This is a genomic window from Natronolimnobius sp. AArcel1, assembly GCF_011043775.1.
In the GTDB taxonomy this organism is placed as follows: Archaea; Halobacteriota; Halobacteria; order Halobacteriales; family Natrialbaceae; genus Natronolimnobius.
On sequence record NZ_JAAKXY010000001.1, the window covers coordinates 682,001 to 736,672 of the forward strand.

The 54,672-nt window shown below is 62.0% G+C and carries 61 protein-coding genes and 2 pseudogenes (2 of these 63 only partly in view); 24 read left to right on the plus strand and 39 right to left on the minus strand.

Features of this window, described 5'->3' with window-relative positions; translation table 11 throughout:
• Together G6M89_RS03240 and G6M89_RS03245 are read left to right on the plus strand one after the other, a co-directional pair.
• Positions 1-365, plus strand: partial view of a molybdopterin biosynthesis protein gene (locus G6M89_RS03240; protein ID WP_165160351.1) — the 3' portion only. The gene continues 1,510 nt to the left of window position 1, outside the view; 365 of the gene's 1,875 nt are visible here — the last part of the coding sequence; its start codon lies off the left edge, out of view; the stop codon is at positions 363-365.
• 64 nt (positions 366-429) lie between these two features.
• Entirely contained in the window at positions 430-1,095 is a 666-nt protein-coding gene (locus tag G6M89_RS03245) for a helix-turn-helix domain-containing protein (RefSeq protein WP_165160352.1), read from the plus strand.
• Between the two features lie 2 nt (positions 1,096-1,097).
• Here the strand turns inward: G6M89_RS03245 and G6M89_RS03250 are convergent, their stop codons facing one another.
• The 7 genes from G6M89_RS03250 to G6M89_RS03280 form a co-directional block, all read right to left on the minus strand.
• Entirely contained in the window at positions 1,098-1,724 is a 627-nt protein-coding gene (locus G6M89_RS03250) for an HAD family hydrolase (RefSeq protein ID WP_165160353.1), read from the minus strand.
• Between the two features lie 69 nt (positions 1,725-1,793).
• A complete protein-coding gene (lwrS, locus tag G6M89_RS03255; RefSeq protein ID WP_165160354.1) occupies positions 1,794-2,177 on the minus strand; it encodes an LWR-salt protein in 384 nt (127 codons plus the stop codon).
• Between the two features lie 137 nt (positions 2,178-2,314).
• A complete protein-coding gene (locus G6M89_RS03260) occupies positions 2,315-2,596 on the minus strand; it encodes a 4a-hydroxytetrahydrobiopterin dehydratase (RefSeq protein ID WP_165160355.1) in 282 nt (93 codons plus the stop codon).
• Between the two features lie 133 nt (positions 2,597-2,729).
• Positions 2,730-4,058: a glutamyl-tRNA reductase gene (hemA, locus tag G6M89_RS03265; RefSeq protein WP_206335421.1), complete on the minus strand. Its 1,329-nt coding sequence runs from the start codon at positions 4,056-4,058 to the stop codon at positions 2,730-2,732.
• Positions 4,058-4,711, minus strand: a complete 654-nt coding sequence (locus G6M89_RS03270) for a bifunctional precorrin-2 dehydrogenase/sirohydrochlorin ferrochelatase (RefSeq protein WP_165160357.1) — start codon at positions 4,709-4,711, stop codon at positions 4,058-4,060. The genes hemA and G6M89_RS03270 overlap by 1 nt, the downstream gene beginning before the upstream one ends.
• A 168-nt stretch (positions 4,712-4,879) precedes the next feature.
• On the minus strand, positions 4,880-6,370 hold the full coding sequence (locus G6M89_RS03275; protein ID WP_165160358.1) for an aldehyde dehydrogenase family protein: 1,491 nt from the start codon (positions 6,368-6,370) through the stop codon (positions 4,880-4,882).
• A 132-nt stretch (positions 6,371-6,502) separates the two neighbouring features.
• Positions 6,503-6,904 (minus strand): DUF5778 family protein, encoded by a 402-nt coding sequence (locus tag G6M89_RS03280; protein WP_165160359.1) that lies wholly within the window; start codon positions 6,902-6,904, stop codon positions 6,503-6,505.
• A 177-nt stretch (positions 6,905-7,081) separates the two neighbouring features.
• On the opposite strand from G6M89_RS03280, the gene uppS reads away from it, so the two are divergent.
• The gene (uppS, locus tag G6M89_RS03285; RefSeq protein WP_165160360.1) at positions 7,082-8,059 is read left to right on the plus strand and encodes a polyprenyl diphosphate synthase; all 978 of its coding nucleotides are present in this window, start codon (positions 7,082-7,084) and stop codon (positions 8,057-8,059) included.
• A gap of 25 nt (positions 8,060-8,084) precedes the next feature.
• On the opposite strand, the gene G6M89_RS03290 is transcribed toward uppS, so the two are convergent.
• Positions 8,085-8,696, minus strand: a complete 612-nt coding sequence (locus tag G6M89_RS03290; RefSeq protein WP_165160361.1) for an undecaprenyl diphosphate synthase family protein — start codon at positions 8,694-8,696, stop codon at positions 8,085-8,087.
• Between the two features lie 164 nt (positions 8,697-8,860).
• Between G6M89_RS03290 and G6M89_RS03295 the strand changes: the two genes are divergently transcribed.
• Complete coding sequence (locus G6M89_RS03295; RefSeq protein WP_165160362.1) at positions 8,861-10,198, plus strand: DUF92 domain-containing protein; 1,338 nt, start codon at positions 8,861-8,863, stop codon at positions 10,196-10,198.
• Between the two features lie 33 nt (positions 10,199-10,231).
• Here G6M89_RS03295 and G6M89_RS03300 read toward each other — a convergent pair whose 3' ends face one another.
• The 3 genes from G6M89_RS03300 to G6M89_RS03310 form a co-directional block, all read right to left on the minus strand.
• Positions 10,232-10,462 (minus strand): hypothetical protein, encoded by a 231-nt coding sequence (locus G6M89_RS03300; protein WP_165160363.1) that lies wholly within the window; start codon positions 10,460-10,462, stop codon positions 10,232-10,234.
• A gap of 157 nt (positions 10,463-10,619) precedes the next feature.
• Positions 10,620-12,023: a DNA primase DnaG gene (gene dnaG / locus G6M89_RS03305; protein ID WP_165160364.1), complete on the minus strand. Its 1,404-nt coding sequence runs from the start codon at positions 12,021-12,023 to the stop codon at positions 10,620-10,622.
• A 104-nt stretch (positions 12,024-12,127) separates the two neighbouring features.
• Positions 12,128-13,036, minus strand: coding sequence for a helix-turn-helix domain-containing protein (locus tag G6M89_RS03310; protein ID WP_165160365.1), 909 nt, complete (start codon positions 13,034-13,036; stop codon positions 12,128-12,130).
• Positions 13,037-13,300: 264 nt separating this feature from the next.
• Here G6M89_RS03310 and G6M89_RS03315 point away from each other — a divergent pair, with 264 nt between their 5' ends.
• From G6M89_RS03315 to G6M89_RS03325, 3 genes are read left to right on the plus strand one after another with little or no spacing between them, the layout of a single operon-like run.
• Positions 13,301-13,573, plus strand: coding sequence for a DUF3311 domain-containing protein (locus G6M89_RS03315; RefSeq protein WP_165160366.1), 273 nt, complete (start codon positions 13,301-13,303; stop codon positions 13,571-13,573).
• Entirely contained in the window at positions 13,570-15,123 is a 1,554-nt protein-coding gene (locus G6M89_RS03320; RefSeq protein WP_165160367.1) for a sodium:solute symporter, read from the plus strand. The genes G6M89_RS03315 and G6M89_RS03320 overlap by 4 nt, the downstream gene beginning before the upstream one ends.
• A 48-nt stretch (positions 15,124-15,171) precedes the next feature.
• Entirely contained in the window at positions 15,172-15,807 is a 636-nt protein-coding gene (locus tag G6M89_RS03325; RefSeq protein ID WP_165160368.1) for a hypothetical protein, read from the plus strand.
• 11 nt (positions 15,808-15,818) lie between these two features.
• Here the strand turns inward: G6M89_RS03325 and G6M89_RS03330 are convergent, their stop codons facing one another.
• The 10 genes from G6M89_RS03330 to G6M89_RS03375 all read right to left on the minus strand — a co-directional run bounded on the left by G6M89_RS03330 (position 15,819) and on the right by G6M89_RS03375 (position 26,792).
• The gene (locus tag G6M89_RS03330; protein WP_165160369.1) at positions 15,819-16,553 is read right to left on the minus strand and encodes a class I SAM-dependent methyltransferase; all 735 of its coding nucleotides are present in this window, start codon (positions 16,551-16,553) and stop codon (positions 15,819-15,821) included.
• 23 nt (positions 16,554-16,576) lie between these two features.
• Positions 16,577-17,794 (minus strand): HAMP domain-containing sensor histidine kinase, encoded by a 1,218-nt coding sequence (locus G6M89_RS03335; RefSeq protein ID WP_165160370.1) that lies wholly within the window; start codon positions 17,792-17,794, stop codon positions 16,577-16,579.
• Between the two features lie 129 nt (positions 17,795-17,923).
• A complete protein-coding gene (locus tag G6M89_RS03340; protein ID WP_165160371.1) occupies positions 17,924-19,330 on the minus strand; it encodes a glycosyltransferase family 2 protein in 1,407 nt (468 codons plus the stop codon).
• Positions 19,321-20,397, minus strand: a complete 1,077-nt coding sequence (locus G6M89_RS03345; protein WP_165160372.1) for a HEAT repeat domain-containing protein — start codon at positions 20,395-20,397, stop codon at positions 19,321-19,323. The genes G6M89_RS03340 and G6M89_RS03345 overlap by 10 nt, the downstream gene beginning before the upstream one ends.
• Positions 20,397-20,768, minus strand: a complete 372-nt coding sequence (locus G6M89_RS03350; RefSeq protein ID WP_165160373.1) for a response regulator transcription factor — start codon at positions 20,766-20,768, stop codon at positions 20,397-20,399. Before G6M89_RS03350 ends, G6M89_RS03345 begins: the two co-directional genes overlap by 1 nt.
• The gene (locus G6M89_RS03355; protein WP_165160374.1) at positions 20,765-21,841 is read right to left on the minus strand and encodes a hypothetical protein; all 1,077 of its coding nucleotides are present in this window, start codon (positions 21,839-21,841) and stop codon (positions 20,765-20,767) included. Before G6M89_RS03355 ends, G6M89_RS03350 begins: the two co-directional genes overlap by 4 nt.
• Positions 21,842-22,022: 181 nt before the next feature.
• Positions 22,023-24,257, minus strand: a complete 2,235-nt coding sequence (gene mutL, locus G6M89_RS03360; protein ID WP_165160375.1) for a DNA mismatch repair endonuclease MutL — start codon at positions 24,255-24,257, stop codon at positions 22,023-22,025.
• Positions 24,258-24,362: 105 nt separating this feature from the next.
• Positions 24,363-25,250: a dihydrodipicolinate synthase family protein gene (locus G6M89_RS03365; RefSeq protein ID WP_165160376.1), complete on the minus strand. Its 888-nt coding sequence runs from the start codon at positions 25,248-25,250 to the stop codon at positions 24,363-24,365.
• Positions 25,251-25,373: 123 nt separating this feature from the next.
• On the minus strand, positions 25,374-25,547 hold the full coding sequence (locus G6M89_RS03370; RefSeq protein WP_165160377.1) for a hypothetical protein: 174 nt from the start codon (positions 25,545-25,547) through the stop codon (positions 25,374-25,376).
• Positions 25,548-25,682: 135 nt separating this feature from the next.
• On the minus strand, positions 25,683-26,792 hold the full coding sequence (locus tag G6M89_RS03375) for a putative sulfate/molybdate transporter (protein WP_165160378.1): 1,110 nt from the start codon (positions 26,790-26,792) through the stop codon (positions 25,683-25,685).
• A 179-nt stretch (positions 26,793-26,971) separates the two neighbouring features.
• On the opposite strand from G6M89_RS03375, the gene G6M89_RS03380 reads away from it, so the two are divergent.
• Complete coding sequence (locus G6M89_RS03380; RefSeq protein ID WP_165160379.1) at positions 26,972-27,139, plus strand: hypothetical protein; 168 nt, start codon at positions 26,972-26,974, stop codon at positions 27,137-27,139.
• Between the two features lie 75 nt (positions 27,140-27,214).
• Positions 27,215-28,243, plus strand: a complete 1,029-nt coding sequence (locus tag G6M89_RS03385) for an AIR synthase family protein (RefSeq protein WP_165160380.1) — start codon at positions 27,215-27,217, stop codon at positions 28,241-28,243.
• Between the two features lie 18 nt (positions 28,244-28,261).
• On the opposite strand, the gene G6M89_RS03390 is transcribed toward G6M89_RS03385, so the two are convergent.
• A complete protein-coding gene (locus G6M89_RS03390) occupies positions 28,262-30,244 on the minus strand; it encodes a NosD domain-containing protein (protein ID WP_165160381.1) in 1,983 nt (660 codons plus the stop codon).
• Positions 30,245-30,389: 145 nt separating this feature from the next.
• On the opposite strand from G6M89_RS03390, the gene G6M89_RS03395 reads away from it, so the two are divergent.
• Complete coding sequence (locus G6M89_RS03395; protein WP_165160382.1) at positions 30,390-30,989, plus strand: nitrous oxide reductase accessory protein NosL; 600 nt, start codon at positions 30,390-30,392, stop codon at positions 30,987-30,989.
• A 46-nt stretch (positions 30,990-31,035) separates the two neighbouring features.
• On the opposite strand, the gene G6M89_RS03400 is transcribed toward G6M89_RS03395, so the two are convergent.
• Entirely contained in the window at positions 31,036-31,914 is an 879-nt protein-coding gene (locus tag G6M89_RS03400) for a sulfite exporter TauE/SafE family protein (protein WP_165160383.1), read from the minus strand.
• Positions 31,915-31,917: 3 nt separating this feature from the next.
• A complete protein-coding gene (locus G6M89_RS03405; RefSeq protein ID WP_165160384.1) occupies positions 31,918-32,589 on the minus strand; it encodes an SCO family protein in 672 nt (223 codons plus the stop codon).
• Between the two features lie 147 nt (positions 32,590-32,736).
• Here G6M89_RS03405 and G6M89_RS03410 point away from each other — a divergent pair, with 147 nt between their 5' ends.
• Positions 32,737-33,357 carry a nitrous oxide reductase accessory protein NosL gene (locus G6M89_RS03410; RefSeq protein WP_165160385.1) on the plus strand — a complete coding sequence of 207 codons (621 nt, stop codon included), beginning with the start codon at positions 32,737-32,739 and terminating at the stop codon, positions 33,355-33,357.
• Between the two features lie 146 nt (positions 33,358-33,503).
• Here G6M89_RS03410 and G6M89_RS22845 read toward each other — a convergent pair.
• Together G6M89_RS22845 and G6M89_RS22530 are read right to left on the minus strand one after the other, a co-directional pair.
• A pseudogene (locus tag G6M89_RS22845) lies at positions 33,504-33,614 on the minus strand (ABC transporter permease); the annotation flags it as partial.
• Positions 33,615-33,806: 192 nt separating this feature from the next.
• Positions 33,807-33,938, minus strand: a complete 132-nt coding sequence (locus tag G6M89_RS22530; protein ID WP_255487983.1) for a hypothetical protein — start codon at positions 33,936-33,938, stop codon at positions 33,807-33,809.
• A 187-nt stretch (positions 33,939-34,125) separates the two neighbouring features.
• On the opposite strand from G6M89_RS22530, the gene thiD reads away from it, so the two are divergent.
• The 4 genes from thiD (at position 34,126) to G6M89_RS03435 (ending at position 38,063) form a co-directional block, all read left to right on the plus strand.
• Positions 34,126-35,442 carry a bifunctional hydroxymethylpyrimidine kinase/phosphomethylpyrimidine kinase gene (gene thiD, locus G6M89_RS03420; RefSeq protein ID WP_165160386.1) on the plus strand — a complete coding sequence of 439 codons (1,317 nt, stop codon included), beginning with the start codon at positions 34,126-34,128 and terminating at the stop codon, positions 35,440-35,442.
• Positions 35,443-35,511: 69 nt separating this feature from the next.
• Positions 35,512-35,841, plus strand: coding sequence for a tRNA-binding protein (locus G6M89_RS03425; RefSeq protein ID WP_165160387.1), 330 nt, complete (start codon positions 35,512-35,514; stop codon positions 35,839-35,841).
• 264 nt (positions 35,842-36,105) lie between these two features.
• Positions 36,106-37,596 carry a globin-coupled sensor protein gene (locus G6M89_RS03430; protein WP_165160388.1) on the plus strand — a complete coding sequence of 497 codons (1,491 nt, stop codon included), beginning with the start codon at positions 36,106-36,108 and terminating at the stop codon, positions 37,594-37,596.
• Positions 37,597-37,757: 161 nt separating this feature from the next.
• Positions 37,758-38,063 carry a hypothetical protein gene (locus G6M89_RS03435; protein ID WP_165160389.1) on the plus strand — a complete coding sequence of 102 codons (306 nt, stop codon included), beginning with the start codon at positions 37,758-37,760 and terminating at the stop codon, positions 38,061-38,063.
• 426 nt (positions 38,064-38,489) lie between these two features.
• Here the strand turns inward: G6M89_RS03435 and G6M89_RS22535 are convergent, their stop codons facing one another.
• Positions 38,490-38,615, minus strand: coding sequence for a hypothetical protein (locus tag G6M89_RS22535; protein WP_255487984.1), 126 nt, complete (start codon positions 38,613-38,615; stop codon positions 38,490-38,492).
• A gap of 289 nt (positions 38,616-38,904) precedes the next feature.
• Between G6M89_RS22535 and mutS the strand changes: the two genes are divergently transcribed.
• From mutS to G6M89_RS03445, 3 genes are read left to right on the plus strand one after another with little or no spacing between them, the layout of a single operon-like run.
• Complete coding sequence (gene mutS / locus G6M89_RS03440; RefSeq protein WP_165160390.1) at positions 38,905-41,583, plus strand: DNA mismatch repair protein MutS; 2,679 nt, start codon at positions 38,905-38,907, stop codon at positions 41,581-41,583.
• A 39-nt stretch (positions 41,584-41,622) separates the two neighbouring features.
• A complete protein-coding gene (locus G6M89_RS22540) occupies positions 41,623-41,751 on the plus strand; it encodes a hypothetical protein (protein WP_255487989.1) in 129 nt (42 codons plus the stop codon).
• A complete protein-coding gene (locus tag G6M89_RS03445; protein ID WP_165160391.1) occupies positions 41,744-42,229 on the plus strand; it encodes a hypothetical protein in 486 nt (161 codons plus the stop codon). The genes G6M89_RS22540 and G6M89_RS03445 overlap by 8 nt, the downstream gene beginning before the upstream one ends.
• 15 nt (positions 42,230-42,244) lie before the next feature.
• Here the strand turns inward: G6M89_RS03445 and arsM are convergent, their stop codons facing one another.
• The 4 genes from arsM to G6M89_RS03465 all read right to left on the minus strand — a co-directional run bounded on the left by arsM (position 42,245) and on the right by G6M89_RS03465 (position 44,561).
• Positions 42,245-43,072, minus strand: coding sequence for an arsenite methyltransferase (gene arsM / locus G6M89_RS03450; RefSeq protein WP_165160392.1), 828 nt, complete (start codon positions 43,070-43,072; stop codon positions 42,245-42,247).
• Positions 43,073-43,090: 18 nt separating this feature from the next.
• On the minus strand, positions 43,091-43,492 hold the full coding sequence (locus tag G6M89_RS03455; RefSeq protein ID WP_165160393.1) for a metalloregulator ArsR/SmtB family transcription factor: 402 nt from the start codon (positions 43,490-43,492) through the stop codon (positions 43,091-43,093).
• Between the two features lie 246 nt (positions 43,493-43,738).
• The gene (locus tag G6M89_RS03460; RefSeq protein WP_165160394.1) at positions 43,739-44,287 is read right to left on the minus strand and encodes an XTP/dITP diphosphatase; all 549 of its coding nucleotides are present in this window, start codon (positions 44,285-44,287) and stop codon (positions 43,739-43,741) included.
• A 58-nt stretch (positions 44,288-44,345) separates the two neighbouring features.
• The gene (locus tag G6M89_RS03465) at positions 44,346-44,561 is read right to left on the minus strand and encodes a hypothetical protein (RefSeq protein WP_165160395.1); all 216 of its coding nucleotides are present in this window, start codon (positions 44,559-44,561) and stop codon (positions 44,346-44,348) included.
• A 165-nt stretch (positions 44,562-44,726) separates the two neighbouring features.
• Between G6M89_RS03465 and G6M89_RS03470 the strand changes: the two genes are divergently transcribed.
• From G6M89_RS03470 to G6M89_RS03485, 4 genes and pseudogenes are all read left to right on the plus strand, one after another.
• Positions 44,727-45,116 carry a hypothetical protein gene (locus G6M89_RS03470; protein ID WP_165160396.1) on the plus strand — a complete coding sequence of 130 codons (390 nt, stop codon included), beginning with the start codon at positions 44,727-44,729 and terminating at the stop codon, positions 45,114-45,116.
• Between the two features lie 105 nt (positions 45,117-45,221).
• Positions 45,222-45,496: pseudogene (locus G6M89_RS03475) on the plus strand (Gfo/Idh/MocA family protein); the annotation flags it as partial.
• A 97-nt stretch (positions 45,497-45,593) separates the two neighbouring features.
• Positions 45,594-46,013, plus strand: a complete 420-nt coding sequence (locus tag G6M89_RS03480) for a hypothetical protein (RefSeq protein ID WP_165160397.1) — start codon at positions 45,594-45,596, stop codon at positions 46,011-46,013.
• Between the two features lie 82 nt (positions 46,014-46,095).
• Positions 46,096-47,175, plus strand: a complete 1,080-nt coding sequence (locus tag G6M89_RS03485; RefSeq protein ID WP_165160398.1) for a Gfo/Idh/MocA family protein — start codon at positions 46,096-46,098, stop codon at positions 47,173-47,175.
• 26 nt (positions 47,176-47,201) lie between these two features.
• Here G6M89_RS03485 and G6M89_RS03490 read toward each other — a convergent pair whose 3' ends face one another.
• The 6 genes from G6M89_RS03490 to G6M89_RS03515 form a co-directional block, all read right to left on the minus strand.
• Positions 47,202-48,218, minus strand: coding sequence for a hypothetical protein (locus G6M89_RS03490; protein WP_165160399.1), 1,017 nt, complete (start codon positions 48,216-48,218; stop codon positions 47,202-47,204).
• Positions 48,211-48,417: a DUF4177 domain-containing protein gene (locus G6M89_RS03495; protein ID WP_165160400.1), complete on the minus strand. Its 207-nt coding sequence runs from the start codon at positions 48,415-48,417 to the stop codon at positions 48,211-48,213. The genes G6M89_RS03490 and G6M89_RS03495 overlap by 8 nt, the downstream gene beginning before the upstream one ends.
• A gap of 102 nt (positions 48,418-48,519) precedes the next feature.
• Entirely contained in the window at positions 48,520-48,801 is a 282-nt protein-coding gene (locus G6M89_RS03500) for a DUF5808 domain-containing protein (RefSeq protein ID WP_165160401.1), read from the minus strand.
• 119 nt (positions 48,802-48,920) lie between these two features.
• Entirely contained in the window at positions 48,921-50,609 is a 1,689-nt protein-coding gene (locus G6M89_RS03505; RefSeq protein WP_165160402.1) for a bifunctional N(6)-L-threonylcarbamoyladenine synthase/serine/threonine protein kinase, read from the minus strand.
• Positions 50,610-50,727: 118 nt separating this feature from the next.
• On the minus strand, positions 50,728-50,862 hold the full coding sequence (locus G6M89_RS03510) for a 30S ribosomal protein S27ae (protein WP_054862309.1): 135 nt from the start codon (positions 50,860-50,862) through the stop codon (positions 50,728-50,730).
• A gap of 1 nt (position 50,863) precedes the next feature.
• Positions 50,864-51,184 carry a 30S ribosomal protein S24e gene (locus tag G6M89_RS03515; protein ID WP_054862308.1) on the minus strand — a complete coding sequence of 107 codons (321 nt, stop codon included), beginning with the start codon at positions 51,182-51,184 and terminating at the stop codon, positions 50,864-50,866.
• Positions 51,185-51,339: 155 nt separating this feature from the next.
• Here G6M89_RS03515 and G6M89_RS03520 point away from each other — a divergent pair, with 155 nt between their 5' ends.
• Together G6M89_RS03520 and G6M89_RS03525 are read left to right on the plus strand one after the other, a co-directional pair.
• Positions 51,340-52,578 (plus strand): PQQ-binding-like beta-propeller repeat protein, encoded by a 1,239-nt coding sequence (locus G6M89_RS03520; protein WP_165160403.1) that lies wholly within the window; start codon positions 51,340-51,342, stop codon positions 52,576-52,578.
• The gene (locus tag G6M89_RS03525) at positions 52,575-53,396 is read left to right on the plus strand and encodes a hypothetical protein (protein WP_241175195.1); all 822 of its coding nucleotides are present in this window, start codon (positions 52,575-52,577) and stop codon (positions 53,394-53,396) included. Before G6M89_RS03520 ends, G6M89_RS03525 begins: the two co-directional genes overlap by 4 nt.
• Here the strand turns inward: G6M89_RS03525 and G6M89_RS03530 are convergent.
• Positions 53,393-54,436, minus strand: coding sequence for a hypothetical protein (locus tag G6M89_RS03530; RefSeq protein ID WP_165160404.1), 1,044 nt, complete (start codon positions 54,434-54,436; stop codon positions 53,393-53,395). The genes G6M89_RS03525 and G6M89_RS03530 overlap by 4 nt on opposite strands.
• A gap of 77 nt (positions 54,437-54,513) precedes the next feature.
• Positions 54,514-54,672 carry the 3' portion of a bifunctional 2-dehydro-3-deoxygluconokinase/2-dehydro-3-deoxygalactonokinase gene (gene kdgK1 / locus G6M89_RS03535; RefSeq protein WP_165160405.1) on the minus strand. 795 nt of this gene lie beyond the right edge of the window, so 159 of the gene's 954 nt are visible here — the last part of the coding sequence; the start codon falls outside the window, past its right edge; its stop codon occupies positions 54,514-54,516.

The following is a 54,672-nucleotide window of genomic DNA, read 5'->3' on the forward strand; positions in this document are numbered from 1 at the left end:
ACCGCGACCTCCAGGTTGTCAATCGGACGACTGACTCCGGCCTCCGCTCGAGTCTTGGCGCGGCCGTGGCCGAACTCGCTGCTGAGCGCGGCGTGGAGCGACACGACATCGTCGAATCGATCGACGGCTTCGACCTCGGCTTGCGAGCACACGAAAGCCCCGCGCGGCGAGTCATCGCTGGCGACGCCGACGCCGGACTCGGCCTGCGCGAGACCGCCGACCGACTCGACCTCGGATTCGTTTCGCTCGGCACCCAACCCGTCCGCATGCTGGCAAATCCAGATCGAGTCAAAAAGCCAGGCGTCCGCAAACTCGAGGCGGAACTGACGACCCACATAACAGACAACTCGAGCGCAAACAAATAACTCGAGAAGACAGTCAGGCCTGTCTGGACAGCGGTTTTTAGGGAGTGCTGGTGTAGGAGGCCTGATGTCGACAATAGCCGAGATCCGACTTCCAGCGACGGATACGATACTCGAGACGACGTTTGAGCACGCCCCTGACGCAACGTTCGAAATCGAGTCGTCGGTCTTGGGGACACAACCGTGCCTCTGGGTTTCCGGTATCGGCCAGGCACACGCACGGCAGGCGTTCGAGCGGGACCCGACCGTCGAGGCGTTCGACCTGCTCGTCGAAACTGATTCGAGGTTCTTGTTTGACATGTGCTTTCGAGACGGGCAGGGCATCGAACGGTTGTGTGACGACCTCCTTGCGGAGGGTGGGTCGCTGCTCGAGGCCTGGGGAAACGATGGCTGGTGGCAGGTTCGCGCCCGCTTTCCGGACCGAAACGCCCTCTGTGATGCGTACGATCAGTTCGTCGACCGCGGCGTCAACGCCGACCTTCGGCGCGTGACCGATGTGTCTGCCTACACAGAGCCAGAGACGCGGCTGACGTCACAGCAACGAGAAGCACTCGAGGCCGCCCTCGAGTACGGCTATTTCGAGATTCCGCGCAACATCTCGATGGAGGAGTTGGCAGACGAACTCGGCATTTCACATCAGGCGCTGTCCGAGCGATTCCGCCGCGCCTACGAGACGCTTGTCGACGAAGAGTTACAACCGCAGAACGAACGCTCTCGATCAGTCCTCGAGTAGTCTTACAGTTCGTTGAACGACTGCACGCGGTAGTCGCCAAGGACGCAGCGACCGCGCCGGTCGTGACCGAGTCGTTCGACGTGGATCGCATCGAGACCGGCGTTCCAGGCCGCCCCAACGTCACAGGCACCGTCACCCGCAAGGACGCCCTGTGCCCCGTTTCCGGCAACCCCGAGGTCGGCCATCACCTGCTCGACGGGTTCCGGGTCGGGTTTCCACCCCGTCTCCTCGGTACAGCACAGTCGCGCGTCGAACCAGTCGCGGATGCCGACATGCTCGAGAACCGGCTCTGCGAGGAACTCCTGACAGTGGGTGACGAGGCCAACGGGTTCTTCGAGGTCGGCGACGAACTCGGCGTCAGGGTGGAGGTAGGTCTGTTCGGCCCGCACCGCCGGATCTTCGTTGGCGTGAAACGCATCCCAAAACTGCGCGGGTTCGATCCCCCACTCGCGGAGTTGGTGATCTCGAGAGCCCGTCAGGCCGTTCCAGAGGATTTCAGCCTCGCGGTCGCTAAACTCACGGCCGAGGTCGTCACCGACCCGGTCGAACACGTCGCGGGTGTACGACCAGTCGACGTCAACCAGCGTCCCGTCGAGGTCGAGCAACCAAAAGTCATACTCGGAGACCATTCGGACACAACTGTACGGCCGTCGTGAGTAAATGCGTATCGGTTACGGACAACTGCTCGCCATATGCCGTTATATATCCTCAGTCACCCGAATGCTCGAGCCGAGATACTTCGAGAGAACCTCGCTGACGTTCTCAGCCTTGAACGTCTCGAGGTCGTCCGCAATTTCCGATTTCATCGCCTCGAAGTACACTTCGTCGACTTGCAGTTCCCGAAAGTCAACCGAGACGATCGGCAGGTCCAGCCACTCCTCAGCAAGTTGCCGGGCGTGGTCCTGATCCGAAACCTCCCCGCGCCAGAGCGTGTTTCGGAAAAAGAGCCAGCCCTCGCTGCCCGGCTCCGGTGCCTCGCGAAACACGATCACCCGTGGCTCGGCGCTGCCTGGCTCGAGACTGATCTCGTCCTGTGCGGACTCGAGATGAACGCGAACGGCAAAGACGTACTGCCCGTTCATACCACAGCACAACGAGAGGGGCCGCCGTCGGCGTTACGGTTGCAGCTGCAGCGGCGCTCGCGCTCACGCCGCACTGGTCCACATCCAGGCAGTAGAAACTCGAGTGAGCGGCCGTGAAAACAACCGATTCGGCCCGCTTAGGCGTCTCGTTCGGACTCGATCAGTTCCGCCATCTCGAGGTCGGCGTCGGTGATGCCGCCTTCCTCGTGGGACGTGAGTCGAATCTCGACTGTTTTGTAGCCGATGATGATCTCGGGGTGATGGGCCTGCGATTCAGCGATTTCGCCGACCATCTGGGCGAAGTTGACGCCGTGGAGATAATCGTCGAACTCGTAGGTGCGAACGACTTCGTCATCCTCGCGCGACCAGCTCTCGGGCAGTTCCGTCTCAATCTCCTCGTCTGAAAGTAACTCTCCCATGTGCTGGCGAACGGAACCCACTCAAATAATGATTGTGCCACGCCCGGTCAGACAGCAATTTTCCACGAGCCGGCTCGAGATGCTCCCCAGCGCTGGATTCGACGGTTCGTGATGGCCGAGTAGCTTAGCCCGACTAATCGTCGTCTGCAGTGCCGACTCCGACACTCGAGCGGTCCTCGGTAAACAGCGACGACTGAATCGCATCGTCCTGAAAGTCGGGATCGAACAGTTGCAACGCTGTGTTGATCGTACTCCAGTCGTCCTCGGCGGCGGCATCCCGCAGACTCTTAGTCGGCGGCGCAAGCAATTGGCTGACAAGCGCGTCGGCCATCGACTGGACAATCTCGCGCTGGCCCGGCGAAAGGTCGTCGCCGTTTGCCTCGAGTTTCGAGAACGCGGTCTCGAGTTCGCGTTGTTTCAGCCGTTCAGCGGATTCGTACATCGCGGCGATAACCTCGTCCGCACGGGCGCGCTTGTACTGGTCGGCGAGCACGTCGAGTTCGTAGTCGATCATTTGCTCGACCTCGCATGCTGCATCGGCGCGCTGTTCGCGAGTTTCGTCGGTAATCGACTCAAGGTCATCGAGATCGTGTACCGTCACGGATGACAGCGAGTCGACGGCCGGTGCGACATCTCGAGGCTGGCCGAGATCGACAACGATCTGTGTGGTGTCGTCGTCCTCGAAATCAGCTGTCTTCAGCACGGGGTCGGTACTGCCAGTCGCCGTGACGACGACATCGGCAGTTGGCGTGACTGTCGACAGCGACTCGAGCGGCAACGCCTCAGCCGTTGTCTCCTCAGCGGCGAGTTCATCCGCGAGATGTTCGGCATGGTCGACGGTTCGATTGGCGACAAAAACCGACTCGACGCCGGCATCGGCGAGGCTCCGCCCGGCAAGTTGGCCCATTTCGCCAGCGCCGACAACGAGTGCACTCGCCCCCTCAAGATCGAGATCTCGAGCGGCGAGCGTCGTCGCGGCAGAGCCGAGCGAGACGATGCCCTCATTAATTTCGGTTTCCGTACGCGCGCGTTCACCGACATGAATTGCCTTCGTGATGGCCGCCTCGAGCATCGTGCCGATCCCATCGGCCTCGCGAGCATCCTCGTAGGCAGTGCGGACCTGTCCGATAATCTGGTCCTCACCGAGAACGACCGACTCGAGGCCGGTCGCAACCCGCAGCAAGTGGTGAAGGCTCTCGTCGTGGTCCGTATAGACGACTGCGTCGTCGACGGCAGCGCCGAAGAATTCCTCGAGTGCGGCCCGACCGAGAGCGGCGTCAGGGCTGACGACGTACACCTCAACCCGGTTGCACGTCGAGAGGACGTATGCCTCGTCGATATCGGGAACGGTTCGAAGCTGTGCAACGGCAGTCTGCTGGCTGTCGGGACTTACCGTAGCGAGTTCGTCAACCGACCCACTCGCGTAGGTAACGCGTGCGCCAGCGATGACGCCTGATGGCATCACGTGCTGTCACCCCCAGAGAGATTTTCATCAAGCACGTCGTCGATCACTTGGCAAGGTTTGGGTGTGCCATTACGTAAAGCTGTCCAAAGTTCCGGGGATTGAGTAATCATCCGAAGAAGCGCTTGTCGCCGCGCTGGCTCGACATCTTCCGCGTCTAGTTGCGCACGTACCTCGGCTAGACATGTCGCCATTTCACCAGCCCCCGAAATCGTCTCCTCAAGTTCCTCGCGAAGGTATGCACTCAGCGATGGAGCCGTCCCACCAGTCGCGACCGCGACGACGACGGGGTCATCACGAACCGTCGCTGGAACGACCACGCTCCCAGGATCGCGCCCGCCCGACTGATCCGCGCGATTGACGAGACACCCACGCGCTCGAGCCGCCGACTCGAGGGCATCGTTAATCGCCTCGTCGTCCGTCGCCGCGACGACCAGCGCGGGCGCGGTACGCTCGAGCCAGTCGTCGATCTCAGCAGGTTGAAGTGCGGCTCGAATGCGTGTTGCACCGCCAAAATCGCGATCGGAAAAGTCAGGGCTGACGACGATTACGTCGGCCTCGCGGGCGAATCGGCGAGCCTTTCGTGCACCGACTGCTCCGCCGCCGACGACGAGCACCGTGTGGCCGGAAAAATCGTGGAGGAGTGGAATCATCGCGAGAGATCGTACTGGTTCGTAGGGTGTGTCACAGATATAGCCTGTGGAGACAAACCAGCGCTGATTCAACCCAATATTTGCATCATGCTGTGACAGGTGCTTAGTCAACGCACAAGAACTGAGACAAGCAAAAGCAGCGCCCTGGACTAGACGGCAATTCCCCGCTCAGATCGGGTATTCCCGTTCGTCATGTTGGAGCGAGATCCACTTCGTCTCGGTGACCTCTCGGAGGATCTCCATGGTGTTGTAGCCGCCCATGCCCGACGCACCAGTGCCGCTGAAGGGGACGTGGGCTTCGTCGTTGATCGGCTGATCGTTGACGTGGACCATTCCCGTCTCGAGGCGGTCGGCGATCTGCTTGCCGGTGCCGACATCGCCCGCGTGGACCGACCCCGAGAGGCCGTACTCGACGGCGTTGTGGAGTGTAACCGCCTCGTCGATATCCGAGAACGGAATCACGGGCGCGATGGGGCCGAAGTGCTCGTTGCACGCCGCGGCCATGTCGTTCGTCGCATCCGAAATCACCGTCGGTGCGACAACCAGCGAATCGTCAACTCCCTCGACAGGGACCGTCTCGCCGCCGGTCTCGAGCGTTGCACCCTGCGAAATCGTCTCGTCGACGTACTCGAGCATCTCGTCGCGCTGGGAGTCGTCGATAATTGGGCCGACGACGGTGTCTTCGTCGTGGGCGCTGCCGGCGGGGAGCGATTCGGCGCGCTCGGTCAACTTCTCGACGTACTCGTCGTACACCGCTTCGTGGACGAGATGGCGGTTGATCGAGATACAAACCTGTCCCTGATGGACGAAGCTCCCGAAGACGGCGGCATCGACGGCCTGCCCGATATCGGCATCGTCGGTCACGATGTGGGCGTTGTTGCCGCCCAGTTCCATGGCGGCGATGGCGAGGTTCTCGCCCGCAGTCGCTGCGACCTGCCGACCCACGGGTGTCGAGCCAGTGAAGGCGACGACGTCGCTCTCGGGATGACCCGCCACGCGGTCGCCAATCTCGGAGCCGCGGCCGGTGACGACGTTGAGCACGCCATCCGGTAGCCCAGCCGCCTCGAACAGCTTCGCGAGGAGCAGTCCGCCCGAAATTGGCGTGTTTGACGCCGGTTTGAGCACGACTGCGTTGCCGGCGGCGATTGCAGGAGCGACCGCGCGCATCGACAGATTCAGCGGGAAGTTCCACGGCGAGATGACCGTAACGACGCCCTTGGGAACCCGCTCGACGATATTTTCCTTGCCGGGGATGTTCGAGGCGGACTGCTCGCCTTTCAGCCGCCGGGGAAACGTTGCGGCCTCGCTCGCCTGATCCGTCGCGAGCTGTACTGACGTTTCGCCCATAAGCTGGGAGCCGCCCGCCTCGTGCGCCAGCAGGTCGACAATTTCCTCGCGGTGCTCTTGCAGTCCCTCGATAACGCCCTGAATGACCTGCGCTCGTTCTGTCGGCAGTGTCTCGGCCCACTCAGTCTGGGCCGCAGCAGCAGTCTCGTAGGCGGCATCGACATCCGCCTCGCTGGCTGCTGGAACCGTCGTCAGTGACTCGCGCGTCGACGGATCCTCAACCGTGAGTTGCTCGCCGCTGTCGGGGTCAACCCACTCGCCGTCGCGGTACAAATTGCTCCAGTCAGTCGTGGGAGAAAGCTCGAGTGACATCACGGACAGTTCGCTCTCGAGTCGGAAAATACCCGTGCCAAACAGCGGAGTATAGGCCCTATAGCGACAGAATTCAGGATAATAACGGAGTTCAGAACGTCACTCGAGAAACGGAGAGTACTGTCCGAACGGCTACCCTTCGACACCCGTCACATCGAACCCGAGGTCGCGAATGTCCTCGAGAATTGCGTCGTGATCTGCGGTTGCGCGATAGTAGATGACGATATCGAAACTTCCCTCACGCAGGAGTTGCTGGCACTCCCAGACGAACTCCTCGTCCTCGAGTGTGAGTCCCTGATGCTGGTTCGAGGAGAAATCAGGGTCGTCGTTGCCCGAGTAGACGTAGCAGTCGGCAGGGTCGTACGTCGACTGCTCGGCGATGATGTCGCCGACATCAATCGTCGCCTGCATCATCTGGACGTCTTCTTGCCCGCTGTAGTCCGTATGGATGATCGCACCGTTGAGTTCGATCTCGCCCGGCTCGAGCAGTGCCTTGGTCCGCTGGTAGAGGTCCTGATCGACAACGTCGGTCATTGGCTGGAGCGAGGACGGCCTGACGGATAGCACTCACGATTCCGTCGGACCGGTCTGACGCCATGTGACGGGTCTATATGAGCATTTTGTGCGAAAGAGTAGTTGGTGTGCTGACGTGTATCACTGTCGGAGAGTCACACACAAGACACATAGTCGTTGGTATCGTCAATTCAGCCGATGAAGCGGTGGCTCCGTCAGCGTATTGATACGGTCTACGAGCGGCTGCTCTCGCATGAACTTACTGGTGCGCCGACACATATTGCGGTGATTCAGGACGGCAACCGGCGGTACGCGCGCCAGAACGGCGACGAGGCCCACGAGGGCCACCGTGCTGGTGCAAAAACCACCGAACGCGTCCTCGAGTGGTGCCAGGAAATCGGCGTCGAGGAACTCACGTTGTACACGTTCTCGACGGAGAACTTCGACCGGCCGGACGAACAGAAAGAGGCGCTGTTCGACCTCCTCTGTGACAAACTCCACGAGTTCGCCGACGCCGACCGCGTCCACGACAACGGCGTCTGTATCCGTGCTATCGGCGAAATCGAGATGCTCCCCGACCGCGTTCAGGACGCTGTCGACTACGCCGAAGAACAAACCGGCGAGTACGACGACTTCGTTCTCAACATCGCACTTGCCTACGGCGGGCGCTCGCGACTGCTCGAGGCCGCTCGCGGCGTCGCTCGAGAAGTCGATTCGAACGGTCTCGAGCCGGACGAAATCGACGTCGAGACGATTGAACAGCGCCTGTACGACCAGCCTGTTCGGGACGTAGACTTGATTATTCGACCCGCCGGTGAGGAACGAACCTCGAACTTCCTGCCGTGGCACGCAAACGGTAACGAGGCCGCGGTCTTCTTCTGTACACCCTACTGGCCGGAGTTCTCGAAAAGCGACTTCTTGCGAGGCATTCGAACGTACGAACACCGCGCGGAGTCCTGGCGACGCACCCGCGCCCGACGCGCACTCGCCTTACTCGGAGCCGTCAGCGAAGCCGAACTCACCGAAGCCCAGTCGGTCGTCAACCGATTCCGCGACTCACTGCCGACAGCCGAACGCAGCGAACTCGACAACCTCGAGATACTCGAGAATCGCGACCGAGAGCGTGATGCCGACAGTGTCGAGGGAATCGAGTCAGGGAGTCAGGCCGCAGACTAACGTCAGAAAACGCACTTTTGCCCGATTACCGCCCGAATCGCCGTGAGCGATTGCAGTACTCTCTGACTGCTCGCAGAAAGTCTCGTTTGCGAAAATCCCGCCAGTTGACGTCCGTGAAGTACAGTTCCGAGTAAACGGACTGCCAAATCATGAAATCCGAAAGGCGCTCCGCGCCGGCTTTGATCACTAGGTCCGGCTCCGAGGGAAAGATCAGATGCTGCTCGACGTGCTCGTCGTCGATCTCTGTCGGCTCGAGGTCGCCGGCCTCGACGCTTTCGGCGAGTGTCCGGACGGCGCTCGTAAACTCGTGTTTGCCGCCGAGGCCGATCCCGATCTGAATCGGCGCGTCCGCGGGCACCTGATCGTCCGGTCCGCGGACCGCGATATCTCGGCCACCAGGCCCCTCGAGTTCCTCGAGGTCGCGCCGAAGCGCAGGCACCGCATCGAGGTCGAGCACGCTCACGTAGACCGTTAGTCGAGACCCGTACGTAAACGCCCACTCGAAAAAGTCGACGAGCGTTTCGTAGGCACCGTCCTCGAGCAGGTCACGTTCGGAGATGACGAGCGCGACATGATCTGGGGGAGCGCCGTTGTGGCGTTGGATTCGAAGCGAAAGATACTGTTCGTACAGACCCACGGCACCTGGTTTCCGATCCGATACTATACAGATTGCGGTCACGGTCGGCTGGTGAGAGTCGCCTGCTGGCGCAGGAGAGCCAGACAGACGCTCACACGCACAAACTGACGCTCGAGGGACGTTCGGGAACCTTCAAGTAAACCCGACAGAAAGACACCCGTATCGTGACAGCACCCGTTCGACGAGCAGGCGTCTTTGCGGCGCTGTGTACGCTTGCTCTCGTCGTTCCGCTCTTTGGCACGCCGGTCGCGGTGGCGGTCGCCGCGGTCGTCTTACTCGGGGCTGGCGTCATCTCCGACGGCCCCGTGTTCGATCTCCTCGCCTATCCGGGCGATTACGAGGACGGTCGCCTCTACGGCCTCCTGACGTTCGTCCTCGCCGCTGTCTTACTCGGCGTGATTGCCGAAACCTCGTCAATGTCGACCGCCGTCTTCGTCGGCACTGTCTTTCTCGTTGGCTACGGCGACCTCGGTGAGCAACTCGCCCGCCAGCAAACCGACCACGACGTCGCTCGCGTGACCATCTTCTGTCTCAGCGCCCTCACCGCGGCCGTCGCCGGGCAGGCTGCAACCGTCGCGATCACCGACGGGACCGGCGCACTCGAGTCGGTGCTGCCGACGCTCGTCTTCCTCGCAGCCAGCGGCGCGTTACTCGCCGCCTTGCTCCGCGATATTCTCATGCTGTATGACGACCCAGTCGTCATGCTCTTTGTCGGCCTGCTGTTGTGGCTGCTTGCCGAACTCGAGCCAGCACTCGGGGCCGTCGAAATCACGATTGCACTGGCGATTACGGCTGCCTTTGGCTATGTGGCCTACGCGCTCGAGACGGCCTCGATTGCGGGGATGCTCACGGGCGTCTTGTTGTGCTTGCTGACGATCATCCTTGGCGGCTACGGCTGGTTCGCCGTCCTCGTCTCGTTTTTCGCAATCGGCGGCCTCTCGACGAAGTTCCGCTATGATCGCAAGGAGGATCTGGGCGTCGCCGAGGAAAACAACGGCGCACGCGGGATCGGGAACGTCCTCGGAAACGCAGCCGTCGCCATCGCAGCCGTCCTCGGCTATGCTGCCAGTTCTGCAACGGTTTTCCCCATCGACCTCGAGCCAACGCTCTTTCTGTTCGCATTTGCCGGCTCCGTCGCAACGGCGATGAGCGATACGCTCTCGAGCGAGATTGGGAGTATCTTCGAGTCGCCGCGGCTGATCACCACGCTCGAGCCGGTCGACCCCGGCACTGACGGCGGCGTCACCTGGCAGGGAGAGGTCGCCGGACTCGCCGGTGCAGCAATCGTCGCACTGATTTCGTACGGCCTGTTCCCAGAAGTCGAACTCATCGGCGCGGCGATTATCGTCGCCGCCGGCTTCGTCGGCATGACGGTCGATAGCCTCCTTGGGGCGACGCTCGAGGGAACGCTCCTCGGAAATCAGGGCGTAAACTTCCTTGCGACGCTGTCGGGCGCACTCGCCTGTGCACTGCTGGTCCTTTCGTTTGCCGTCCTCGGGTAAAAATCGACTCCTCAAGTCTCAGCAACGCAGACGCTACTTCTCAGTGAATGCGTGGTTGCTCTGCGTCTGCGACGTCTCCGTTTCCGTCGTGAGACCGCTCGAGTCATCCGTCTCTATGCGGGTTTGGTGAGTGGGCGCTTCCTCGAGTCCTGACAACTCGTCTGTGGCACGCCACTGGGCGTAGCCCGTCGCGTTCGTGGCTCCAAAGAGAAACACGGCCCAGAGAACGAGCAGTCCGAGGGCAACACCGGGTGGCGGACTCATACATCGCCGTACTCAACGCACGCATATCAACTGCGCGAAAACCGTCCGAAAAACACACTCGTTCGCGTAAAATGATGATAGAAAAGTAACTCACGCACAATATACACGAAATATTGAAAATAGTTTTTCAGGACAGATCGACTTGCTGTTGCGGTGCCTACGTATCCGGAGGCGTTTCGGCAACGTCGTCGATCGCGTGAACGCTCACGCTGGTCGGGCGTTTGGTGAACTGGCCGAGCGAGCGAGCAATAATCCGATCGACACCAACGTCAGCGGCCACATCCAGTAGCTGCTGGCTCAACACGTCATCGAGCACGACAGTCGTCGGAACAGGCTCACAGTCCTCGAGTTCGCTCGAGGCGGCACCCGAGTCAGCCTCTGCAATCGTCTCGTTGTCAGCGTCGAGAAAGCGAACGTGGTCGGTATCGTGGCGGATGACCTCGGTTGCGTGGCCGTAGACGGTCTCGTGGTCGACGGCCTGCTGTGTCTCGCCAGTTCCCTCCTCCGACGGCGTATCCGCTGCCGGCGCAGTCGCCGAGTCGGTGCCGTTCGTTGACTCCGTTACATCCTCGTTACTGCGTTGTCCAGCCGTACTTTCGGCAGAGACAGCAGGGGACGGCTCGAGATTGGCTTGCGTGCGTGTTGATGGATCGCGTATTGGAGAGGAACTCGAGTTCGCACTCGTCTCGTCGGCCGGTGCAGGCGCTGGCGAGGCGCTACCGTCGGTCGCGGCGATTGCTTCCCGCGGCTCGCTCAGACTCGAGACCGTCTCGTAGGGGACTTTGTTCCGAAGGGCGGTAAACAGCTGATGGTGGTCAAGTTCCTCGACGGACTCACCTGCAGGGGCGAACGCGACGTAGTCGATTTCACCCACTTGCTCGAGTTCCTCGAGAATCAGGTCGCCGCCGCGGTCGCCGTCGAGAAACGCCGTGACGGTTCGGTGGCGAGTAAGTTCTGCGACCGCGTCGGGAACGTTCGTTCCCTCGACTGCGATTGCGTTTTTGATGCCGTACTTGAGCAGGGTGAGCACGTCGGCGCGGCCTTCGACGACGATGATCGCGTCGCTGTCGGTGACTCGCGGACCCGCGGGCAGTCCCTCGTACTCCGTGATATCCTCGACGCGAACGTGCTGGCGCACCTCCGCGAGGATTTCCTCGGAACTCATCACGCTGTCGTCGAAGCCCGTCTCGAGCAATTCCTTCGCGCGGTCGACGACATCCTTGCGCTTGGCTGCTCGAACGTCTTCGATCTCGCTGACCTCGAGACTGGCCCGACAGGGACCAACGCGATCAATCGTCTCGAGGGCGGCGGCGAGGGTTGCGGTTTCGACTTTGTCGAGGCTGGTAGCGATGGTGAGGTGACCGTGTGATTGGCCGGCGGTGCTTCTGATTTCGACGTCGATGCGCCCGACTTTCTGGGATTGGCGCAGATCGCGCAGATCGAGTTCGTCGCCGAGGAGCCCTTCGGTCTGGCCGAAGATGGCACCGACGACGTCGCTGCGCTCGACGACACCGTCAGCGGTGACGTCCGCGTGGATAAGGTATTTCGAGGTGTCTTCCATGGGAGATCTGTCCCCGGGCAGGGGACGGCGAGAGGCGGCTGAAGCCGTATACCTTGAATGTCGGTCGTGACAGGCAAATAGCTGTTGACCTGCGCAGAACGGCGTCAGTATGCTGGACGATACCAGTACCAATAGAGCCAGACAGCGAGAAACACGACGAGTCCACCGAGGAAAAAGAGTAATCCGGGCGGGACGGTCGCCAGTGCATCCGGTTCGGCGACATCAGTGGCGTTCAACGCAGTGTCATCGGCAGCGGCGTCGTACCCATCAGCCGTCGGTTCGGCGTCGTCCGTATCGTCCGCTGGCGCATCATCCTCGAGGTCGTCCACCGATTCGTCCGCTGCGTCATCGCTTGTTGCCGCATCGTCAGCTTCCTCCTCCGACGCTTCCTCGTCGACTGTTTGCGTTCCGAACCCGTCGTCTGCGTCCTCGCGTGGCTCGTCGGCCGCCTCGGCGTCCGGTTCATCAGCCGACTCAGCTGACGCTCCAGAAAGCGTCTCGCCGTCGTCCGCTGCAGCGTCGCCATTGGCTGCCGCCTCGCGCTCTGTGTCCGGGGCTGGCGTGCCCGCCGGATCGACCCACTCAGTGACCCCGTGCTGGACGAGCAAGCTCCCGCCAGCGAGTGCGCCAACGCCGCCGATCAGGCGCGAAATCGCGGCTTTCAGCTGACTCGCTGTCGACTCGTCGCTCGTGACGATCAGTGGCCCATCCGTCGTCGCGTAGACGCTCATCTCGTTCCCCCGCGAGGAGTACCAGGTATCGACAACCTCGACGAGGCCCGCCTCCTCGAGATTCTCGAGGTGGTAGCGGACGTTCTGAATCGAGGAGTCGATGGCGTCGGCGATGTCACTCGGCGTTCCGGGGTCCTCATCAAGTCGCGCGTAAATTTGGCGGGCCGTCGTCGACGAGAGGGCGCTAAAAACCGCGTCGGCGTCTTCACCCTCGAGGTCGACGACGCGCGGTTGCCCTTCCTGTGATGGCGTTTCCGACCGGAAGGGGAACAGACGGGCCATATGACTACTGCTTTCATTCGCCTGCCGACACGTATACGCTTTTTCCTCGCTGAAAGAGCGATTTCAGTTTGGTATGCAGGGACTAGATTCGCAGACGGCGGGCAGGTCGAGGGCTGGCAGTTCCAGCGTTCGGGAGCGGTCACTCTCGAGCATTGTTGCCAGACAATTGGCAGACAGATTGCCTCGAGCACACCGATAGGAGAATCTCTTCAATCGTGATTTCTGAAGGGAAACAGTTACCAACGTCGACCCGAACCACCGCACATGCGTCGGCTCGAGATTGGTGGCTGGATTGTCGTCGGAGTCGTCCTCTGTGCGCTCTCGATTCCGTGGTTTCTCTGGGGGAACGCCACGACCATCGCGGGGATTCCGCTGTGGCTCTGGTGGCACATTGGCTGGATGCTCCTCGCATCGGTCGTCTTCTGGTACTTCGCCCAGACCGCGTGGGGAATCGGGATCGAACCCGAGAGTGAGGGCGACTCGAGCGAGCGCCCTGACCGGCCCCAGAACGAGTACGCCGGAGGTGACACCCGATGACGCTTGCGCTGCAGTTGGGGATCATCGTCGGCTACCTGATACTCGCGTTGCTCGTCGGCCTGTTCGCCTACCGGCTCACCGACCGGACCGCTGAGGACTTCTATCTCGCCAGCCGAACCTTCGGCACCGTCGTCCTCCTCTTTACGACCTTTGCGACGCTGCTGTCGGCGTTTACCTTCTTTGCCGGGCCGAACGTCGCCTACGAGCAAGGCCCCGAATGGGTGCTCGTGATGGGCCTGATGGACGGCATCATCTTCGCCATCCTCTGGTACGTCATCGGCTACAAACAGTGGCTCCTCGGCCAGCAACGCGGCTACGTCACCCTCGGCGAGATGCTCGGCGACCGATTCGGCTCGAGTCGCCTGCGCGGACTCGTCGCCGGAATCAGTCTGCTCTGGCTCTTTCCGTACGTCATGCTCCAACAGGTCGGCGCGGGCACGGCACTCGAGGCGCTGACCGAGGGCGCACTGCCGTACTGGCTCGGTGCAGGGCTGATTACGGCGTTTATGATCCTCTATGTCGTCCTCGCAGGGATGCGCGGCATCGCCTGGACCGACACCCTTCAGGGGCTGTTCATGCTCGTCGTCACGTGGCTCGCGCTGGTCTGGCTGCTCGCCGTGGTCGGCGGGCCGACTGCGGCCACCGCGGCGCTCGAAGCCGAAGTCGCCCAGCACGTCGCCCTCGGAAGTGACTTTTACACCGTGCAGTGGATGCTCTCGACGGCGATCACGATTGGCTTCGGTGTGGCGATGTTCCCGCAGGTGAACCAGCGCTTTTTCGCCGCGGGCTCGAAGACGGTGCTCAAGCGCTCGTTCGCACTCTGGCCGATTCTGTGCGTGCTCCTGTTCGTTCCCTCGTTCCTGCTCGGTGCGTGGGCACGCGGCCTCGATGTGACGGTTCCGGAGGGAGGGAACGTCCTGCCGATTGTCCTCGCAGAGTACACGCCGGTCTGGTTCGCCGCGCTCGTTATTGCCGGCGCGATGGCCGCGATGATGTCCTCGTCGGACTCGATGCTCCTTTCGGGGTCATCGTACTTCACACGGGACCTCTACCGACCGTACCTCGACCGAAGCGTCTCTGAGCGTCGCGAGGATCTCATCGCGCGCATCGGCGTCGTCGTCTTCGCGACCGCCGCGTTCCTCGCCAGCCTCTGGAACCCTGCGACGCTGTTCGAACTCGGCGACGCGGCTTTCAGTGGCTTCGCCCAACTCGCGCTTCCCGTCATGGTCGCACTCTACTGGCGACGGACTACCAGAGCCGGGATTACCGCCGGTATCCTCGTCAGTCAGGCGTTCTACCTCACGACTGTGTTTCTCGGAACGGTCGTAGCCGCACTCGAGGCGCTTGCGCTCGTTCCACTCCTCGGGGCACTCTCGCCTGCACTCATCGCCGTCGTCACGACGGTCTTCCAGCCGACGTATCTGGGTTGGACGGCCGGACTCGTCGGGATGGGACTCGGCCTAGCGGTCACCGTCGGCGTGTCGCTGGTAACGACGCCTGCGGCGGACGAACGACGGGCGATCTACTTCGACGGGCTGCGGGCGGACTGACGGCCCAGAGCGACACGTCAAAAGGGGCCGACCACGTACGGCGAGTCAATGCCTCCCTCTCTGCCGGAGTCGCTCGCCGATTCGTGGCAACGCGCCGGAACGAAACATGGCGAGTCGACCGTTCTGATCGCTTCGATCAACGCCGAGACGACGCTGTACGAGCCGACGGAGCCGACTGCACTTGCCGCCTACGGCGCGAGTGCAATCCCGCTTCACTCGCTGTTCGTCGTCGACCTCTCGATTTCGCCGCCGCTGTCGGCCGTCGGCATCGCCCCCGAAGCCGCCTTCTCGAAGGCCGCGCCCAAAGCCCGCGATCAATTCATCGATACCGTCGAAAGCGAAGGGATCCGTGTCGAGGACACGCGCGAGACGCTCGCGTTCGAAGCACCAAACGACACAGAGGGGAGATGGTACGTTCTCGAGACAACCCACCCACTCTCAGACGATGTGCAGGCGGAGACAAACATCGAGGCTGACGCGAACGGCCACGTTCCCGCGGAAGCCCACGTCGCCGTCTGGCCGACCAACTCGAGTTTCGCCGTTGCAGGCGGGACGCTTCCGCGTCCAGACGGCCTCGAGTCGCTCCCGGATGACCTCGCCGCAGAGCAGGCCGCCGATCCTGAGGCGGCTCGAGATACAATTTCGACGCTGATTCAGGCGCTCGATTTCGCGAGCGACGACTGACAGCGGCCCACTTATTCCGCCGTCGCGGCGACGATCAGTACGCGGGGAATTTTCGCGCGTAATTCGGGTGGGGACTCGCCCCACGGCCCCGCCTCGTGGTCGCCGGGATCAGACGAGCCGGGCTCTTTCAGTTCGTCGACGACAAATCCTGCCTCCCGCAATGCGTTATGCACGTCGCTGACTCGGCGGCGGTAGGTGACCATATTCGGATAGTCCTCGCGGTGGTCGACGAGAACGTGACGGCCGGTATCGAAGTAGCTCTCCTCGAGTTTGTGCGTCTCGGCGTCGGTAAGCGAGAAGAACGGATGCGGCATCGAGAAGACGAGTCGCCCGCCGGGACGGAGCACGCGGTAAGCCTCCTCGAAGCAGGCCTGCAGATCCGGCACCCACTGGAACACCCACGTGTTGAACGCGAGGTCGAACTGATCGGCCCCAAAGGGCAGCGCCGTCACTGAGCCCTCGGCGACATCGATTTCGAGGTCGTGCTCGTCGAACAGCGCCGTCGCGTGCCCGAGTTGCTCGCGCGAGAGGTCGATGCCCGTCACAGTGGCACCGCGCTCAGCGAGGGCAGCTGTATCCTGCCCGCCGCCACAGCCGAGTTCGAGGACGTCTTTCCCCTCGAGATCGCCCAGAAGCGTCTCGTCGTCGATATCGTCCCAGCCCCAGTTGATCCCGACAGAAATGTCGGCGGTTTCCTGAAACTCGTCGCTCGTGCGTTCCCAGCGCGCTTTCACGGTGCGATCCATGCAAACGTGTGCTGTGTGCGATACTATGAGCGTTTGGGTGACTGGAAATCGACATCGCGAATCTCGAATGTTGTGCCACCACCATCATCAGCGCCCTCATCGTCGCCGCCGTGTTCGGCGAGACTGATCGACCACCTGTGGGCGTCGACGATGGCCTCAACGATTGCGAGGCCGAAGCCAGTGCCCTCGCTCGAGGTCGTGTAGCCAGTCTCGAAGATCGAGTCGCGGTGGTCCTCGGGAATGCCGACACCGTTGTCTGAAACGGCAAAGCCGTCGGGACGGCCGTGGTCGTCCACGAGATCGGAGACGGTGATCGTCAGTGACTGGGCGTCGGCGTCGTCCGAGTCTGTCGGTTCGTCGGGGACGCCGTGTGTAATCGCATTCCGAAACAGGTTCTCGAGCAGCGCCTGTAGTCGCTCGTCGCTCGCACGAACAGTGGCGTCCGTGTCGACGACGAGGTCGTGTGGCCCCGTCTCGAGGCTTTCCCAGGCGGCCCAGGCGACCTCCGCGAGTGATATCGGGCGCATCTCAGCGACGATTTTCCCGTTTCGAGCCGCGGCGAGGACGTCCTCGAGCAGGCGCTCCATTCGATCAACGGCAGGGTGGACGTGCTGGAGTAACTCGAGGTCGCCGGACTCTTCGGCCAGTTCGACCCAGCCATCGACGACGGTCAGTGGGCTCCGCAGGTCGTGACTGACAACGGTCGCGAAGTTGTCGAGGTGTTCGATCTGGGCCGCCGTGCGCTCGCGCTCGAGTTCGTGCTCGAGGAGTCGCGCGATTAGTTCGGCGAACATCGTCTCGGTGCTCGAGAACGGCTCCGGTCGGGGATCGTGCGAGACGAAACAGACGGTCCCGTAGACGCCGTCCTCGAGCGTGATCGTTGTCCCGTGGTAGCACTCGAGGCCGTGGGCGTCGTAGGCGGCGTCGTCTTCCCATTCCTGTTCGGATGCGTGGGCGAGTGCGATTGGCTCATCCGCGCGAACGGTTCGCCGGCAGTAAGTCGTCTCGAGGTCGAGAACGAGACCGGGCGGGAACTCCCCGCCGACGGGGTCGGTGCTTGCGATGGACTTCCAGTAGTCGCTTTGCTCGTCGATTTTCGTCACGTGCCCGTTCTCGACGCCGAGATACTGCGTGCCGAGGTCGAGCGCCTGCTCGGCTTTCTGCTCGAACGAGCAGTCGGCACGCATGATCTCGTACAGCTGAACTCGAGCCGTATCCGAATCGAAAGTCGGCTCAGTCATCGTCTCGAGTCGTGTGCCGTGCAGTCGTCGCCCTGAACATACAGCCCGTACACCGCGAACGCGGATACCGCTTCTGTCACTGATACTGAACGGTTGGGCGACGAAACGCGGCTCGAGAGCGATTCGAGGCTATTGGTCGAATCCGGCCCGGACCATCTCGCCCCACGTTGAGTGCCCACGGACGTACCGGATCAGCGCGAGCCACGTAATCGCGGACTTCCACTGCCGGTAGGGAACGTGCTCGAGCAGTGAGTAGCCAAGCAGGGCGGCGATATCCTTCGGATTTCGATAGCGCCGGAAACTGAGGACTTCGTTGAGGACGCTTAGCCACGACAGCAGGGTACCGATGCCGACGGCAACGCCGAGAAATAGCAAGAAGAAGGGCACGTTCAGCGCGCCGAGGATGAACGCGAACGGAACGATGACGTAGCCAAGTCCCTCGATGAGCGGGCCGAGCGCCTCGACGAACAGGAAAAACGGCATCGCAAAGAGGCCGATTGCACCGTATTTCGGGTTCCCGATCATGCTGCGATGCATCCAGAGCGTCTCGAGTAAGCCCTGATACCAGCGCATTCGCTGCCGGGCAAGCGCCTGTCGGGTCGCGGGCACTTCGGTCCAGACGACGGGGTAGGGAACGAACGTAATCGTGTAATCGGTCTCCGCGTAGTGGTGATGGAGCCGAACGATGAGTTCCATGTCCTCGGTGATCGTCTCCGTCGAGTAGCCGCCGACTTCGCGGACGGCGCTCGTGCGAAATACGCCGAACGCACCGGAGATGATCAGGAGGCCGCCGAGCGCGCTGAGGCCGATCCGTCCCGAGAGAAACGCCCGCAGGTACTCGACGGTCTGGAGCGAGGCAAGCCAGTTCTTCGAGAGGCCGACCTCCGTGACGCTGCTTCGGGTGATCGAACAGCCGTTTGCAACCCGAACCGCGCCGCCAGTCGCGATGGTCCGCTCGGGGTCTTTCAGGAACGGTTCGACGACCTCGAGCAGCGCGCCGCGCTCGACAATGCTGTCGGCATCGATGGCACAGAACAGCGGCTGATCGGTGAAGAAGACGCCTGCATTGAGCGCGTCGGCCTTCCCGCCGTTTGCCTTATCGATGACGACGAGATCGACCTCTGGCGACTGATAGACCGTATCGACTGGTTCGCAGGGGAGATCGAACGGCACGTCCGCATCCACCGGCTCGAGATCGAACGCCTCGAGCAGTTCCTCGAGCGTTTCGTCGGTCGAGCCATCGTTGATGACGACGACGTCGAAGGTACCGTACTCGAGGTTGAGCAGGGAGCGAACGGAGTCGACGATGACGGCTTCCTCGTTGTAGGCGGGAACGAGGACTGCAATACCGGGCAGAAACGGCGACCGGTAGGGGTTGTACGTTGGCTCGAGCAGCCAGTCGCGAAAGTCTCGCTGGAGCGAGACGATGGAGGCGAGATGGACGAACAGATAGCTGCCGTTGACGAGCGCAAAGTACAGCAGGAAAAACCAGCTGATGGCCCACAGCAGGAATGTGGGATCGGCAGCTACGACCATCCAGTTGCGATCCTCCGTCTCGAGCGGTGTTCGTTTTGCACCCACGCAATCGTTCGGCTGGTCTCAGTCTCAGGGCCCGCAAGCATCGGGAGGTCGTCCCCGCGTGCGGCCAGCGTCCGGGCCGCAGCGAGTCTCGAGCGGTCGTCCGGGTCATTGTAGACGCCGTAGCGAAGCCACTCGAGGGCCGGACGGTCGCCCCACTGGCCAAGCAGTTCGTAGGCAGCGGTTCGGACCTCCGGTTCGGGATCGGACAGGACGTCCTCGACGACGACGTGCTCGCGGAACGCATCGCGCCACCCCTGGCGTGCAAACGCGAGCAACGCGCCGGCACGGATCTGTGGCGACTCCGCCTCGAGCAGCGGCGGGAGCCACGCAAACTGTTCGATTTGCTCGGCGGACTGACAGTGTGAGAGGACGGTCAGACACTGCAAGAGCAGTTGGTCGTTCCACCAGCTTGCGTCGGCGCCAGCCTTTGCAAGCAGCGGCGTTGAATCCGAGCGATTGAGCTGGTAGAGCGTATCGAGGGCGTACACCGACATCGGGGTTTCGCCGTCACGGAGGAGTAATGCGGTAGCGTCCATGTCTGCGACATCCTCATCAACGGTACAGAGCAGTCGGGCGGCAGCCGCACGCGTCTCCGGCGTGGCCATGCAGTGTCGGCGCAAAAACGCCGTCGACGGCGACTGTTTGAGTAGCGTCAGCCAGATCAGCCCCCGAAGTGTGTTGAACGTCGAGCGACGCCGACACAGCGCCCTCGCGTGCTCGTCGAGGCCAAGCGCAGCCGACAGCGCGACGAATTTGCGGTGATCGCTTCCCTCGAGGCGGCGCAGATACTGAATAATCGACTGGCGAACGACGTACTGTTCGACCCTCGAGAGCGAGTCGTACCACGTCGCTGTCTCCGGGCCTGGCTCCTCGAGATGGGCAAACAGTTCGGGGAGCAAGTCGCCACGAGCGCCCTCCTGGCGCCGATCAAACCAGTATCGAACGACCGACAGCCCGAACGTGAGCGCGCCGACGAACAGACAGACGGCGACGATTACAACAAAAATCTGCAGGAGGACCATTATCGGAGCGACCGTTTGAGTCGAACAGCGATTTCGGAGGGGCTGAACGGTTTCATCACGTAGTCGTCCGCACCGAGTTCGAATCCGCGAACGACGTCTTCCTCGAGTCCGCGGCCAGTGACGAGAATCACGACGAGGTCATCGTAGCGCGAATTGTCACGGAGCCGTTTGAGAACCGTAAAGCCGTCGAGCCCTGGCATCATTACGTCGAGCAAGAGCGCGTCGGGGAGGTCCTCAGTTGCTTCCAGCGTCTCCCAGCAGTCGTCGCCGTCGGTGACGGCTTCGACCTCGAACGCGTCGGACTCGAGACGGTAGCGAAGTATCTCGATGATCGGTTCGTCGTCCTCGGCGATCAGGATCTGGTGGGTCATTCGTTGTCAGAGTCCGCCTCAATCGCTGCCAGTACAGTTGCTGTGAGTTCGGTCGCCGTCAGCGGTGTCGCACGCGGTGTTCGATAGCCACGGATCGGCAGCCACTCGCTCTCGGTCCCGTCCGGTTGCGTCGGCCGCTCGACCGGCAACTCCCCGACGGCAACGAGCGGAATCGCTTCGTCGTCGATTGGTCGGCGAAACGCAGCCAGCGTCGCGTCGTCGGCCCGGTCGACGCTATCGCCGGTGAGAAAGACACAATCGACAGTTGCTGGATCGACCATCGACAGCGTGTCAGACGAAACGTACGCCTCCTGTTCGATGGCTTGTTTGCGGTCCGTCATCGACTCGAGCGTCTCGAGAAACCGCGCATCAATATCGCCGACGACAGCGACCGCCGTGTCGGTGTCACCCTGGTCGGGAGCGAGTCCGAACCGGGATTCGAACAGCGCCTCGAGCGTCGCCACCGAAACGGTCGGCGAGAGAATGCCAGCAAGTCCCTGGAGTGGGGCTGTCCCGGCTGGCGAACCAGCGCCATCGTCTGTAGCTGGGACAACGGTCGAGACGAGCGTTACTGCCGTCTCACCGTCCGCGGCATCGATTGCGTGCTCGATCGACTCGAGAAACGGCCCGGACGGGAACCGACAATCGAGGACGAGATGCTGTGGCTCCGGCCGCTCGAGCAGCGCCATGAGTTCCTCACCAGTAGCGGCAACCTGCACCCCGTAGCCGGCCCGCTCGAACTGACTCGCAAGCGAGTCGACGAACTTGTTGTCACGACCCACCGCGAGGACGACCTCCGTCGGTTCGACTGATGATATCAGTTCGGATGGGGGCTCCTCGAGTGCCTGCTCGTCGTGGTCAGTGACGTAGCCCCCGGCGGCAGGCTCAACGGCGGTTGCGGTCTCGCCAGTCAGTGCCAGCGTCGCCGCGATGATCTCCTCGAGGGCATCGCGCTGGTCAGCCGTAATTGAGCCAAGTGCTTCATCCTCGAGCAGCGTCGCCTGCGAATGGATGACACCTAGTTGACGGCGAAGTTCGAACGCCTGCTGGGCGCTCTCGTCCGAGTGAGTCATTGCAAGAGTGGGTTTACGAACAACGAAACCAGTAATAAAACGCCGCGTGTCAAAGCAAACCGACAAGTCACGAAAACCAAATCGTACGGGACGTGCCGCTGCTGTCGTCGGTTCCGTACATGCCCGTGGTTCCAGACGACCCGAAATGTTTTTGTCCTAATATGTCTGGGGCCCGACTGGGTCACCGATAGTGAGAGGCGTCGTGGCCGGGATAGTCCCGTTCGAACCGATCCTCGAGTTCGTTGCCGTCGATCTGGACAATCACTGGCCGACCGTGCGGGCAGGCGTAGGGATTCTCACACTCGTCCAGTGCTGAGAGCAGTTCAACGACCGACCCGTCCGTAAGCGAGGTGTTGCCGGTCACCGACGGATAGCAGGCCAGGTCTCCGAGGAACTCGTCTGCGAGTGCGTCGACCGTCTCCGCACCCGCCTCGTGATCGCCTTCTATCACTGCCGTAAGAACGTCCCGCAGGTGTGCTGGCTCGAGCGTTTCGTCGAAGACGGCCGGAACGGTCGTCACCGCAATCGTGCGGTCGTCGACGCGATTCGCGTAAAAGCCGAGTCGCTCGAGGGCGTCGACCGACCGCTCGAAGACGGCTGCCTCAGCCGCGGTCAACTCGAGTTCGACTGGCGAGGCAAGCGCCTGAGCGGCCGGGTCGTCCTCGAACGCTGCCCGCAGCCGTTCGTAGTTCACCCGCTCGTCGGCAGCGTGCTGGTCGACCAGCGCGAGGCCCTCTGGCAGTTCACAGACGAGGTAGGTGTCGTGTAGTTGGCCGAGGACGCGCATCGGCGGCAGCGACTCGAACTCGCCGCCCTCGCTCACCGAGGCGTCTCCACCGAGCGTCTGCTGTTCGGTCGGCCCGTCGAATTTTCGGCTCGTCTCGGCTTCAGCGATGGTGTCAGCAGTCGACTCGAGATCGGGTGTCGCTGTCTCTGCCGACTCCGTATCTGCCGCCGGCGTCGCCGTCTCTCTCGAGGTGTCTGCACCCACTGACGGTGACGCCTCATCATTCTCACTCACGGACGTCGTCGTTTCAGCCGTCGCCGCAGAGTCGACGTTCGAGGTCGGTACAGTCGCTGGGTCGTCGTCTGCGACCGTACTCGAGTCCTCGCGTACGGAATCGGTATCGGCACTGGACGAACCCGTCTCAGCGACTGCGTGCTCGTCGTTGCTCGAGTCGGAAGCGTCCTCGTCCGCATCATCCCCTGCCACCGTCGGCGATGACTCGGTTGTCGAAAGCGACTGCTGGCTGGTCCGCTCGGCTGTTGCTGTGCGTTGGGGATCGATCCGTGCTTCATCCGGCGCAGAGCGGCCTCGGGGCGCACTTGATCGAAGCAGACCATGCTCGAGGAGCGCGCGTTCGACCGCCGAATCAACCTGTCGCCGGACTGCATCGTCGTCGTCGAAGCGCACCTCTCGCTTGCGCGGGTGGACGTTCACGTCGACGGCATCGCCGGGCACCTCGAGAAAGCAGACGACAAAGGGGTAACGGTCGCCACTCAGTTGCGTGCCGTACGCACCCATGATCCCCTCGCGAATCGCATCGGCCGTGACCGCGCGGTCGTTGACATACGTCGCGAGATACTCACGGCTCGAGCGATTGGTTTCGGGGTGTGAAACAAGCCCGAAGACGGACTCGAGTGGACCGGGTGGAAGGTCGTCGCCATCGGCATCGACGCGAATCATCGAGGAAGCGACCTCCCGGCCGTAGACGGCGAGGACGGCAGCCTGCAGGTCGCCTTGCCCCGTCGTCGCGAACACTTCGCGGTCGTCGTGGGTCAGCGAGAGTGCCACGTCGGGATTGGCCAGCGCGTAGCGCGTGACGATGCGATTGACGTGGGCGAACTCCGTCGCCGTCGTCTTCAGAAACTTTCGACGGGCAGGTGTGTTTGCGAAGAGGTCGGTAACTTCGACGGTCGTTCCCTCCGGACAGCCCGTCGGCTCGACGCTCGTCACTTCGCTGGCGTCGTAGACGAGTTCTGTCCCCGCGCCTGCTGTCGCGTCCCCGCCGTCGGCTCGAGGCCGTGATCGAATCGTCAACCGCGAGACGGAGCCAATCGTATGCAGCGCCTCGCCTCGAAAGCCGAGGGTGGCCACGCCCGACTCGAGGTCCTCGAGGCCGTCGATTTTGCTCGTCGTATGCTCGCGGACGGCTGCACGGAGGTCCGCCTCGCTCATTCCGTGGCCGTCGTCGGCGACGCGAATCAGGTCAGTCCCGCCTTCTTCGACAGTGACGTCGACACGGGAGGCACCAGCGTCGAGACTGTTCTCGAGGAGTTCCTTGACTGCGCTCGCGGGCCGTTCGACGACTTCGCCAGCGGCGATCCGAGCGACGGTGTTCTCGTCGAGTTGGCGGATTGCCGTCTTCGCGGCGGCGTCGGGCGCATCGGCGCGTGAATCCGGCGCATCGGTCATCGACCGCACCACCCCGTTCGCAGTCGGTCGCCGAGAGTCAGCATACACGAACGTTCCCGAGGGGCTGCAAAAGCGTATCGGGAAACTCCACGGTCGCTCGAAGACTTACTGCTCGAGGACGCCGTCGACGCCAGCCTGAATCGTCTCGCGGCCCGCGTCGGGGACCGTCACCAGCGGCGGGCGGACAGTGTCAGTCAGAATGACGCCGCGATACTCGAGCGCGGCTTTCGACGCGGGGGCGAAGCCGTACGCGCCACAGCCCTCGAAGAGGTCGGCAATCGCCGCCTGCAGGGCTGTGGCGCGGTCAGTCTCTGTCGTGTCATACAGTTCGACAAACGCCTCTGGAACCGCGTTCGACAGCGCGTTCACGCCGCCGTCGGCCCCCATCCGCAGCGCCGGCGCAAGCAGTGAGTCATAGCCTTGCAGATGGAGAAACTCCGCCGGTGTCGCTCGCATCGCTCCCAGGAAGTACTCGAGGTCGCCACTCGAGTCCTTCAGCCCGATGATGTTCTCGTGGTCGGCGACGGCGCTGACGGTGTCGATGGCGATTTCCTGGCCGGTACAAGCCGGAATGTTGTACAGCAGGAGCGGCAGCGCAGATTCGTCGGCGACGGCCTCGAAGTAGCGTTGATTCCCCGCGGGCGCGTTCGCCGTATGGAAGTACGGCGGGACAATAACGGCAGCGTCAGCACCGATCTCGGCGGCCTCGTCGATGTACTCGAGCGTCTCCACGACGCTCGTTGCGCCCGCACCAGCGACGACAGGGAGTTCACCGTCGACCTCGTCGACGACAATCTCGAGGATGCGGCGTCGTTCGTCGGGTGAGAGACTGGCGAACTCGCCGGTCGTTCCGTTCGGGAAGACGGCGTCGATACCCGCCGACTGCAGCGAGTCGACGAGGGTCCGAAGCGCGTCGTCATCGATACTCTCGTCCTCGTTGAACGGCGTCACAACTGGACACGTAATTCCCGCGAGAGACTCCTGCAGGGTCATAGTGGATTGTCTGAGGGCGATTGCAAAAACGTATGGATCACTGCGAGTTCGTCCGAGTGCACTGTTGAGCACGAGACGATCCCGACCGACCCACGCTGTGGTGACTCCCTCGAAAAAACTGGATCAACAGAAGTAGACCCAGACGGTGTGTTCGCTCGAGCACTCCACTGTCGTATAGTCGCCGAACGCGGCCACGTAAGGTCGTGCTTTCAGTTCGACGTCTTCGTCAGGTACCGGAACAGCCAGCGTCTCCTCACACGTCGGACACGCGATTTCCTGCGTTTGTTGGACTTGCATTTTGCCACCCATCGCACATACATCACGAACGATAATCAACTATTTCTCAGCCGCTGTGATAGCTTGGGTGTCCAAAGACGTCCTGTAGCAACCGGCGAAATGAATGGTCGCGTTACGACGCTGCTCTCAGACAGATCATCGGGAATCAGCTCTCGAGAGCACCCAGAACGCGACGGCTCCGAGCACGAACGCGAGACCGACGTTGATCGCGAGGCCAAGGATCCCAACCCCGACGACGAGCGCGAGTGCCCACCCGTCATCGACAGGTGCGAACGCAGCCCGGCCGAGCTCGAGGGCGACGACGGCGAGCAAGACGCCGAGTAGCGCGGTTGGGAATGCGGCGAGCAACGCACCCGTGGCGACCAGCGCGAGCGCGAGGTAGCCCACCCCGAGCAGGACGTTCGCGCCGGCAGTTCGCGCACCGAAGGCGTACTTTCCGGCGAGGCCGCCACTGCCATGACACATCGGCACGCCGCCGACCGGGATCGCCGCAAGGCAGGTCGCGCCCATGCTTTTTGAGAGCGTGTCGGGTGACACGTCTCGGTCGTAGAGATCACCACACAACAGCGCGGTCGCAATCGCTGCGTTCCCAATCGTCATTCCCAACTGAGCGACGGTCCCCTCGAGTGCGGCCCCCGAAATCGTCGGCGGACCAGCGGGAAAGAGGGTGGCTTCGGGCACTCGAGGCGTCGGGATGCCAGCAACAGCGACGGCCACAACGGCGCCGAGTGCCAGCACGACCAGCACGCTCGGCTGGCGATACCCGCGAAGCGCGAACAGGCCGACAACAGCGAGTCCAGCCAACGCAACGGCGGGACTGCCAACCGAAAGACCAACTGCGGACTCCAGAAGTAGGAGGGCAACGGCGAACTGGACGCCGCGAATGACCGGCTCGCCGACGACGCGCTCGAGGTGGCCGACGAGGCCGAGTTTGCCGACTACAAGCAAGACAACGCCTGCAATGAGGCCGGCCGCCGCGAGTTCGGGATAGGAGAGCGAGCCGACGATGGCCAGCCCGACGAGCGCCTTCATCGGCTCGACCGAGAGCGGCATTCCGTAGTAGAGTCCCCAAATGATCTGAAAGACGCCGAAGCCGACCAGAACGTGGGGCAAGGAGACGCTCGTCGTCGCCGCCAGCGCGATGATCAGCGGAAGCACCGTAACCGAATCCCCTAGCGCACCCGTCAGTTCCGAGGTCGAGAACTCGAGGTCAGAATCCGTCTCTCGAGGGAACGAGTACGCCATCTACCCACTCTTTGCGAACACACGGTTTTACTGTTGTGAGTAACCATCCACGGTTATGCTCGAGCAGTGTGTGAACACGTTCGGTTACGACAGGCGGGAGCCAGCAAACACGAGGGAATCGAATTGGCTCCGTTCGGCGGCACAATACAGTTATTCTGCCAGAGCGCCCACCGCTCTGCATGCCAGTCGCAACCGACGGCGGCGACGAGGAGGATGGTCTCGGGATCGGTATCGGCGTTGGATTGGCGATTGGAGCGTCCATTGGCCTGCTCACGGACAATCTCGCACTGTGGCTTCCGATGGGGCTCGTCATCGGCCTGACGATCGGTGGGATGCTCAACTGGTAGCCGAACGCGACCCTCGCACTCGAGCCGAGAGCACGGATCACCACCGCTAAGAGCGCCCCCTGCGAGCACTCGAGCGTGAGCGACCTCGGGAAAATCGACCGGCAGTTTTTCGAACAGCATATCGCGCCGAATCTCGGCGCTGAACGCGATGATGTCGCGATTGGTCCCCAACACGGCGTCGACTTCGGCGTCATCGACGTGAGCGGGCAGGCGCTCGTGACCGCGACCGATCCGATCTCGATTCTGCCGGCGCTCGGCCTCGAGCGTGCGGCACGCTTTGCACTCGATCTGATCCTCGCGGACGTGGCCGTCAGCGGGGTCCCGCCCTCGCATCTCTCGATCTGTTTCACGTTACCGGAGTCGATGACGAACGACGACTTCGCGACCGTCTGGGAGACGATTCACGCGGAGTGTGCCGACCTTGGCGTTGCCGTCGTCACCGGCCACACGGCCCGCTACTCCGATCCCACCCATCCGTGGGTCGGCGCAGCGACCGCGATGGGCGTTGGCAAGCACAACGATATCGTCCGCCCAGACGGTGCACAACCCGGCGACCGACTCCTGTTGACGACCGGCCCCGCCGCGGAGTCCGTGGGGCTGTTGAGTACCCTCTTCGGGGACCAAATCGATCTTCCGGACGAGACGATTGCCAACGCACAGACCCGCCTCGAGGACGTCTACTGTGTCCGGGACGCACTCACGGCAGCCGCGTCGGGCCCGGTAACGGCGATGCACGACGTGACTGAGGGTGGCCTCGCAGGCGCGTTGAACGAGATGGCCACTGGCGCGGGCGTCCAATTCAACATCGACCGCGATGCCGTCCCGATGCAACCCGGCGTCCAGGCCGTTTGTGACGCCCTCGAGATCGATCCCTGGGCGACGACCAGCTGTGGCTCGCTGCTGATCGCCGTCGATTCCGATGGTGTCGAGGACGTGCGCCGCGCACTCGAGGATCGTGGCACAGTCGTCGCAGAAATCGGCAGCGTCGGATCGGGATCAGGCGTGGTGGTCGAAGCGGGCGGCGATCAGGTGCGCCTCGAGCACCCGAGCGTCGATCCCTCCTGGGGAGCCTACGCCGAACTGGCGGACGACTCGTCGAACTGACTCGTACCCGAGACCCAATCAGCAGGCTTGCTCTGGCGACTCCCATGCCGTACGTTCGAGGAGGTCTGGGTTCGCCGGTTCGCACAGCGGCGCGGGGTCGACGATGCTCTCGGAGCGCATGCCCGAGACCGTCCCTTCGAATGCCGATAGGGCACCGGTCGCCGGCGAATGAGCGAGCGTCGGAGTCCCGTCGACGCGGTGTAAGCGCTCGTCGACCGGATCCGTCGGTGTGTATGAGCGCTCGAGGGTTGTGCCGTTACCATTTCCGTTCACGTCCGCGTCGGGCGATCCAATCGCCCCGTGCCAGAAGTTCCCGTTGCCGTCCTCGCTCCAAATCCGGAGGGTACCGATCCGGGCGTTCGCATGGTCGTCGTTTTCAACGAAGTCGTTCCCAGTCACCTCGTTAGTCGGAAGAATGTGATTCGCCTGGATACCCTCAACGTTGCCCGCGAGGACGTTACCCTCGTAGATCGAGTTGCCCGCACCTGTCGTCAGACCGACCGACGTGTCGGTGACGACGTTGTCGGCAACGTACGACCGCGACCCGGCCGTAAGAATTCCCTGCGAGGCGTTCCGGATCTCGTTTCCGACGATAGCGTTGTGTTCGGGATCGGTCATCACGTCGATCCCTGCAGAGACCGGATCATCGATCTGATTGTCCGCAATCAGCGTACTCGAGGTGTACATCAGATGAACACCGATCCGGTTGTTCTCGAGGACGTTGTTCCGGAAGACGACGCCGTCCGAGCGGTGGAGGTAGATCCCATCGCGACCGTCGGCGAGCGTCGAGTTCTCGACGAGGGCGTCCGGCGAGCGGATGGTCGTGACAGCCATGTAGCCGTCGCCCCAATCGTCGCTGCCTTGGACGGTGACGTTTCGGACGACAGTCTCGGGCGCGTCGCGAAGCAGGACGCCAGTCGCCGGCGACTCGACCGTCACATTCTCGACCAGCGCGTTCGAGGCGTTATCGAGTTCGATCCCGGCGTCACCCTGGCCGTACGCCATCTCGAGGAGGTCGTCGCTTTCGTCATCCCCATCCGGCTCGGTCGTGTTGCCAACGCCGTCAATCCGCAGGTCCGTGACGGCCGCGCGATCGGACTCGAGTGTAAGGACGGAACCATTGCCATCGCCGCGAAGAGTCGTCGCAGCAGCAGTTTCGGTGCCGTTACCATCCCCCTGTCCACGGATCGTAAGTGACTGATCCACCGCGATTTCCTCCGGCACCTCGTGGACGCCCGCCGGAACGACAACCGTCGACTCGGCCGGCGCGATCTCGACGGCCTCCTCGAGCGTCGCGGCGTCCTCGCCGACGACGACCTCACCGGGGCGGTCTCGCGCGGTCGTCGCCGTTGCGACCAGTTCGTCAGCGCGGGCGTGGCGCTGATCGACGCGATCTCGGACCACATCCGCGTCGTCGATCTCGAACTCGTGCTCAAGGAGGTCAGTCCAGTCGACGACGGTTCCGCCGTACTCGTCGGCAAACGCGTCGGCATCCTCGCGATCACCGAAGGGGATGGTCGTCTCGCCTGCGGGCGTTCGAGCCTCACTATCGACAACGAAGACCGCCGATTCGGCGTCAATCCAGTCTGCAGACTCACCCTCAAGCGTCGGGTATCCCTCCTCTGTGAGTCGAACGGTATCGTCGCTCGTACCGTAATCGGTGACGGACACAGAAAGCGGGTAGCCGAAGCGCTCCTCGTGGCCGGGCGCATCACGTGCGTCAACGAAGCGCTCGACGCCGCGGTAACCGACGACGAACTCGTACTGGGAGTAGAAAACTTGGGCTTTCGGCACGTCGACCTCGCTCAGATCTGCCTCATCACCTGCGTTCTCGAGAACGACACCTGTGGCGACGGTATCGTGGAACGGGACGGGTTCCGTCGACTCGCCCCCCGAACCCGCGTCGACAGCGAAGAGTCCGCCGAGTCCGACGAGGATGACCGCGAGTACGGCAACGACAAGAACGACCGAAAGTGATCGGCGACGATCGGAGACAACCATCAGAATCTCTGGCACCATCTGGGTGGGCAGAGACAATAGGCAGTCTGGTTCGCTTATCGAATAATCAGGCGCTTGAGGCCTCGAGCTTGCCGAGAAGTCGGGTTTAACCGCCGTGTTTTTACAGGAGGAGAGCGTGACGTTGACAATGGCAGATCCACGCCCGTCCAAGCGGTGGCGTCGACGCCGCGTGCTCGCTGCGGTCGGTGTCGGAAGCCTTGTCGGAGTTGCCGGCTGCGTTGGCGACGACGAGGGTCAAGACGACGTTGCGGACGACGAACGCGAACTATCTCCCCACCTCGTTGACCACCCCGGCGACGAGCCCAAAGAATTCGAGAGCGATCACAGGTGCGGCGTCTGTACGATGGGCGTAACCGATTATTCCGAGCGGAACGCCCAGCTAGCCCACGAGAACGGCGATGGCATGATGTTCTGCAGCCCCGGCTGCCTATTCGCTTACTCCGTTGCCACTGAACACTTCGACGGCCCCGACAGCGACGTCGCCGGCGTCTGGGTGACCGACTTCGACACCGGCGACCTGATCGACGGGTTTGAGGCCTACTACGCGCTCGAGCACGACGAGATTCGAGGCGACGATCCGATGGGCGTTGACCCTCGCGTCTACGAGGATGAAGCACTGGCCGTAGAGTACGTCGAAGAGTACGACGACCTCGACGAGGACGACGTTATTACGTTCTCCGAAGTGGACGAAGATATCGCGCGGATCTATCGGAGTTCAAGATTCTAGCGGAGCGGTTTGTCCCCGCGTTCTACAGAAAACGTAGGCTGGGCGTTCACAAGGGCTGATAGTGTGGCAGCGGGACGTGTGGAAGGTAAATACCGAGCGTCGCGAGGCCGTGCTGGAGCGGAATGTACCCGAGCACAACGAACGCAACGCCAAGCACGCGGTGGAGTTTTATCCTGGTCTCGAGGCTGAGCGACTGGAACAGGGTCCCGTAGACGAACAACGACGGCACCGTTCCCAGCCCGAGCGCAGCCAGTGCGAGGACGCCCCCTGCTGGCGATCCCTGTACGAACGCGTAGAGAAATGCCGGGTAGAGCAACGGGCAGGGCAACAGTCCGTGTACCGCGCCGAGCCCAGCGATCCGAGTATCGCCGACCCAAGAGTCGACGTTCGCGAGGAGTCGACCGTGAACCCGCTCGAGGGCGGGCTGAACCAGTGGAAGGGTGACAGAGCCGCCAACAAGTCCCTTGCCGGTGAGGTAAGAGAGTCCCATCACGACAATCACCACGCCGACGACGATGCCGGCGAGCGCGTGGACGTCGGTCGCGACGGCGGTCACTGCCTGCGGGGAGATGAAGACCAGCGATCCTGCCAACCCGAACAGCCCGCCGATGAGCGCGTAACTGATCGCCCGGCCGAGATTGAACAGCGCGTGCTGTTTGACCATGCCCACCGTCAGTTCGTTTCGTCCCGACGGCCCGCTCTCTTGGGCGCGCAACCGATCCGAATACGTCGTCACGAGCGGACCACACATTCCAAGACAGTGTGCGCCACCCAGGAGCCCGATCAGCGCGAAGACAACAATCCCCACCGGCTCTATCGCGGTCGGATCGAGCGCCGGGTCGTAACACTGGTCGAGGATGATCTGCAAAGCCGGCGGCGAAGACGCTTGGAGTCCGAATCCGTCGACCAACCTTGCCCCCACCATGGGTCACTCGAGGCTGTCGAGCACGCGCTCAAGGTCGTCTGCGATCTGTTCCGGATCGGGATCGTCGCCTCGGTAGGTCCGTTCGACGTATCCATCTGGGTTAACGAGGAACGTGACCGTGATATGTGCGAAGTCGTAGTCGTCGCCGAGTTCCTCGCGCTCGAACGGGATCCCGAGGTCGTCGTAGACGACGGCCTCGGCCATCTCGGCGTCCTCAGGGCGGAGATAGTGCCAGTTGTCCGCCTCGTAGTCAATGTTGAACATGTCGGCGTGCTCCCGAAGTGCATCGGCGGTGTCGCGTTCGGGGTCGAACGTCACCGCGAGAAACCGTGTTTCGTCGCCGATCCCGCGGTCGTCGGCGGCTGCCTGAGCCTGCGATATTGAGTTCAGAAGCGGGATACACTCGGCGGGACAGGACGCGAAAAAGGCAGTCACAACGAGTGCGTCCTCGAGAGTGTCCACGTCGACGGTCGTCTCGGCGATCGGATCCTCGAGTTCGAACGCCGGGAACGACTCGCCATAGATCGGATACAAGGGATCACCCTGAGCGTCCCCCTCAGGCGCGTCGAGAACGGCGTTATCAGCCGATTCATCCTCTATCAGTCCGGTTAGACAGCCAGCGACGGCCGTCAGTCCGGCTGTCGCTCCGAGAGTCAGCGTGCGGCGACGATTCATTACGAGAACGTAGCGATCGGACGGCCAAGTAGCATCTGGTGTAACCGTCGAAAACAGAATAGAGACGCATCATTTCGCCGGAACAACGATGGGAGCGTTCGGCGACCGTACCAGATTCAATTTATTCGTTGAGTTCCTTGGTCCAGTATGGACGAGCAACGGTTTACGGAGAGTCGAGACGGGAGCGCCACTGGCGGAGTCGGCAAGAGACTAAGCCGCAGAACCGTGCTGGTCGGTGCCGCTGGCGTCAGCGTCGCCGCGCTTGCCGGCTGTCTCGGCGGGGACGACGAGACACCCGACCCAATCACGATCGATGGGGATCAGGCCTGCGACCAGTGTACGATGCAGATCGGCCAGCACCCCGGCCCGGTCGGACAGACCCACTATACTGATCCCGAGGACATTGTCGACGAAGATCGGCCGGCGCAATTCTGCAGTTCGACCTGTACCTACACCCACACGTTCGAGCAAGAAGACGCCGACCACGATCCGACCGCAATCTACCTGACCGATTACTCGAGCGTCGACTACGACATCGGACTCGACGGCGACGCCGAAGAAATCAGTAGCCACCTCGAGGCCGACGCGTTCGGGGAAGCCAACGGCCTCACGCTGGTCGTCGACAGCGACGTTGAGGGCGCAATGGGGCCGTCGATGATCGGATTTGGCGACGCCGATGAGGCCGAGCAATTCCAGAGCGAGTACGGCGGCGAACTGTACGAACACGAGGATGTGACTCCCGAGTTGGTCATGTCCCTGATGGACTAATTCTCGGTCCGGATTACACCCCTTCGAAGGAAGAGACAACTGATCGAACACAACGACCAGCCGTCAGTCGCGACCGCCCAGATCGGACTCGAGGCAGAGCCGACAGTCCCCAAGGATCCAGTGGATGACCACCGAACTCGAGCCGATTACCATCGGACGCCCCAGGTCGCGACCGCGAGCGAGCCGATCGTCCACGCCGCCAACCCGGCGAGACTCGCCAGCGGCGACGCCACCTGCGGTCCCGTTCCCATCGCGAGAGTGGTCAGTTCGTACGGCGGCTGCTGATCGATCGTCGCTTACCACGACTCGTTTCCCGTGAGTTCGGTCGACGAGTAATCAGTGGCGTAGACCGTCAGGAGATAGCCAAACCGTTGGATGTGCGCCGACAATCGCTGAGTCTCGACGCCGTCGTAGCCGACAAGGGATCGGGCGTGAAACATCCGTGTGTTCTAGGACGTGCGCTCCTGCTCGAGGCTGCGCTTGTCCTCGAGAGCGATTTCCATCGAGGACGGATTGTCGAAGGCTGCAGGCTCGAGACTGGGCGATTCGCCGGCGGCTACGAACAGTCCAACCGCGACCACCGCGGCGATGAGGGAAGCGTGCTCACAGCGACGAGACCTAACGATCCCTTCACAGTTTCCGTAGTTGTGGAAACGACGTATAGCGTTTGGTGCACCCCTCAAAGGGGCAACAGTTCACTCGAGGAACCAGTTATCGACGTGACTGACGACCATCATCGATTTGTATAACAGGCGAATACAGCCGTGTATGCGAACTCCAGCACCCGAGACGCGTCCGATTGCGCTGACAATCGCCGGCAGCGACTCCGGCGGCGGCGCTGGCATCCAGGCCGATCTGGCGACGATGGCCGCCCACGGCGTCTTCGGCACGTCGGCAATTACGGCCGTCACCGCCCAGCACACCCGCGGCGTCGAGTCGTCGTTTGCACTGCCCACCGCGGAGGTCGAGGCTCAGATCGACGCCGTCACCGACGACTTTGCGGTCGGCGCTGCGAAGACAGGCATGCTCGCAACCACTGAGATTGTCGAAACCGTCGCCGGGCACGCCCGTGAGTTCGACTTCCCGCTGGTCGTCGACCCTGTCATGGTCGCAACGACCGGCGACCGGCTGCTCGAGCCCGCAGCCGAACGCGCCTACGAGAACTTACTCGGCGAAGCCACGCTCGCGACGCCGAACGCCGACGAAGCCGAAGTGCTGACTGGAATCGCCGTCGAGGACGCAGATAGCGCCCGCGAGGCCGGGAACGAACTGCTCGAAACTGACGTCGACGCCGCACTCATCAAGGGCGGCCACGTTCCCGGCGAGCAGGTACAGGACATCCTCGTTACCGCCGACGGAAGCCAAACGTTCGAACATCCGCGAATCGACACCGAAGCGACCCACGGCTCTGGGTGCTCGCTTGCGGCGGCACTCGCCGCCCGATTAGCAAACGGCGACCCGCTCGCAGACGCCGTCGCGGGCGCGACAGACTTCCTCGCCCGTGCAGTCCGGTACTACTACGATGTCGGCGAGGGTCCCGGCGCAGTCAACCACGCTGTCGACCTGCGAAACGCCGCCGCTCGCGAGGCGACTACCGAGGAGGTCGAAATTATCCTCGAGCGCGTCGTCACAGCCGACGTGAGCGCGTTGGTCCCTGAAGTCGGGATGAACATCGTCGGTGCGACGCCGTACGCCGAATCCGTCGACGAGACCGCCGCCGTCGAGGGACGCATCCACCGAACCCTGTCAGGCGTCCAGCCCACCCGCGGCGTCCGATTCGGGGCCTCGAGTCACGTCGCAGGCGTGCTCCTTGAGTTGCGCGAGTCGGTCCCTGACCTGCGATTCGCAGTCAACTGCCGCTTCGACGACGCGTTCGAGGAAGCACTCGAGACGCTCGAGTGGGACATCGCCGAGGCCGGAGAGGCCGACGCTCGAGACACAGCGCCAGCAGTCGTCCTCGAGGCAGGCGGCGACAGCACGGAGCCGATGGCGTACGTCGTCGCGACCGACCTGCAGACGCTCCTCGAGCGCGTGTTGAGACTCGATGAAACGGTCGAGGACGCCGAGCGGTCAACACGGTCGTGAGTGGACGACTCCTCGCGTACTCCGTCATGATCCGACGAGTTATTAGTACGTGACTAGATACCACGAGTTATGGTCGAGAACCCCTTTGACGTGGAGATCCGCGTTGGCGAAGTCCTCAAGGCGGAAGCGTTTCCCGAGGCCAACAAGCCGAAGATGACGAAACTCTGGATCGACCTCGGCGAGGACCACGGCGAGATTCAATCGGCGGCACAACTCGACGAACACTACGATGCAGCCGATATCGAGGGCAGACAGGTGCTGTGTGCGACGAATCTCGGCTCAGTGCGGATTGCGGGATTCAAATCTGAAGCGTTGACGGTCTGTGTACCGGGTGAGGAGGAGTATCCCGTGCTCGTCGAACCGGACACGGAGGTGCCACTCGGTGGCCTCCTGTTTTGAGCCCAGCGGCGTCTTCGGTCGGAACAGATAACAGTCACCACCAGTTCATAACCCGATCTCGCGGTACGTAACAAAACAGATAGTTTTTCTCATCAAACCGACCGACAGAACCTGTCCAGTAGCTGTGAGAAAAGAGGCAACAGCGAACGAGATGCGTGTCGTAGGCCGTTATCCGACTGATAACGACCGAATTAATCCACTGCCACGATTGTCGATAATTACACGGCAACAATACTTATGCCGGCGTTCGCCCGTTGTGTAGTCATGTCACTACAGGATGGGACTGGGCGCGAACGCTCGTCACGAGACGGCGTGACCACGGCACAGGAAATCACCCTCGAGCGTCGAGAGATCGAGCAGCTAAAGTCGTTCGTCGGGTTCGACCGCGAAGATGAACGCACCCTCGAGTCACTCGCAGGCGTTTTCGATCAAGTGAGCGACGACCTGTCGGCGGAGTACACAGACCACGTGCGAACGCAGGACGACGTCAACGAAGCCATCGCAAACGCGCCGATCACCGAGTCGCAGTTTCGCGCCGAGCAGCGCCGGTATTTGGAGGGCTTCGCAAGCGGCGACTACGACCGAGACTTCTTCGAACGACGCGTCTCTTCTGCCAGTATCGATCCGTTTCTGGATGCCGGACTCGACTCCTACGTCAGTTCCTTTAGCAGCTACTACGAGCGACTGCTTACCGAAATCGCTGCGGACGTAAAAGCCGAGTTCGGGGACGAAACCGCAGGAACCGATGCCGTTGACGACGCCGTCGAGGAAACCCTCGAGCGCTCGCTGTCTGTTCTGAAACTCGCGACGATGGACCAGCACCTCGCCATCGAGACCCGTGTTGACGTCTATATGGAACAACTCGAGGAGCATGCTGAACGCCGCGAGAGCGTTCGTGAGGATCTGACGGAGACGGTTGCCGACCTCGAGGGGTACGCCAATCAGATTAACGACGGCACGGCGGAGATCAACGAGGTCGCCCAGGAACAGTCGTCCTCAATGGCTGAAATTGCAAACGAATTATCCGATCTGAGCGCGACCGTCGAGGAGATCGCCTCGAACACCGAGGAAGTCAGTGCAACGACCGAACGGGCCGAAGACGTCGCGACGAAGACGACCGAAACGGCTAACGAGGCCATCTCGAAGATGGAGCGAGTCAACGGGGCCGCAGACGAGGTTACCGAAGACGTCGAAGACCTTCGTGAGGGCGTCCAGCGCATCGACGAAATCGTCGACGTGATCAACGACATCGCCGACCAGACCAACCTGCTCGCGCTGAACGCCTCAATCGAGGCCGCAACTGCGGGTGAAGCGGGCGACGGCTTTGCGGTCGTTGCAAATGAGGTCAAATCCCTGGCTGAGGAATCTCAGGAGGAGGCCGCGACGATCGAGCGAATGGTAAACCAGATCCAAGACGATACCGAAGACACAGTTGACAGCCTCGAGGAGGCAAACGAGGAAATCGAAGACGGCGTCGAACTGGTCGAAGAAACTGTCGAGAATCTCGGCGAGATCGAAGCAGCGATCGGCGAGTCCGCGACGGGGATCGACGAGGTCGCGGCGGCGACGGACGATCAGGCCGCAAGCACTGAGGAGGTCGCGGGGATGGCGGATGCGGTCATGGAGAACGCAGACGAAATCGCCACCGAGACGGAAGCGCTCGTCGAGGCGAACGAGAAGGCAAATGCACGAGTCGGAGATATCGTCACAGCTGTTGATCGGCTAACCGAAGTCGAACAAGAAGAGGGGCTCTGAGTAGACAGTAAGATCGACACGGCAGATAGCTAAGTAATGTCTGGCGTTGATTTCGAATTTGGTGTGCTAAACACAATCCGTATTAGCTACCAGTACAATTGTTCACATACAGTACAACAGCGACAACAATGGTTTTGGTGTTGTAGCCTGTATTTGGAAATATGAGTGTCCGAATCGAAGGGTTTGAAGGGCTTTCGGACCGTGTTGAGTCCATCGGAGGAGAGAACACAATCACAATGTCGGAGCTCTTCCGCCCTGATTTCATGCAGACGTACACGGACTACGATACCATCGAGGCGTTCTTTGATGAGAGTCCGTGGACAGTTGAATCACAAGCGGACTTCGAAACGATTCCGCAAGACGAGTTTGACATGTATGTCGATGAAAATACAGGCTTCAACTCATGGGAGATGATGTTGAAAGCAGCAGGGCGTGAATGGATCAGTCGGCAACTAAATATTAGCTAACGCTCCGATCCTGCTCTGGATCTTCGCCTGTGCACTCACTTTCTGGTTCGGGTTCTGTGTCCTCTTCTGTTCCTTCTGCTGGTTGCTGCTCGTGCTCTCGGTTAGGGACATGAAGATGAAAATCAATATCGTTGTTGTCTCCCTCGACGACAAACCCTGTTTCAGGGCCTGTTGTGTTGTGTGATTGTTTACCCCTACTGGCTGATATCAGAGTCATTGTAAGCGAAATTAGCGTTGCAATTCCAGTCACAAGTTGCCACACCGTCTCGAGTTGTGATGTGATATCCCCGACATTCGGTGATTCGACGATGATCGTAACCTCGAGTAGAAAGCTTCCGAGAAACAATCCAGACACGAAAACAGTGAGTATCGCTGCTTGAGCCGTCGTCAGTGGAACGTCAACTTCTGAAAGCCGGCTTCGAAAACTCATTCCTCGTCAGACTCGTCTAACTCGCTGGCGTCGAGGTCGTCCCCAAGCTGATCATCAACATAGCTGTTCCCCCACTTGTTGCGCGGTTCAATCCTGCGCTGGAAGTCTGCCAAGTCGTACATATCCAGGAATCAGACTGTCGAGTTATAAAATATTTATTATAAAACTATGCGAAATATGGTTTGTTATCTTTGTGACTCGGAAGAGAAGCTTCTACGTTCTTTTCTTGAGTGAGACAAATTTTTCTTTCATCTGAGTCTGTCTCTGATGGGGTATCAAGGACTATATGGACTAAACAGTAAGTTGGAGGTGGGAGACTACGAATCGGAGGCGGGAGACGGCAAACAACAATCCATCCTACCCGACCGCGAACCCGTAGCACTTTACCCATCGGAACACAGTCGGACTGGTATGACAGAGGCGACGGGTATCGTCGGGGAGTTTCTCTCGCTCAAAGCAGAGACCGACGCCGATATTCTGGCGATGCAGTGTGGCGACTTCTACGAATTCTTCGCTGATGACGCCGAACTCGTCGCCGACGAACTCGATCTCAAACTCTCGAAAAAATCCTCGCATGGCTCATCGTATCCCATGGCCGGCGTCCCGCTTGCGGATCTGACGCCCTATCTCAAAGCCCTGGTCGAACGCGGTTACCGCGTCGCCGTCGCCGACCAGTACGAAACCGACTCCGGCCACGCCCGCGAAATCGTCCGCGTCGTCACGCCCGGCACCCTCCTCGAGACGACGGATGCCGACGCCCAGTATCTGGCGGCGGTGGTCGACGGCGACGCGATCGGTGCCAACGACGGGACAGCATTCGGCCTCGCGTTCGCAGACGTGACCACCGGCCGATTCCTGGTCACCGACGCCGCAGACGCAGACGACGCACTGACCGAACTCTATCGATTCGATCCCGTCGAGGTGCTGCCGGGACCTGACGCCCGCGCGAACGACGAGTTGCTGAATACACTCCGCGAACGCACCGACGCGACGCTGACGCTGCACGACACCGAGGCGTTCGCCCCCAAACGCGCGGATCACGCCGTCGGCGATCACTTCGGTCGCGAAACGGTCGACCGCCTCGCGGTCGGTGAGGCCACAATCGCGGCCGCCGGCGCAATTCTCGAGTACGTCGACGAAACCGGTGCGGGCGTCCTCGCCTCGATGACCCGAATTCAGGCCCATCAGGGCGATGACCACGTCACGCTGGATGCGACGACCCAGCGCAATCTCGAACTCACGGAGACGATGCAAGGCGAGCGCGATGGCTCACTCTTTCAGACAATCGACCACACCGAAACCAGCGCCGGCGGCCGCCTCCTCAAAGAGTGGCTCCAGCGACCCCGGCGCTCACTCGAGGTCCTCGAGCGTCGCCAAGAGTCAGTCGCTGCGCTCTCTTCGGCCGCGCTCGCACGCGATGAAATACAGGACCAACTCGGAGAGGCGTACGATCTGGCGCGACTGGCATCGAAGGCAAGCCACGGCAGCGCGGACGCTCGAGACCTGCGCGCAGCGGCCGAGACACTCGGCGTCCTCCCCGCGCTCGCGGAGACGATTGCCTCGAGTCCGGACCTCGCGGAGTCGCCGCTTTCCGAGATCATCGATCGGCCGGATCGCGAGGCGGCCAGCGAGTTACGCGAAACACTCGAAGAGGCCATCACCGATGACCCGCCCTCGACGGTCACGCAGGGCGAACTCTTCCAGCGGGGCTACGATCCTGACCTCGATGCGGTAATCGACCAACACGAGGAAGTCAAGGAGTGGCTCGACAGCCTCGCCGACCGCGAAAAGCGCCAGTACAGCCTGAGTCACGTCACCGTCGACCGGAACAAGACCGACGGCTACTACATCCAGGTCGGCAAATCCGCCGCCGACGGCGTCCCCGACCACTACGAGCAGATCAAGACGCTCAAGAACTCGAAGCGATTCACGACCGACGAACTCGAGGACAAGGAGCGCGAAATCCTCCGACTCGAGGAACAACGCGGTGAACTCGAGTATGAACTGTTCGAAGAGTTGCGCGAGGAAGTCGCTTCCCGCGCCGAGTTACTGCAGGACGTTGGCCGAGCGCTTGCCACAATTGATGCGCTCTCGAGTCTTGCCTCCCACGCCGCGGAAAATCGCTGGACGAAGCCCGACCTGCACCGGGGCGACGAACTGCGACTCGAGCAGGGTCGCCACCCCGTCGTCGAGCAGACCACGGAGTTCGTCCCGAACGACGTGCAGATGGACGAGGATCGAGGTTTCCTCGTCGTCACCGGCCCCAACATGTCCGGCAAATCGACGTACATGCGCCAGGTCGCCGGCATCGTCCTGTTGGCCCAGATCGGTAGTTTCGTTCCCGCGAAAGAGGCCGAGATCGGCCTTGTAGACGGCATCTTCACCCGCGTTGGCGCACTGGACGAACTCGCACAGGGGCGCTCGACGTTTATGGTCGAGATGAGCGAACTCTCGAACATTCTGCACGCAGCGACCGAGGAGTCGCTCGTGATTCTTGACGAAGTAGGCCGTGGTACCGCAACGTACGACGGCATCTCGATTGCCTGGGCCGCGACGGAGTACCTGCACAACGAAGTGCAAGCGAAGACCCTCTTTGCCACTCACTACCACGAACTGACCGGCCTCGCCGACAGCCTCCCGCGGGTTGCCAACGTCCACGTCGCGGCCGACGAGCGCGACGGCGACGTGACCTTCCTGCGCACCGTCCGCGACGGTCCGACGGATCGCTCCTACGGGATTCACGTCGCCGACCTCGCGGGCGTCCCCGACCCCGTCGTCGAACGTTCGAGAGACGTCCTCGAGCGCCTGCGCGAAGAGAAAGCCATCGAAGCGAAAGGCGGTGGCTCGAGCGAGCCGGTACAGGCGGTGTTCGACCTTGGCAGCGGACAGTTCAGCGGTGCAGCAAGCGCAGACGGTGGCCAGTCGGCGGGCGAATCCGAAACCGACGGCGACGATGCAGAGACAATCGACCCCGAAGCGAAGGCCGTCCTCGAAGATCTCGAGACGCTCGAGGTGAACACGACGCCGCCAATCGAGTTGGTCTCGAAGGTCCAGAAACTCCAGCAGCGACTCGAGGACGGAGACAACTGAGCCGCGCGTATTTTTTGTCTCGCTCCCGAACGACCAGCTATGACCGACTGGGCAACGCTGTTCGAACGGGCCGCAGGGTACGACATCGACCGCGAGCGGATTCTCGCGACGGCCGACGACCTCGAGGGTGAGCGTGAAACCGACGAACAGGAGGAAACCGATGGCTGAACGAGAAGTGGACCAACCGAATCCCGCCCGCGTAGTGGCCGATGCAGCGGTGCTCGCCGAAGACCTGTTCATCGACGGCGACGCCCGCAAAGCCCTCGATCACGTCCGCCGACACGACTGGGTCGAACTTGTGGCGAGCGATCACCTGCTCGAGCGCACGGAGCGACTCGTAACGGCGCTCGCAGACGCTGACCTCGCGGCTGCGCATCGGGAGCGACTCGAGGCCGAGCGCGTTGCGGTCGAGCACCCGCCGGAGGACCACCCGGCGCTGGCGTCGGCCTACCGCGGCGAGGCGGCGCATTTGCTCAGCAACGACGACGGGCTTGGGTCGGCGAAGGCGGGTCTGTCGATGCAACCGCATCTCTCGGTGAGCGTCCGCCCGCCGGATGCGTTCTCGCTGCTGTTCGATTCTGAAAGTTTGTACAAGGCGGTCGAAGGCGGCGAGTATCCGGGGCCGGACCGCGACCCACGAGCCTAAGGGTGACCGATTCGTTCAGGCTGGTTTTTTGGCGTCGATGCGCGCGGAGACAATCGGCAAGTCCTCGGTCCACTCGCCTTCGACCGTAATCGAACCATCGACAAATCCAGCGGCTGCGAGCCAGCGCTCGAGTTCGTCAATCGTTGCTGCACCGCCAACGCAAGCGTCGATTTTCTCGGGGTCGTCTCGAACCGCTGGGGGCAACGGCTCTGTTGCAACGAGGTCAGAAATCGCCAGCTTCCCGCCAGGACGAAGGACTCTGAAGGCCTCCCTGAATACCTGTGGCTTCGCCGACGAGAGGTTGACAACGCAGTTCGAGAGGATGACGTCGATAGTCTCGTCGGCCACCGGCAGGTGCTCAATCTCACCGAGACGAAACTCGACGTGGTCAAACTCGCTCTCTCGAGCGTTCTCACGGGCTCGGTCAATCATTTCGGGTGTCATGTCGACGCCGATTATCTGGCCCTCGGGGCCGACTTCCTGTGCCGCGAGGAAGCAGTCGAACCCGCCACCAGAACCGAGGTCGAGGACGGACTCTCCCTCCTCGAGCGCAGCCACTGCGACCGGGTTACCGCAGCCGAGTCCAAGGTTCGACCCGTCGGGTGCTTCCTCGAGGTCGTCGCCGTCGTAACCGAGTGCCAGAGAACGAGATTCGTCGGCGACGGGGTTCGCGTTTGTGCTTTCGTCTCCGACCGTTTCGTTTTCGGATGCCGTCGAACACGAGTGATCGTCTGGTGCGTCTGTCTCACAGCAGCCCTCGCCAGTCGACGCGAGGCTGGCGTATGTTTCGCGGACACTTGCACGCCGATCCGTTGAGTCGTCGTTTGTGGATAAATATGTCATAAATATTGTATGTGTCGGTTACGAATCGGTCGGGACATCGACAGCGACTGCGATATCGAGGAGTTCGAAGACCGCTGTATCAGCGACTCGGTAGTACGTCCACTTGCCTTTCTTGCGAGTCTTGACGAGTCCGACTTCTCGAAGCGTTCGAAGATGCGTTGCGACCGTCGACTGGGGTGCCTCGAGGACGACCTGTAACTCACAGGCACAGAGTTCACCGTCCCGAAGCGCCTCAAGCAGTCGAACGCGATGCTCGTTCGCGAGCGCGCCGAAAACGGTCGCCTGCGTCCCAACTGCGTCATCAGCCGGGCGTCGTTCTGCAAGGCCCGCGATTGGGTCCGAATCGGCCTCGTCGTACAATTGCTCGAGGGTTTGGCACGCATCCTCGAGCGTGTCGGGCATGTTAGTGTCCTTCGTCATATTTGGATTTCCAGATTTGATTGGTAGCCAGCAGTGACTTCATTGGGCTGTATATCGACGGCTTGTCGATAGCTGGTCTCGGATTAGCCTATACATTGATACACCGACGTGATCGTAACAAATCTAGTATCGAGTTTTCACGATATAAGTATTTCGCAGAGGCAGATGAGGGGCGCTCAAAACGTGATACGATGGTCTAACGGAGCAAGAGACGCTGACCAATCGACAATGTCCGATGCGAGGTACTTAGTCCTGCGTCGCGAGCCACTCCGAAAAGTCGGCGAGTGCGCGCCCGCGGTGTGAAATCGCGTTCTTTTCTTCGGTGCTCATCTCGGCGAACGTCTGGCCGTTGTACTCGAAAATCGGATCGTAGCCGAACCCACCCTCACCGCGCGGAGCGACGATTGTCCCGCTAACGCGCCCTTCGAACGTCTCCGTTCGGTCCGCATCCGCAAAGGCGAGCACCGTTTTGAAGTGTGCGCGGTTGGTCTCCTCTTCGCGGACCAGTTGCCACAGGCGCTCGAGGCCGACTGTGTCCTCGACGTAGGCCGAGTACGGCCCTGGGAATCCCTCGAGTGCGTCGATGAACAGGCCGGCATCACCGACGAGGACGGGTTCCGTATCGCCCAGTTCCTCGTAGGCTTCGCGCGCGCCGTGGGCGGCGATTTCCACGAGCGAGTTGCTCTGGATTTCGGTGTAGTCGTACTCGATCTGGGTGACAGCGGCGATCCCCTCGAGGTACGTTTCGGCCTCGCGTGCTTTGCCTTCATTGCCGGTGACGAACCGAACGAACATGCTCGAGAGGGCGCACGCCGGGCGAATATAGCCGTCGGTTGGTCCTCGCGAGAGGAGCTCAGCGCCGAAGGCGTCGTTGCACCGCACGACAGACGACGGTGAACACCAGCGTATTCGTCGCGAGACTCGAGCACAGCAGGAACAGGTTACGCCGTTCGGTCCACTCGATTCGCTCCGATTCGCTGGTAGCCAAGAGGGCGACGAGTTGCGAAACGATCGTGCCGGTCCAACCGACGAGCGCAAGCGCGGCTAGGGTGAGTCTGAATTGGGTCACACGTACCGATACTGGACAAACCAATATAACAGTAAGTAGCACAGTCGTATCGAAAGGTAGTTACCATCCGAAATATGTGATACAGAATGAATGAATCGGCGACGATTCCTCGCAGGAAGTGGTACGTACTCAACCCTGATGTTGGCCGGGTGTGTTGAGGAATTCGTGAGGAGCAGAGACGAAGCGATTGATCGAAGCGAAAATCCGGATTCGATCGTACGCGGAACGGAGCCGCAGTTGTCGCCGGGCGAAGAAGCGACGCTCACAATTGACGCAACGGATGTCTCACGGATTTCGTTTGAAATGGCTCGGAGCTTTGGTGGCATCCACTATTCGTTCAATCCTCAAGAGTTCTCGCCGCCGCCGGACGAACGAGACTTCTCGTTTTCGCCGACGTGGTACTGGTCAACACCCGAGTCAGTGACAGTAGAAATCGACGTTCAGGTCAGCCACGATGCAGCGCCTGGTGAGTATCAGTATTCAATTGAAGCACAGGAGGCAGACAGTGCTGATCCAGTAACAGAAGACTTTCACATTACAATTCTGGAAGACTGATCCGGTACTATTGAAACGGCCGCGAACTCCTGACTCAAGCCACGGGAGGACGACGAATTCGCCGCGACAGCCGATTCTTTCACCCGTGAAGTAATGGTTCATCGTATGAGTACGACAGAGCGCGTCCGACTCGGCGCCGTCGGACTCGGATTCATGGGCCACGCACACGCCACGAACCCCGAACAGTTCGGTCACGAGGTCGTCGCGGGTGCGGACGTCGTCGACGAAACTCGCGAGGAGTTCGCAGCGATGTACGACGCGGAGGACCTCGACGCGGTCGCCGTCTCCACCCGAACGCCTTCCACGAGGAGAGCGTCGTCGCCGCCTTAGAGCGGGGCTACGATGTCTTCTGCGAGAAGCCACTGGCGAACGGCCTCGAGTTGTAATAACGGAACGTAATTACCGCTCGGAAATTATTGACGTTCTAGCATGAATCGTCGACAGTTTCTCGCCGGGAGTACTGCGAGTGCGCTATTGATGGTACCCGGGTGTAGTCACAGACTCATCGAGAACACCGGCGGAACGGACAGTGAAACCTCCAACGCGGACTCGAGCATCCAGGGAGCCGAACCACAGTTGACACCGGGTGAGGAAGCAACGCTCACGCTCACCGCAACAGATGTCTCGAGTCTGACGTTCAATCTGCCAGACAGCATCGCCGGGATCAACTATTCGTTCAATCCCGATGGGATCTCACCGACTCCGGACAATATAGACTACTCGTATCCTCCCGGGTGGTCCTGGGAGAACCCAACGTCTGTCGACCTCGAAATCCCTATTTCGGTCAGCCACGATGCTACTCCCGGCGAGTACCAGTATTCGCTCGAGAAAGAACAGACGGACGACGACGAACCAGTAACAGAGACGTTCCAGATTACGATTCTCGATGACGCGTAGCCGCTGAACACACTCGCAGATACCGCCTCGAGTGTTCGCCGCGACACCTACTACTTTGAGGAGTGATGTACTCGTTCCTCGTATGGCTACACAGACGGAGACTGTCAGGCTTGGTGTCGTTGGCCTCGGATTTATGGGGCAAACTCACGCGACGAATGCGACGGATCTCGGCCACGAAGTCGTCGCGGGTGCGGACGTCGTCCCCGAAACACGCGAGGAGTTCGCCCAGTCCTTCGGCGCGACGACCTACGAGGACGTTGCGGCGATGTACGACGAGGAAGCCCTCGACGCGGTCGCCGTCTCCACACCAAACGCGTTCCACGAGGATGCCGTCGTCGCCGCCCTCGAGCGAGGCTACGACGTGCTCTGTGAGAAGCCACTCGCAAACGACCTCGCGAGCGCCGAACGGATCGCTGCGGCGGCCGCGGACTCGGATGGCTTCTGCATGGTGAACTTCCACAACCGCATCTCGACCGCGACGGAAGTGTTCAAAGACTACCAGCGGGAGGGCCACTTCGGCGAGATTACCCACGTCGACGCGAACTACGTCCGCCGCCGAGGAATCCCCGGTGTCGGCTCGTGGTTCACCGAAAAAGCGCTCTCCGGCGGCGGCGCGGTCGTCGATATCGGCGTCCACGCCATCGACTTCGCGCTCTATCTCATGGACTACCCCGACGTCGAGGACGTCTTCGCAGTCACCCGAACCGAATTCGGCCACCGCGAGGACTACGTCGACCCCGGTGACTGGTACGACGAAACCGAGGACGCCGTCTTCGACGTCGAGGACTCCGCCACCGCGATGATCCGGTGTGCCGACGACCGAACGATTTCGCTCGAGGTCACCTGGGCGGCCAACCAGCCCGGAACACAGGAGTTCGTTGCGCGCGGCACCGAGGCTGGCGCGACACTCGATCTCGGTGGCGAGGAGTTGACGATGTTCCAGAGCGGAACCCAGGGCACTGACCATACGCTCGATGTGACGCTCAGCGACGGTGCAATTGACCGCACCGGGTGGGAGGGCAGCGACGAGCGCTTCCTCGAGGCCGTCGCGGCGGGCGAGGCTCCTGAACTGAACACCGTCGATCAGGGCCTGACTGTCCAGCGCGTCATCGATGCGATCTATCGCTCCGCCGAAGCAGGCACGTCAGTATCTGTCGAATAACTATCGAAAAGCAAAGATAGATTGCCTTAGCGCTGTGAATCGCGCAGAATCAGCGGGCCAATCGCGAGCGTCCGTTTCGCAGCTGTTGCGACCCGCATGATGTAGGTCGTCAGGAGGAAGAAGGGGATAAGCGTGAACGTAAACGTCACGGCGACGAGCCAGAGCAGAACCTCGACGCCGAGGATTGTGCCGGTAATCGTCGTCGTGTCGACGAACGTCATCATCATCCCGGAAACGAGCAGCGCAGGAATCGCCGCATAGAGAATGTACCGGGAGAGGTTGATGAGTTCCCACTGGAAGTACAGCGTCTTGATGTGCTCGCGTGCGGGGCCGAACATGGCGAACGACGAGCGCAGATCGTCGAGTGCCTCGTCCTGTTCTTCATCAATTACGTCGCCGTAATCGGCTTTGAGCCGCTCGATCTGGAAAATCTTCCACGAATAGTTGTAGTCCATCGACGCATAGACCACGTCGAACGTCCCGAACGACGCACCGTCTAATTCCTCGCGGACGGTCTCAGCGTTGCCCACGATGCTGTCGACGAACTCGTTGACCTCGTCTTTGAGATCGTCGTTATCGGTGCGTTCGATTTCATCCTCGAGTGCTTCGGCTCGCACCTGTGTCGCATCGACGATTTCGCGCAGAAACGCGGAGGGATCAGCTGGCGCTGGTTTGTCGGTCAACTCCTGAATGTACGATCGAAAGTCGAGTGTCTCACTCATTCGGGTTCGTTGCTCACCGAGCGGGCCGTTTTCCTGCGAGATGATGAGCTGGCTGATGGTGACGACCAGTGTGACACCGGTGATCAGCGAGCCGATCATCTGGGCGTACAGCGACTCGATAACGTTTCGGTCCTGCAACAGACCCGAGAGCGTCGGATCGAGTAGGGCTCCGAGCATGAACAGGACGAAAAACGAGAGCGCGAGGACGCCCGTGACGAGCAGGCGGTTCGCACCAACGAGCACCCATAGTTTGGCCCGGCTCTCGTCGGCTCGCTCGCGCATCGTGTCTTCGGTCGAGACCTGATCGTCGCTCTCACTCATCGCTGTCACCGCTTTTCGGCCGCTTAAAGACGAGATACTTTGTCCCGCCACCGGTGTACTCTATCGTCGTCACCAGTTCCCAGCCGTCCGCTCCGAGGTCGTTCAACTGCGTCGTCGGATCTTTCGCCTCCTCCATCGTCGCCTCACGAGGCGGACGAAGCGTCCGGTACTCCCAGATCGTCTGGCGAGATGTCTCCATACCGGTCCTATCACGAATCCGTAAAAAAGCGTTCGCGTTGCCTGTGAACGACTGCGACTCGAGTCAGTTCCGAGCTATGGCCCGCTCGAGTCGGTGCCAGTCTTACTCGTCGTCGACGATGACTTCGACTGGCTCGTCTTCGGTTTCGGTCTCCGCAGCGCTGGCCGAACTCTGTTCTTGCTGCCAGAGGAGGATACCGGCAACGGCGAGGACGATCCACGAGCGCCAGTTTGCCAGATTCAGCGTGTAGCCGATGCCGAACGGTTTTTCGACGAGCATGCCCTCGCCGGGTTCCCAGTGGGCCGAGAGCATGCGGCTGATGCTTGGGCGTTCGAAATTATACGGCACACCGAGGATCTCACCGGAAGTCGGTTTCTCTGCCATGTGCGCCGATACGTCCTCCCCTCCCAAGAGTATTGTGTGCTCGTCTCGACGGACGAGAGCCAGTTGGCCGATACGTAAACAAGGCTCGACGACCGACGAGTAGCCGCCGGGTAGGGTACCTACGGCTCCGCGACGTACCGACCCCGACCCTCAACGTCTGTGAGGCGCTCGAGGACGCGTTCCTCGCCGACCTCGAGATACCCCTCGCGAACCGCCTCGCGCAGGGGGTCGGGGTCGGCCGCGGTGCCGACGAGACTTTGATCGAAGACGTGCAGGTCCATAGCGTAGTCCTCGACGTGATCGGTGTGGTAGCCGAGGCCAAAGTCGATGAGATAGGTACGTTCGCCATTGTGCTCACGGACATCGTCCGTTCGCTCGTTCGGCGGCGCTACGCGCCGCCCCACCCTGACATTGCGCGTCGTCGGATCGCCATGCACGAAACCGGCGGTGTGGAGGCGAGCGAGGTGTCGCCCGACATCACGGACGGTGGCGGGCGTCAACTGCTCGCGGAGGTCACACTCGCCGACGTACTCGAGTTCCAGTCTGGCGTCCGTCGCATCCACATCCGAGAGCACCGGCGTTGGCACGCCCTCGCGACGGGCGAGTGAGGTGAGTCTGGCCTCGAGTCGGGTTCGCTCGGTTCGCAGGCGCTCGTCGAGTTGCGGGTGACGGTAGGTTTTAGCACGGCGACGCTTCGTGACGCGGCCGGTGTCTGGCTCGAGGGCGACGAGTGCTTCGGCACCGCGGACCTGCTGGTCGCCGTCGCTCGCGCTGCGACCGAGCGTGACGCCCGACTCATCGTCTCTCCAGGTTACCGGCACCTGATCCGGCCGGAAGTTCGGATCGACACGCGAGTCCTCGAGTGCGAGCGTATCGCCTGCGTCGTACATTTTTGCGCCGAGAACGGCGATCATACCCGCGTTATCGCGCAGGAATCGGGGTTCGGGCGCGTGAAAGTCGGCACCCCGTTGGTCGCACATCTCCTCGAGCATCTCTCGGAGTCGGCCGTTCTGGCCGACGCCGCCGCCGAGGACGAGTTCGTCGCTGCCGGTCAGCGAAAGCGCGCGCTCGGAGACTTCGGTGAGCATGCTGAAGATTGTCTCCTGCAAGGAGTAGCAGATGTCCTCGACTGCAGTCCCATCGTCATACTGCTGCTTCGCCGCGCTCATGATGCCCGAAAATGAGAAGTCCATCCCTTTGACGACGTACGGAAGGTCGACGTACTCGCCGTCTTTCGCGGCCGCTTCGACTTTCGGGCCGCCGGGGTGGGACCAGCCGACATGGCGCGTGAACTTATCAATCGAGTTGCCGACGCCGGTGTCCATCGTCTCGCCGAGCACCTGATATCGGCCGTTTCGGTAGGCCAACAGATGGGCGTTCGCTCCACTCGCGTTCAGACAGACGGGTGAGTCGAATCCCGACGTATGGCGACCGATCTCGAGGTGGGCGACCATGTGATTGACCCCGACGAGGGGGACCTCGAGCGCCTGAGAGAGTGCTCGAGCAGCCGTCCCGACGATGCGCAGGCATGGCCCAAGTCCGGGGCCGCGCGAGAAGGCAACGCAGTCGACGGGGGACTCATCGGCGGGTCGATTGGTAGTATCGCGGGCGTGCTCGAGGGCGGATTCGACGACCTGTGGAATCGCCTCGTGCATGTGCTCGGCGGCCTCGCGTGGATGGATGCCGCCGCTTTCGGGTTGATAGGCGTCGCTCTCGATGAATACGTCGTCGCTTTCGGCATCGGAGACGGCTGCGCTGGCTGCCCAGGCCGTTCCTTCGATACCGAGAACGCGGGTGTCAGAACTCACAGTGTATGAATTGTGTATTGAACAGTGAGAGAACGAGCGAACGAGGCGCGTTACAACGGGAGCAAACAGGATTGTTCACGTCGTCCCGTCGGGACCTCTCGCTGCGCTCGAGTCGGCGTTATTCCCACTCGGTGTAGCTGCACTTCCCGCAGTGTTTGCGGTCGCCGTGGTCGGCGAGGTAGGAGTCACCGCAACGTGGGCACTGTTCGCGGTCGGTGCTTCCATCGTCGTTGTAGAGTTCGTGGCGTGCCATCTTAGGCTTCCTCCGCTTCGGCGTCTGCGTCTGCGTCGTCGGCAGCACCGATCTTGTTTCGCTCGAGCATGTGGTCTTGCTCGACGTCGCGGGCGTGGTCTGCGGTGTCGTAGACCTTGGCCTGGCCGACGGTTTTGCGCATGCCGAATTTGGTCTTGAGGCTGCGGATGACGACTTCGTCAGCGTTCTTGTTCAGCTTCGCTGCGAGGCTGTCTCGGACCTGCAGACGCTCTGGGGTGGCGTCCTCGTGGGTTAGTTCGAAGGTAACGTCCGTTCGATGCAACATGGGGTTCTCCGATTCGGAAACGATGTCGACGTCCATGATATCACTCAGTTACTCTACTATCCCCCTGTAGCGCCTAAAAGGATTTCGAACCGGTCACCGTCGTCTCGAGTCCGTGCTGGCTCACGAAGTCACTAGCAAAGGCGGATACATCAATCGAAAAACATACACCACCGATTGCGAAACTGATTGTCATGCCCTCCAGACGACAGGTTATCGCCAGCGGTGGCCTCTCGCTCGTGGCGATTGCAGGCGGCGCTCGAGCAGTCGACGGGCCGATATCGATTGCGGCTGGCTCCGACTTCGACTGGCCGATGGCGCGATTCGACGCCGCCGGAACCGCAACTAATCCCGACGCCTCGGGACCCGTCGAGGGCCCCCAAGTCAAGTGGGAGCGAGACCTCGACGCGAGCGTCAAGGGGCCGGCACCGGCGACGCTGGTCGGCGACACGCTGTTCGTCGTCGGCCGCAGTTCGATCGCCGCGCTCGACCGAGAGACCGGCCGCGTCCGCTTCGAACGCGACGGCTACTCCTATCTCTCGGCGCCGACGGTCGCCGAGGCGAGCGCCTACCGTACGCCGACGCTGGCGATTACCGGTAACGAGGGGGTCTACGGGTTGAGTGCGGGCGGTGGCTACGGCGCGGGAGAATTCAACGTCGGACTCCAGCGGTGGCACGCACCCGGTTCGCCGCCGCCGATTCGAACCAGCGCCAATCCCCACGAACCCTCGCCCGTCGCGGCCGACGGAACGATCTACGCCGCGATTCCCGACTCGAACCGGATCGTCGCGCTCGACTCGAGCAGCGGCCGCCTCGAGTGGGAGTACGCGACCAACGAGCGATCGGGCGGCGTGAACCGGCCGGCGGTCCGCGACGGAACTGTCTACGTTACGACCCGACCGGACCACGTCGCGGCACTCGACGCCGCGACCGGCGACATCCGCTGGACGACGCTCGTCGAGCCGCTCGAGCCCGAGCGAGAACACGACTACCGTCAGTGCAACCCACCGACGGCGACAGAACGGGGACTCGTCGTTCCGAGCCGTCGCGCGGTTACGCTGCTCGATCCCGACGACGGCTCGATCGAGTGGGAGTACGTCCACGACGGCGCGGCGAGCGACGGGAGCGTCGCGGTCGCCGATGGGACCGTCTACGCGACAGACGGCGAGGACGAACTCCACGCGATCGACATCGAGACCGGGGAGCAACGGTGGACGGCCGAGTACGCCCACGACGTCCATCCGGTGGTCGCCGACGGCGTCGTCTACCTCACCTACTTCTGGCTGTACGATCTCGTCGCGATCGATGCCGAGTCGGGCGAGCGCCGGTGGACGTACGAACTCGAAGCCGGGCCGTCTCAGCCGATCGTTGGCGACGGCGTCCTCTACGTCGTCGCCCACAACCGCATCGTCGCGTTGGAGGAGGGACAATGACGGCGAGACGTTCGCCGTCGGAATCCAGGCAGGGGCGCGACAGCCACCGTACACGCGGGATCGTTTCGCGATCCCTGGCACGCCTCCGTCGCGATCCGTTCCTGCTGGTTCCGTTCGCGCTCGCGGGCGTCGTCCTCGCGATCCTCGATTTCCTCCACCGGGGCGATCCAGTCCCGGCCATCGAGCACGGCGGACTCGGCGAGCACACGGTCAATGTCGAGTACGCCGGCTACCCGACCGGTCTCCGTCAGGCGACCGTCCCGCTCGAGTCGCTGCTCGGTCTCGAACTCCCCTACCTCCTCTGGGGTGGCGGGCTGTACGTGCTCGGACTGCTTGCCGTCACCGTCGCGGGAGCCGTCACGATCCGGCGCGCGCTGACCGGCGAGACGAGCATCGATATCGACGCCGTCACCTCGCTGTTCGGCTTCGTTGTCGCGATGGATCTCCTCCAGCGCGCTCTCGGCTCGGTCGACCTCCTGCAGGGAATGGGACTACTTCTCGGAATCCCTGTCCTCGTGCTGTACTTCTACGTTATGGTCCGGCTGTTCGTCACCCCCGGGTTGCTCGTCGCGGGCTGGGGACCCCGAGCCGCGATCCGTGGGAGCGACCGACTGACGACGGGGGCGGGCTGGTCGATTGCCGGCGTCGTCGTCCTGCTCGGCGTCGCGGCGTGGCTGCTCGGGAGCGTCCCTGCTATCGGGGCGTTTCCGAGCACTGCCGTCGTCGCTCCGATCCACGCTGTCGCCATTGTCTCCGTCCTCGAACGCAAGAACGTCGCCGGCACCCTCGCTGGCTCGGATCGATCCGACGGCGGTTAATCGTCAATCACTGCCAATCCGCGGGGCGTCTGGCTCTCGAGGGCGTCCGCCCAGTCAATGTTGACCGGTGACCAGCGGTCGCCGAAATCATCAGTGACGAATAGACCCTGATTGTTGACGCCATAGACGACGCTTCCGGACTCGGCGGCAGCCTCAGAATCAGCCGCTGTGGCTGGCGCGTCGAACACCGTCCGGACGACGCCATTACCCATCGGAATCCCGCGGTCATCGAGTCGAATCCACTCCTCGTCATCCTCGCGCCGATAGACGTACGACTCCGCGGTTTCGGCCGTGTGCGCACTCGAGGCCCCGCTTGCACTCGAGAGGAGCACCCGCTCCGGATCGGCGGGGTTTGGGACGACACTCCAGCAGTAGGTGTGCTCGAGGCCCTGCTGTGGCTGTCGCCAGCGCTCGCCGCCGTCGTCGCTTTCAGCGTAGCCATCGCCCGCCGCCGAGTAGACGCGTCCCTCGCGGTCGGGGTGGGTCGACAGACTGTGATTGTCGCGACGCGACCCCTCGGGGCGTTCGTGCCACGTCTCGCCGCCGTCCGTGCTGTAGACGAACGCGCCAGCCTCGACGCCGACGTACAGCCGGTCGGGATCGAACGGGTCCACCTCGAGCCAGCGAACGTGGTGGGTGTGCGGGCGCGGCGGGAAGTACCACTCCGATTCGGAGGGAAGGTCGATCAGTCCCTCGAGGTGGCTCCAGGAGTCACCGCCGTCCGTGCTGCGGTAGATGCGACTGGGTTCGGTTCCCGCGTAGAGCACATCGGGGTCGTGCGGGCTAATCGCGAGCGACATCACGGTCTCGCTGACGAAGTCGGTCTCGAGGCGTTCGAACGTCTCGCCGCCGTCAGTACTGCGAAAGAGTCCGTCTTCGAACGTCCCAACAAATACCCGCTCGGGCGCACCGGGCGAGACGGCAACGCACTCGAGGTTGTGACCCTCGAGTCGCGTCTCGGTCGTCCAGTCGGTCGGTACGGCTCCGGGCCCACGACAGACGAGCAATCGGTCTCGGAGTGCAGCGTGAACACGCATCATACCCAGCTACGGGCTACTCGTACAAAGACAGTTGGTTGTCACGTGCTACGAGTGCGAGAAAACGGGCTTCGAACGCGCTACCGCGAAATCGATTTCGAGCCGTCTTTGACGACCGATTCGACCTCTTCGGCAGTGAGCAGCGCAACGTCACCCGGAATCGTCCGTTTCAACGCGGCAGCAGCGGAGGCGTAGTCGAGTGCGGTCGGCACGTCATCGCCCTCGAGTCGGCGGGCAAT

Excerpts from the sequence above, each read along its gene's own strand:
- G6M89_RS03245 (WP_165160352.1), top strand. The coding sequence starts at position 430 with ATGTCGACAATAGCCGAGATCCGACTTCCAGCGACGGATACGATACTC.
- G6M89_RS03250 (WP_165160353.1), bottom strand. The coding sequence starts at position 1,724 with ATGGTCTCCGAGTATGACTTTTGGTTGCTCGACCTCGACGGGACGCTG.
- lwrS (WP_165160354.1), bottom strand. The coding sequence starts at position 2,177 with ATGAACGGGCAGTACGTCTTTGCCGTTCGCGTTCATCTCGAGTCCGCA.
- G6M89_RS03260 (WP_165160355.1), bottom strand. The coding sequence starts at position 2,596 with ATGGGAGAGTTACTTTCAGACGAGGAGATTGAGACGGAACTGCCCGAG.
- hemA (WP_206335421.1), bottom strand. The coding sequence starts at position 4,058 with ATGCCATCAGGCGTCATCGCTGGCGCACGCGTTACCTACGCGAGTGGG.
- G6M89_RS03270 (WP_165160357.1), bottom strand. The coding sequence starts at position 4,711 with ATGATTCCACTCCTCCACGATTTTTCCGGCCACACGGTGCTCGTCGTC.
- G6M89_RS03275 (WP_165160358.1), bottom strand. The coding sequence starts at position 6,370 with ATGTCACTCGAGCTTTCTCCCACGACTGACTGGAGCAATTTGTACCGC.
- G6M89_RS03280 (WP_165160359.1), bottom strand. The coding sequence starts at position 6,904 with ATGACCGACGTTGTCGATCAGGACCTCTACCAGCGGACCAAGGCACTG.
- uppS (WP_165160360.1), top strand. The coding sequence starts at position 7,082 with ATGAAGCGGTGGCTCCGTCAGCGTATTGATACGGTCTACGAGCGGCTG.
- G6M89_RS03300 (WP_165160363.1), bottom strand. The coding sequence starts at position 10,462 with ATGAGTCCGCCACCCGGTGTTGCCCTCGGACTGCTCGTTCTCTGGGCC.
- dnaG (WP_165160364.1), bottom strand. The coding sequence starts at position 12,023 with ATGGAAGACACCTCGAAATACCTTATCCACGCGGACGTCACCGCTGAC.
- G6M89_RS03310 (WP_165160365.1), bottom strand. The coding sequence starts at position 13,036 with ATGGCCCGTCTGTTCCCCTTCCGGTCGGAAACGCCATCACAGGAAGGG.
- G6M89_RS03315 (WP_165160366.1), top strand. The coding sequence starts at position 13,301 with ATGCGTCGGCTCGAGATTGGTGGCTGGATTGTCGTCGGAGTCGTCCTC.
- G6M89_RS03320 (WP_165160367.1), top strand. The coding sequence starts at position 13,570 with ATGACGCTTGCGCTGCAGTTGGGGATCATCGTCGGCTACCTGATACTC.
- G6M89_RS03325 (WP_165160368.1), top strand. The coding sequence starts at position 15,172 with ATGCCTCCCTCTCTGCCGGAGTCGCTCGCCGATTCGTGGCAACGCGCC.
- G6M89_RS03330 (WP_165160369.1), bottom strand. The coding sequence starts at position 16,553 with ATGGATCGCACCGTGAAAGCGCGCTGGGAACGCACGAGCGACGAGTTT.
- G6M89_RS03335 (WP_165160370.1), bottom strand. The coding sequence starts at position 17,794 with ATGACTGAGCCGACTTTCGATTCGGATACGGCTCGAGTTCAGCTGTAC.
- G6M89_RS03340 (WP_165160371.1), bottom strand. The coding sequence starts at position 19,330 with ATGGTCGTAGCTGCCGATCCCACATTCCTGCTGTGGGCCATCAGCTGG.
- G6M89_RS03345 (WP_165160372.1), bottom strand. The coding sequence starts at position 20,397 with ATGGTCCTCCTGCAGATTTTTGTTGTAATCGTCGCCGTCTGTCTGTTC.
- G6M89_RS03350 (WP_165160373.1), bottom strand. The coding sequence starts at position 20,768 with ATGACCCACCAGATCCTGATCGCCGAGGACGACGAACCGATCATCGAG.
- G6M89_RS03355 (WP_165160374.1), bottom strand. The coding sequence starts at position 21,841 with ATGACTCACTCGGACGAGAGCGCCCAGCAGGCGTTCGAACTTCGCCGT.
- mutL (WP_165160375.1), bottom strand. The coding sequence starts at position 24,257 with ATGACCGATGCGCCGGATTCACGCGCCGATGCGCCCGACGCCGCCGCG.
- G6M89_RS03365 (WP_165160376.1), bottom strand. The coding sequence starts at position 25,250 with ATGACCCTGCAGGAGTCTCTCGCGGGAATTACGTGTCCAGTTGTGACG.
- G6M89_RS03370 (WP_165160377.1), bottom strand. The coding sequence starts at position 25,547 with ATGCAAGTCCAACAAACGCAGGAAATCGCGTGTCCGACGTGTGAGGAG.
- G6M89_RS03375 (WP_165160378.1), bottom strand. The coding sequence starts at position 26,792 with ATGGCGTACTCGTTCCCTCGAGAGACGGATTCTGACCTCGAGTTCTCG.
- G6M89_RS03380 (WP_165160379.1), top strand. The coding sequence starts at position 26,972 with ATGCCAGTCGCAACCGACGGCGGCGACGAGGAGGATGGTCTCGGGATC.
- G6M89_RS03390 (WP_165160381.1), bottom strand. The coding sequence starts at position 30,244 with ATGGTTGTCTCCGATCGTCGCCGATCACTTTCGGTCGTTCTTGTCGTT.
- G6M89_RS03395 (WP_165160382.1), top strand. The coding sequence starts at position 30,390 with ATGGCAGATCCACGCCCGTCCAAGCGGTGGCGTCGACGCCGCGTGCTC.
- G6M89_RS03400 (WP_165160383.1), bottom strand. The coding sequence starts at position 31,914 with ATGGTGGGGGCAAGGTTGGTCGACGGATTCGGACTCCAAGCGTCTTCG.
- G6M89_RS03405 (WP_165160384.1), bottom strand. The coding sequence starts at position 32,589 with ATGAATCGTCGCCGCACGCTGACTCTCGGAGCGACAGCCGGACTGACG.
- G6M89_RS03410 (WP_165160385.1), top strand. The coding sequence starts at position 32,737 with ATGGACGAGCAACGGTTTACGGAGAGTCGAGACGGGAGCGCCACTGGC.
- thiD (WP_165160386.1), top strand. The coding sequence starts at position 34,126 with ATGCGAACTCCAGCACCCGAGACGCGTCCGATTGCGCTGACAATCGCC.
- G6M89_RS03425 (WP_165160387.1), top strand. The coding sequence starts at position 35,512 with ATGGTCGAGAACCCCTTTGACGTGGAGATCCGCGTTGGCGAAGTCCTC.
- G6M89_RS03430 (WP_165160388.1), top strand. The coding sequence starts at position 36,106 with ATGTCACTACAGGATGGGACTGGGCGCGAACGCTCGTCACGAGACGGC.
- G6M89_RS03435 (WP_165160389.1), top strand. The coding sequence starts at position 37,758 with ATGAGTGTCCGAATCGAAGGGTTTGAAGGGCTTTCGGACCGTGTTGAG.
- G6M89_RS22535 (WP_255487984.1), bottom strand. The coding sequence starts at position 38,615 with ATGTACGACTTGGCAGACTTCCAGCGCAGGATTGAACCGCGCAACAAG.
- mutS (WP_165160390.1), top strand. The coding sequence starts at position 38,905 with ATGACAGAGGCGACGGGTATCGTCGGGGAGTTTCTCTCGCTCAAAGCA.
- G6M89_RS22540 (WP_255487989.1), top strand. The coding sequence starts at position 41,623 with ATGACCGACTGGGCAACGCTGTTCGAACGGGCCGCAGGGTACGACATC.
- G6M89_RS03445 (WP_165160391.1), top strand. The coding sequence starts at position 41,744 with ATGGCTGAACGAGAAGTGGACCAACCGAATCCCGCCCGCGTAGTGGCC.
- arsM (WP_165160392.1), bottom strand. The coding sequence starts at position 43,072 with ATGACATATTTATCCACAAACGACGACTCAACGGATCGGCGTGCAAGT.
- G6M89_RS03455 (WP_165160393.1), bottom strand. The coding sequence starts at position 43,492 with ATGACGAAGGACACTAACATGCCCGACACGCTCGAGGATGCGTGCCAA.
- G6M89_RS03460 (WP_165160394.1), bottom strand. The coding sequence starts at position 44,287 with ATGTTCGTTCGGTTCGTCACCGGCAATGAAGGCAAAGCACGCGAGGCC.
- G6M89_RS03480 (WP_165160397.1), top strand. The coding sequence starts at position 45,594 with ATGGTACCCGGGTGTAGTCACAGACTCATCGAGAACACCGGCGGAACG.
- G6M89_RS03485 (WP_165160398.1), top strand. The coding sequence starts at position 46,096 with ATGGCTACACAGACGGAGACTGTCAGGCTTGGTGTCGTTGGCCTCGGA.
- G6M89_RS03490 (WP_165160399.1), bottom strand. The coding sequence starts at position 48,218 with ATGAGTGAGAGCGACGATCAGGTCTCGACCGAAGACACGATGCGCGAG.
- G6M89_RS03495 (WP_165160400.1), bottom strand. The coding sequence starts at position 48,417 with ATGGAGACATCTCGCCAGACGATCTGGGAGTACCGGACGCTTCGTCCG.
- G6M89_RS03500 (WP_165160401.1), bottom strand. The coding sequence starts at position 48,801 with ATGGCAGAGAAACCGACTTCCGGTGAGATCCTCGGTGTGCCGTATAAT.
- G6M89_RS03510 (WP_054862309.1), bottom strand. The coding sequence starts at position 50,862 with ATGGCACGCCACGAACTCTACAACGACGATGGAAGCACCGACCGCGAA.
- G6M89_RS03515 (WP_054862308.1), bottom strand. The coding sequence starts at position 51,184 with ATGGACGTCGACATCGTTTCCGAATCGGAGAACCCCATGTTGCATCGA.
- G6M89_RS03520 (WP_165160403.1), top strand. The coding sequence starts at position 51,340 with ATGCCCTCCAGACGACAGGTTATCGCCAGCGGTGGCCTCTCGCTCGTG.
- G6M89_RS03525 (WP_241175195.1), top strand. The coding sequence starts at position 52,575 with ATGACGGCGAGACGTTCGCCGTCGGAATCCAGGCAGGGGCGCGACAGC.
- G6M89_RS03530 (WP_165160404.1), bottom strand. The coding sequence starts at position 54,436 with ATGATGCGTGTTCACGCTGCACTCCGAGACCGATTGCTCGTCTGTCGT.